This is a genomic window from Corynebacterium sp. HMSC063G05, assembly GCF_001810555.1.
Taxonomy (GTDB): Bacteria; Actinomycetota; Actinomycetes; order Mycobacteriales; family Mycobacteriaceae; genus Corynebacterium; species Corynebacterium jeikeium_D.
This window is the reverse complement of sequence record NZ_KV801861.1, coordinates 1-57098: the sequence shown is the minus strand read 5'-3', so window position 1 is coordinate 57098 and position 57098 is coordinate 1. Positions and strand designations below refer to the sequence as shown.

General features: G+C 59.8%; 49 protein-coding genes and 3 tRNA genes (1 of these 52 running past the window's edge). 29 read left to right on the top strand and 23 right to left on the bottom strand.

Annotated elements, in window-relative coordinates; translation table 11 throughout:
• The 6 genes in view from HMPREF2751_RS08350 to HMPREF2751_RS08325 are tightly spaced (at most 18 nt apart) and all read left to right on the top strand, a layout consistent with a single transcriptional unit that may run on beyond the window.
• Positions 1 to 1540: the 3' portion of a polysaccharide biosynthesis protein gene (locus HMPREF2751_RS08350; RefSeq protein WP_070595859.1), read on the top strand. Its footprint begins 338 nt before the window's first position; 1540 of the gene's 1878 nt are visible here — the last part of the coding sequence; the start codon falls outside the window, past its left edge; its stop codon occupies positions 1538 to 1540.
• An 18-nt stretch (positions 1541 to 1558) separates the two neighbouring features.
• On the top strand, positions 1559 to 2803 hold the full coding sequence (locus HMPREF2751_RS08345; protein WP_070595858.1) for a lipopolysaccharide biosynthesis protein: 1245 nt from the start codon (positions 1559 to 1561) through the stop codon (positions 2801 to 2803).
• Positions 2804 to 2806: 3 nt separating this feature from the next.
• A complete protein-coding gene (locus HMPREF2751_RS08340) occupies positions 2807 to 3997 on the top strand; it encodes a glycosyltransferase family 4 protein (protein WP_070595857.1) in 1191 nt (396 codons plus the stop codon).
• Positions 3997 to 5175: a DegT/DnrJ/EryC1/StrS family aminotransferase gene (locus HMPREF2751_RS08335; protein ID WP_070595856.1), complete on the top strand. Its 1179-nt coding sequence runs from the start codon at positions 3997 to 3999 to the stop codon at positions 5173 to 5175. Before HMPREF2751_RS08340 ends, HMPREF2751_RS08335 begins: the two co-directional genes overlap by 1 nt.
• Positions 5172 to 6734, top strand: coding sequence for an O-antigen ligase family protein (locus tag HMPREF2751_RS08330; protein ID WP_070595855.1), 1563 nt, complete (start codon positions 5172 to 5174; stop codon positions 6732 to 6734). The genes HMPREF2751_RS08335 and HMPREF2751_RS08330 overlap by 4 nt, the downstream gene beginning before the upstream one ends.
• A 10-nt stretch (positions 6735 to 6744) precedes the next feature.
• The gene (locus HMPREF2751_RS08325) at positions 6745 to 7410 is read left to right on the top strand and encodes a sugar transferase (RefSeq protein ID WP_070595854.1); all 666 of its coding nucleotides are present in this window, start codon (positions 6745 to 6747) and stop codon (positions 7408 to 7410) included.
• On the opposite strand, the gene HMPREF2751_RS08320 is transcribed toward HMPREF2751_RS08325, so the two are convergent.
• On the bottom strand, positions 7394 to 8089 hold the full coding sequence (locus tag HMPREF2751_RS08320; protein WP_070595853.1) for a NeuD/PglB/VioB family sugar acetyltransferase: 696 nt from the start codon (positions 8087 to 8089) through the stop codon (positions 7394 to 7396). The genes HMPREF2751_RS08325 and HMPREF2751_RS08320 overlap by 17 nt on opposite strands.
• A gap of 58 nt (positions 8090 to 8147) precedes the next feature.
• Positions 8148 to 8675: an HPP family protein gene (locus tag HMPREF2751_RS08315; protein ID WP_070595852.1), complete on the bottom strand. Its 528-nt coding sequence runs from the start codon at positions 8673 to 8675 to the stop codon at positions 8148 to 8150.
• Between the two features lie 164 nt (positions 8676 to 8839).
• On the opposite strand from HMPREF2751_RS08315, the gene HMPREF2751_RS08310 reads away from it, so the two are divergent.
• Both HMPREF2751_RS08310 and HMPREF2751_RS08305 read left to right on the top strand, forming a co-directional pair.
• The gene (locus HMPREF2751_RS08310; RefSeq protein ID WP_005510922.1) at positions 8840 to 9133 is read left to right on the top strand and encodes an RNA-binding S4 domain-containing protein; all 294 of its coding nucleotides are present in this window, start codon (positions 8840 to 8842) and stop codon (positions 9131 to 9133) included.
• Between the two features lie 3 nt (positions 9134 to 9136).
• Positions 9137 to 10018, top strand: a complete 882-nt coding sequence (locus HMPREF2751_RS08305) for a VOC family protein (protein WP_048731998.1) — start codon at positions 9137 to 9139, stop codon at positions 10016 to 10018.
• Between the two features lie 49 nt (positions 10019 to 10067).
• On the opposite strand, the gene HMPREF2751_RS08300 is transcribed toward HMPREF2751_RS08305, so the two are convergent.
• The 3 genes from HMPREF2751_RS08300 to HMPREF2751_RS08290 form a co-directional block, all read right to left on the bottom strand.
• Positions 10068 to 10415 carry a PIN domain-containing protein gene (locus HMPREF2751_RS08300; RefSeq protein ID WP_246823205.1) on the bottom strand — a complete coding sequence of 116 codons (348 nt, stop codon included), beginning with the start codon at positions 10413 to 10415 and terminating at the stop codon, positions 10068 to 10070.
• Between the two features lie 119 nt (positions 10416 to 10534).
• A complete protein-coding gene (locus tag HMPREF2751_RS08295) occupies positions 10535 to 11719 on the bottom strand; it encodes an isocitrate/isopropylmalate family dehydrogenase (RefSeq protein WP_070595850.1) in 1185 nt (394 codons plus the stop codon).
• Positions 11720 to 11764: 45 nt separating this feature from the next.
• Complete coding sequence (locus HMPREF2751_RS08290) at positions 11765 to 12319, bottom strand: neocarzinostatin apoprotein domain-containing protein (RefSeq protein WP_016421806.1); 555 nt, start codon at positions 12317 to 12319, stop codon at positions 11765 to 11767.
• Positions 12320 to 12522: 203 nt separating this feature from the next.
• Here HMPREF2751_RS08290 and HMPREF2751_RS08285 point away from each other — a divergent pair, with 203 nt between their 5' ends.
• From HMPREF2751_RS08285 to HMPREF2751_RS08270, 4 genes are read left to right on the top strand one after another with little or no spacing between them, the layout of a single operon-like run.
• The gene (locus HMPREF2751_RS08285) at positions 12523 to 13632 is read left to right on the top strand and encodes a heme/hemin ABC transporter substrate-binding protein (protein WP_070595849.1); all 1110 of its coding nucleotides are present in this window, start codon (positions 12523 to 12525) and stop codon (positions 13630 to 13632) included.
• Positions 13633 to 13643: 11 nt separating this feature from the next.
• Positions 13644 to 14723 carry a FecCD family ABC transporter permease gene (locus tag HMPREF2751_RS08280; RefSeq protein ID WP_016421808.1) on the top strand — a complete coding sequence of 360 codons (1080 nt, stop codon included), beginning with the start codon at positions 13644 to 13646 and terminating at the stop codon, positions 14721 to 14723.
• Positions 14723 to 15547 carry a heme ABC transporter ATP-binding protein gene (locus HMPREF2751_RS08275; RefSeq protein ID WP_016421809.1) on the top strand — a complete coding sequence of 275 codons (825 nt, stop codon included), beginning with the start codon at positions 14723 to 14725 and terminating at the stop codon, positions 15545 to 15547. Before HMPREF2751_RS08280 ends, HMPREF2751_RS08275 begins: the two co-directional genes overlap by 1 nt.
• Entirely contained in the window at positions 15540 to 16226 is a 687-nt protein-coding gene (locus HMPREF2751_RS08270) for a biliverdin-producing heme oxygenase (protein ID WP_070595848.1), read from the top strand. The genes HMPREF2751_RS08275 and HMPREF2751_RS08270 overlap by 8 nt, the downstream gene beginning before the upstream one ends.
• Before the next feature lie 44 nt (positions 16227 to 16270).
• On the opposite strand, the gene HMPREF2751_RS08265 is transcribed toward HMPREF2751_RS08270, so the two are convergent.
• The 4 genes from HMPREF2751_RS08265 to HMPREF2751_RS08250 all read right to left on the bottom strand — a co-directional run bounded on the left by HMPREF2751_RS08265 (position 16271) and on the right by HMPREF2751_RS08250 (position 21207).
• Positions 16271 to 16960 (bottom strand): hypothetical protein, encoded by a 690-nt coding sequence (locus tag HMPREF2751_RS08265; protein WP_246823203.1) that lies wholly within the window; start codon positions 16958 to 16960, stop codon positions 16271 to 16273.
• Between the two features lie 429 nt (positions 16961 to 17389).
• Positions 17390 to 19153: a phospho-sugar mutase gene (locus tag HMPREF2751_RS08260; RefSeq protein WP_070595846.1), complete on the bottom strand. Its 1764-nt coding sequence runs from the start codon at positions 19151 to 19153 to the stop codon at positions 17390 to 17392.
• Positions 19154 to 19163: 10 nt separating this feature from the next.
• Positions 19164 to 19814, bottom strand: a complete 651-nt coding sequence (gene deoC, locus HMPREF2751_RS08255) for a deoxyribose-phosphate aldolase (RefSeq protein WP_070595845.1) — start codon at positions 19812 to 19814, stop codon at positions 19164 to 19166.
• Positions 19815 to 19920: 106 nt separating this feature from the next.
• A complete protein-coding gene (locus HMPREF2751_RS08250) occupies positions 19921 to 21207 on the bottom strand; it encodes a thymidine phosphorylase (RefSeq protein WP_049172492.1) in 1287 nt (428 codons plus the stop codon).
• A gap of 169 nt (positions 21208 to 21376) precedes the next feature.
• On the opposite strand from HMPREF2751_RS08250, the gene HMPREF2751_RS08245 reads away from it, so the two are divergent.
• Both HMPREF2751_RS08245 and HMPREF2751_RS08240 read left to right on the top strand, forming a co-directional pair.
• Positions 21377 to 21796, top strand: a complete 420-nt coding sequence (locus HMPREF2751_RS08245) for a cytidine deaminase (RefSeq protein ID WP_048732021.1) — start codon at positions 21377 to 21379, stop codon at positions 21794 to 21796.
• Between the two features lie 45 nt (positions 21797 to 21841).
• Complete coding sequence (locus tag HMPREF2751_RS08240; RefSeq protein ID WP_048732023.1) at positions 21842 to 23059, top strand: NupC/NupG family nucleoside CNT transporter; 1218 nt, start codon at positions 21842 to 21844, stop codon at positions 23057 to 23059.
• Between the two features lie 31 nt (positions 23060 to 23090).
• Here the strand turns inward: HMPREF2751_RS08240 and HMPREF2751_RS08235 are convergent, their stop codons facing one another.
• The 3 genes from HMPREF2751_RS08235 to HMPREF2751_RS08225 form a co-directional block, all read right to left on the bottom strand.
• A complete protein-coding gene (locus HMPREF2751_RS08235) occupies positions 23091 to 24194 on the bottom strand; it encodes a YihY/virulence factor BrkB family protein (protein WP_246823199.1) in 1104 nt (367 codons plus the stop codon).
• 233 nt (positions 24195 to 24427) lie between these two features.
• Entirely contained in the window at positions 24428 to 25456 is a 1029-nt protein-coding gene (locus tag HMPREF2751_RS08230) for a sugar-binding transcriptional regulator (RefSeq protein ID WP_070595886.1), read from the bottom strand.
• Positions 25457 to 25715: 259 nt separating this feature from the next.
• Positions 25716 to 27749: a M13 family metallopeptidase gene (locus HMPREF2751_RS08225; RefSeq protein ID WP_070595844.1), complete on the bottom strand. Its 2034-nt coding sequence runs from the start codon at positions 27747 to 27749 to the stop codon at positions 25716 to 25718.
• Positions 27750 to 27855: 106 nt separating this feature from the next.
• Between HMPREF2751_RS08225 and HMPREF2751_RS08220 the strand changes: the two genes are divergently transcribed.
• Positions 27856 to 28821, top strand: coding sequence for a glycoside hydrolase family 25 protein (locus tag HMPREF2751_RS08220; protein WP_070549369.1), 966 nt, complete (start codon positions 27856 to 27858; stop codon positions 28819 to 28821).
• Positions 28822 to 28849: 28 nt separating this feature from the next.
• On the opposite strand, the gene HMPREF2751_RS08215 is transcribed toward HMPREF2751_RS08220, so the two are convergent.
• The 6 genes from HMPREF2751_RS08215 to HMPREF2751_RS08190 all read right to left on the bottom strand — a co-directional run bounded on the left by HMPREF2751_RS08215 (position 28850) and on the right by HMPREF2751_RS08190 (position 38179).
• Entirely contained in the window at positions 28850 to 29878 is a 1029-nt protein-coding gene (locus HMPREF2751_RS08215; RefSeq protein WP_038627257.1) for a TIGR00730 family Rossman fold protein, read from the bottom strand.
• Between the two features lie 40 nt (positions 29879 to 29918).
• Positions 29919 to 33317: an arabinosyltransferase domain-containing protein gene (locus HMPREF2751_RS08210; protein WP_070595843.1), complete on the bottom strand. Its 3399-nt coding sequence runs from the start codon at positions 33315 to 33317 to the stop codon at positions 29919 to 29921.
• Between the two features lie 132 nt (positions 33318 to 33449).
• The gene (locus tag HMPREF2751_RS08205; protein ID WP_070595842.1) at positions 33450 to 35471 is read right to left on the bottom strand and encodes a galactan 5-O-arabinofuranosyltransferase; all 2022 of its coding nucleotides are present in this window, start codon (positions 35469 to 35471) and stop codon (positions 33450 to 33452) included.
• Positions 35472 to 35581: 110 nt separating this feature from the next.
• Positions 35582 to 36343: a decaprenylphospho-beta-D-erythro-pentofuranosid-2-ulose 2-reductase gene (locus tag HMPREF2751_RS08200; protein WP_070595841.1), complete on the bottom strand. Its 762-nt coding sequence runs from the start codon at positions 36341 to 36343 to the stop codon at positions 35582 to 35584.
• Between the two features lie 25 nt (positions 36344 to 36368).
• A complete protein-coding gene (locus tag HMPREF2751_RS08195; protein ID WP_049193891.1) occupies positions 36369 to 37838 on the bottom strand; it encodes a decaprenylphosphoryl-beta-D-ribose oxidase in 1470 nt (489 codons plus the stop codon).
• 113 nt (positions 37839 to 37951) lie between these two features.
• The gene (locus HMPREF2751_RS08190; RefSeq protein WP_048761551.1) at positions 37952 to 38179 is read right to left on the bottom strand and encodes a hypothetical protein; all 228 of its coding nucleotides are present in this window, start codon (positions 38177 to 38179) and stop codon (positions 37952 to 37954) included.
• Between the two features lie 52 nt (positions 38180 to 38231).
• Between HMPREF2751_RS08190 and HMPREF2751_RS08185 the strand changes: the two genes are divergently transcribed.
• From HMPREF2751_RS08185 to HMPREF2751_RS08160, 6 genes are all read left to right on the top strand, one after another.
• Positions 38232 to 38852 (top strand): hypothetical protein, encoded by a 621-nt coding sequence (locus HMPREF2751_RS08185; protein WP_070595840.1) that lies wholly within the window; start codon positions 38232 to 38234, stop codon positions 38850 to 38852.
• A gap of 51 nt (positions 38853 to 38903) precedes the next feature.
• Positions 38904 to 39887, top strand: a complete 984-nt coding sequence (locus tag HMPREF2751_RS08180; protein ID WP_049189781.1) for a hypothetical protein — start codon at positions 38904 to 38906, stop codon at positions 39885 to 39887.
• A gap of 78 nt (positions 39888 to 39965) precedes the next feature.
• On the top strand, positions 39966 to 40499 hold the full coding sequence (locus HMPREF2751_RS08175; protein WP_070595839.1) for a GtrA family protein: 534 nt from the start codon (positions 39966 to 39968) through the stop codon (positions 40497 to 40499).
• A gap of 18 nt (positions 40500 to 40517) precedes the next feature.
• Positions 40518 to 42440: a glycosyltransferase gene (locus tag HMPREF2751_RS08170; protein ID WP_070595838.1), complete on the top strand. Its 1923-nt coding sequence runs from the start codon at positions 40518 to 40520 to the stop codon at positions 42438 to 42440.
• A gap of 10 nt (positions 42441 to 42450) precedes the next feature.
• Positions 42451 to 43647 carry a hypothetical protein gene (locus HMPREF2751_RS08165; protein ID WP_070595837.1) on the top strand — a complete coding sequence of 399 codons (1197 nt, stop codon included), beginning with the start codon at positions 42451 to 42453 and terminating at the stop codon, positions 43645 to 43647.
• A 178-nt stretch (positions 43648 to 43825) separates the two neighbouring features.
• Positions 43826 to 44956 (top strand): PDDEXK family nuclease, encoded by a 1131-nt coding sequence (locus tag HMPREF2751_RS08160; protein WP_070595836.1) that lies wholly within the window; start codon positions 43826 to 43828, stop codon positions 44954 to 44956.
• Between the two features lie 370 nt (positions 44957 to 45326).
• Here HMPREF2751_RS08160 and HMPREF2751_RS08155 read toward each other — a convergent pair whose 3' ends face one another.
• The 3 genes from HMPREF2751_RS08155 to HMPREF2751_RS08145 all read right to left on the bottom strand — a co-directional run bounded on the left by HMPREF2751_RS08155 (position 45327) and on the right by HMPREF2751_RS08145 (position 48386).
• Positions 45327 to 46433, bottom strand: a complete 1107-nt coding sequence (locus tag HMPREF2751_RS08155; protein WP_042388319.1) for a glycosyltransferase — start codon at positions 46431 to 46433, stop codon at positions 45327 to 45329.
• Positions 46434 to 46588: 155 nt separating this feature from the next.
• Positions 46589 to 47371, bottom strand: coding sequence for a galactan export ABC transporter ATP-binding subunit Wzt/RfbE (locus tag HMPREF2751_RS08150; RefSeq protein ID WP_005510871.1), 783 nt, complete (start codon positions 47369 to 47371; stop codon positions 46589 to 46591).
• A 46-nt stretch (positions 47372 to 47417) separates the two neighbouring features.
• Complete coding sequence (locus tag HMPREF2751_RS08145; protein WP_080969573.1) at positions 47418 to 48386, bottom strand: galactan export ABC transporter permease subunit Wzm/RfbD; 969 nt, start codon at positions 48384 to 48386, stop codon at positions 47418 to 47420.
• A gap of 471 nt (positions 48387 to 48857) precedes the next feature.
• On the opposite strand from HMPREF2751_RS08145, the gene HMPREF2751_RS08140 reads away from it, so the two are divergent.
• Positions 48858 to 50126: an aminotransferase class V-fold PLP-dependent enzyme gene (locus HMPREF2751_RS08140; protein WP_070595835.1), complete on the top strand. Its 1269-nt coding sequence runs from the start codon at positions 48858 to 48860 to the stop codon at positions 50124 to 50126.
• 16 nt (positions 50127 to 50142) lie between these two features.
• On the opposite strand, the gene HMPREF2751_RS08135 is transcribed toward HMPREF2751_RS08140, so the two are convergent.
• Entirely contained in the window at positions 50143 to 51111 is a 969-nt protein-coding gene (locus HMPREF2751_RS08135; protein ID WP_048732059.1) for an NAD(P)H-quinone oxidoreductase, read from the bottom strand.
• A gap of 197 nt (positions 51112 to 51308) precedes the next feature.
• Between HMPREF2751_RS08135 and HMPREF2751_RS08130 the strand changes: the two genes are divergently transcribed.
• From HMPREF2751_RS08130 to HMPREF2751_RS08110, 5 genes are all read left to right on the top strand, one after another.
• A tRNA-Ser gene (locus HMPREF2751_RS08130) sits at positions 51309 to 51393 on the top strand.
• 540 nt (positions 51394 to 51933) lie between these two features.
• Complete coding sequence (locus HMPREF2751_RS08125) at positions 51934 to 52725, top strand: DUF11 domain-containing protein (RefSeq protein ID WP_070595834.1); 792 nt, start codon at positions 51934 to 51936, stop codon at positions 52723 to 52725.
• A 58-nt stretch (positions 52726 to 52783) separates the two neighbouring features.
• Positions 52784 to 53512, top strand: coding sequence for a hypothetical protein (locus tag HMPREF2751_RS08120; RefSeq protein WP_049172462.1), 729 nt, complete (start codon positions 52784 to 52786; stop codon positions 53510 to 53512).
• A 290-nt stretch (positions 53513 to 53802) separates the two neighbouring features.
• Positions 53803 to 54576 (top strand): hypothetical protein, encoded by a 774-nt coding sequence (locus HMPREF2751_RS08115; protein WP_070595833.1) that lies wholly within the window; start codon positions 53803 to 53805, stop codon positions 54574 to 54576.
• Positions 54569 to 55462 carry a hypothetical protein gene (locus tag HMPREF2751_RS08110; RefSeq protein ID WP_224433578.1) on the top strand — a complete coding sequence of 298 codons (894 nt, stop codon included), beginning with the start codon at positions 54569 to 54571 and terminating at the stop codon, positions 55460 to 55462. Before HMPREF2751_RS08115 ends, HMPREF2751_RS08110 begins: the two co-directional genes overlap by 8 nt.
• 14 nt (positions 55463 to 55476) lie before the next feature.
• On the opposite strand, the gene HMPREF2751_RS08105 is transcribed toward HMPREF2751_RS08110, so the two are convergent.
• A complete protein-coding gene (locus HMPREF2751_RS08105; RefSeq protein WP_070595831.1) occupies positions 55477 to 56616 on the bottom strand; it encodes a histidinol-phosphate transaminase in 1140 nt (379 codons plus the stop codon).
• Positions 56617 to 56827: 211 nt separating this feature from the next.
• On the opposite strand from HMPREF2751_RS08105, the gene HMPREF2751_RS08100 reads away from it, so the two are divergent.
• Positions 56828 to 56919: transfer RNA gene (locus tag HMPREF2751_RS08100), tRNA-Ser, on the top strand.
• Between the two features lie 3 nt (positions 56920 to 56922).
• A tRNA-Arg gene (locus HMPREF2751_RS08095) sits at positions 56923 to 56998 on the top strand.
• The last annotated feature ends 100 nt before the right edge of the window (positions 56999 to 57098 follow it).

The following is a 57098-nucleotide window of genomic DNA, read 5'->3' as shown; positions in this document are numbered from 1 at the left end:
AGGCGGCTGTGTCGCAACTTTGGCAAGTATCTATACCCGAACTCTCGCTCGCTGGATTACCAACAACTTTGGCTCCCGTCAGACGGATGATCGCTTGATTGTTCTCGGTGCAGGCCGTCGAGCCAAATTCTTTATTAACAGCCTTACGGATTCCGGTATCTCCCGTGAGAACCGCTTCCACTTGGTTGGAATCGTCGATCCCAAAGAAAGCGGCGAGAACCATATTTCTCGTATCCATGGTCTCCGCGTGGTTCGTGGAATTGATCAGCTGGGTGAGCTCGCATCGCGCACTTCGGCGCAGTCGGTCATCATTGCGACTGATGAGCCACTGTCCACTGAGTGCATCAACGTCCTCAACCACATTTGTGAGGAATCGTCGCTGCGCCTGCTCATTCTGCCGCCGGTGGAAGAGTACTCGCGCCACCGTGGTGCTGTCGCTACCTCGCAGGTGCGCGAAATTAACATCGCCGACCTCATTGGCCGTCAGCCTCTGCACCTGGATGAATCCAAGGTCGCTTCCATAATCCGCGGTAAGAAGGTGCTGGTCACCGGCGCTGGAGGTTCTATCGGTTCGGAAATCTGCCGACAGGTTCACCGCTTTGAGCCGGCAGAACTGATCATGCTGGATCGCGATGAGGGCGGCTTGCATGCCACGCAGCTGTCGCTGACGGGTTCGGCGCTTCTCGACGGCTCCGATACCGTCCTGGCTGATATCCGTGACGCGGAGATGCTGACGCAAATCTTCACCGAGCGCAAGCCCGATGTTGTCTACCATGCTGCAGCTCTCAAGCACCTGCCACTGCTGGAGAGCTACCCTGCAGAAGCAGTGCAAACCAATGTCATCGGAACCCAGAACGTCCTGGATGCAGCGGCTGCGGCTAACGTTTCAACCGTTATTAATATTTCCACGGACAAGGCTGCGAACCCGGCCTCGATTCTGGGTGAATCCAAGCGCGCTGCGGAACGTCTGACTGCGCACATGGGGAAAACTCACGAAGGTGTCTGGGCATCTGTCCGCTTCGGTAACGTGTTTGGCTCGCGCGGTTCGGTCATTACGACTTTCCAGCGTCAGATTGAAGAGGGCGGCCCGGTGACGGTGACGCATCCTGACGTTCAGCGCTACTTCATGACCATTCCGGAGGCATCGCAGCTGGTGCTGCAGGCTACCGTTATTGCAGAGTCCGGTGAGACTCTGGTGCTGGAGATGGGTAAGCCGGTCAAGATTGCTGAGCTGGCGGAGAACCTCATTAGGCTCCATGACGCAGACGTAGAGATTGTCTACACGGGTCTTCGTGACGGTGAGAAAATCTCCGAGGACTTGGTTGATGACCGCGAGGTTCCCAAGATCGGTGATCGTCATCCGCTAATCACTGAGGTACGTGTTGAGCCGGAACGGCTGAATTCGCGGATTCTCCCGTGCACACATAATCACGATGCTGCACGTCGTTGGCTTGCAGAGCACGGTGGGGCGCAAAGCAGTATTGAGGCGCATCCCACCGGTGCACAATCACTTGCAACCGCTAGCTCGAAAGCAAAATAGTTAGGATGACTCCCCACCGTGACAACCACCAGCTCCTCTAACTCCGGGCAGCTGGCGCAAAGAGTTCGAACAGTTGCGACGATTTCGGCAGCTTCAGCGCTCGCCGCAGTCGTCGCCTTTGTGGTCAGTATTCTTTCCGCGCGAGTGCTGGGGCCCGCCGGTCGAGGCGAGGTCGCTACCGTTTTGCAGTTCGCCTATATTGTGGCGCCATTCGTCGGATTTGGGGCCGATCGGCTTTTGCTGCGCCGCGATGATTACGACCACGGTCTCATTCCGAGTGGTTTCGCCATGACTGTGGTCGCTCTGATTGCCTGTGCCATCGCAGGAGTCGTCTACGGACCGTGGACGGCAATGGCCGGCGTCGTCGCCTTGGTTACCGTGTCATTTTCCATGGTCCGTGCCATGGCTATCAGCCGCCATCGAGTGTCCTTCTTCGTCGCAGTATTCGTCGGTTTTCAGGGCTCAGTACTGCTAATAAGCGCTGCGCTCTATTTCGCCGGAGTCGAGGACTGGCGCTGGTGGGCTGCGGCCTATATCTTCCCGGCACTGCCACTGGCAATCTGGTCGCTAGCGAAGTCACGCAAACACACCGATTCCCGTGTTGGCGGAGTGGCAGAGACGGCACGAACAAATGCCCCATTCATCGCATCGGGTCTGGGGCCGTTGACGACCACACGCTTGGGTCGCGTTTTGCTGCCGGCGCTGGCCTCACCGGCGTCGTTAGGTCTTTTTGTAGTCGTGGCGACGGCGACGGAACCGCTGTACTGGATCGCGCAGTCAGTCGCCGATCAGCGCACCAGCGACCAGAGGGGTCGCGAACTCACCCCATCTCGTGTGCTCCGACACCTTGGCATAGTCACTGCAGCGTACGGAGCACTTGGTGCGCTCGGTGGGGTGGCACTCTACTTCCTCATCGTGCCGGTATTCGGCCATGAGTTTGAGCCTTCCCGGGAGTTGGTGCTGCCACTGACTATCGCGGCCGTGGTGCTCGGCTGCTACCGACACCTGTGCGGTGAAATTCTCGGCAGCGACAATCCCCGTCGAATTGGCCGAGTGGAGCTCATTTCCGCCGTTATCGCTGTCATTTGTTACCCGATGGGCATTCTTCTCGGAGACGCCCTCGGTCTCGCGTGGACCAGCGCAATTGTCTACTTTGCAGCAGCCGCTGTTGCAGCAGTGGCGCTGATGCAGCCAAGCGGAGGCCAGAAGAATCCATCAACTACCACCGAAGAACTCCCCGTCGACGTAATCGAGGAAGCCTAAACAATGCGAATCACTTATATCCACCAGCACTTTGTTCTCCCCGGTGAGCCGGGTGGTTCCCGACCCTACGAGTTTGCCCGACGAATGGCCGCCGCAGGCCACGAGGTGACAATGATCTGTGGTCGCGATGAGGCCATGGATAAAACGGTTGATGGTATCCACGTGCGTCGTCTAGCGATTCCGTACCGCAATGAAATGTCGAAGCGCGAGCGTATCGTCAGTTTCTTGAACTTCCTGGTGCGCGCCTCCGCGGTCGCTGCCCGTGTGCCTGCCGACGTGATCTACGCGTCCTCGACCCCGCTGACTGTGGCGGTTCCGGGAATCGTGGCGAAGTTTACCCAGCGTGCGCCGTTGGTGGCGGAGATCCGTGACCTGTGGCCAGAGGTGCCGATCAAGTTGGGCTACCTCAATAATCCGGTGGCAATTTTCTTGGCCAAGCAGCTGGAGAAGGCATTTTATGCGGCATCGAGCGAGGTCGTGGCGCTGTCGCCGTCGATGGCCGATGGCGTCAAAGAGGTCGCTCCGAAGAAGCGCGTGACCGTCATTCCGAATGCGTCGGACTTTGAGCGCTTTGATGTCCCGGCCGAGCAGCGTACAGCTTTCCGAAAGGAGCAGGGCTGGGGCGATGACGTGGTAGCTGTCTATGCCGGTGGTTTTGGCATGTCCTACCAGCTGGAGTGGCTTGTGGATTTGGCGGCGCAGCTGCGTCGTGATGGCGTGGAGAATGTGCGTTTTGTCCTGCTGGGACAGGGAAGCGACTCGGATGCGTTGTACCAGCGCGCCAAGGACGCTGGCCTCGATGCCGATGCGATGTTCCTCGGCCGTCAGCCGAAGGAAGATGTCGCCAAGTACGTGTCTGCCGCCGATATCGCGCTATCGCCGCTGCGTGATGACCCCTGCCTGGAGGGCAACTCCCTGAACAAGGTCTTCGATGCCATGGCCGCATCGCGTCCGGTGGTGTTCAACCATGGTGGCTGGCTGGAGGAAGCCGCAACCGAGCACGATGCCGGTTGGCGTCTCTCGCGCGATATTCCGACCGCGGCCAAGCGATTCGCTGAGATCATCTCCGACCGCGATGAGATGCGCGCAGCGGGACAGCGAAACCGCGAACTGGGTGAGAAGCGTTTTGCCCGTGACAGCCTGTACAACCAGCTCATCGAGGTACTCAACCGCGTCCGAAAGGTGCAGAAGTAATGACTAACGCCGACGCTAACAAGCCCAATGAGCGGATCTTCCTTTCGCTCGCGACAGTCACCGAAGCAGAAGAACAGGCCGTCGTTCGCGCGCTCCACTCTGGTTGGGTGGCTCCGTTGGGCCCCGAAGTAGACGCGTTTGAAGCGGAGATTGCCAAGCGCTGCGGTGTTGAGCTCGCGCTCGCGCTGTCGTCTGGCACCGCTGGTCTGCACTTGGCGCTGCTTGCGCTGGGGATCGGTGAAGGTGACTACATTCCGGTTTCCACCATGACCTTCGCGGCCACGACCAACGCCATTGCTTACGTTGGTGCTACGCCGGTGTTCGTCGATGCCGCAGAGGACGGAAACATCGACCCTGAGCTGCTGCTCCGCACCGTCGATGAGCTGCTTGCCGAGGGCAAGAGCGTTCCCGCCGTGATGATTGTGGACCTCTTTGGCCGCTGCGCCGATTACCCGGCCTTCGCGCCACGCCTGGAAGAACTCGGCATCGCGCTCATCGAGGACGCCGCCGAGGCGCTCGGTGCCAGCGTCCATGGTCAGCCGGCCGGCAGTTTCGGCCGTGCCGCCGCGCTGTCTTTCAACGGCAACAAAATCATGACCACCTCCGGCGGTGGCATGCTGCTGTCCAACGATGCTGACCTCATCGCCCGCGCGCGCTACCTCTCCACGCAGGCGCGTCAGCCCGTCGCCTGGTACGAACACACCGAAATCGGCTACAACTACCGCCTGTCCAGTCTGCTCGCCGCACTGGGGCGGGCGCAGCACTCGCGTCTGGACGACATGATCGCTCGCCGCCGCCAGATTCGTGATGCGTACATCGATTTGCTCGCCTCGCTTGACGACGATGCCCCTGGTAAAGGTACCCGCTTGCTCTCTGACTCCGACGAGCGTTTCACCGAGAACTGCTGGCTGACCTCAATTGTGTTGCCGCAGGAGGCCGTCGATAAGGGCGTCCTGAGCCCAGACAGCGTGGTTGCAGCACTGGGTGAGGCCAACATTGAGGCTCGTCACCTGTGGAAGCCCATGCACCTACAGCCGGTGTATGAAGGCGCGCGAGCGACCATCAACGGCACCGCTGAGAATCTTTTCTCCCGTGGCATTACTCTTCCTAGTGGTCCGGCGCTGGACGATGACGACGTCGCGCGGGTGATAGGTGTTTTGAAGGAAGTGCTGGGATGACTTCTACAGAGGTAGCTGGAGAAACTGTAAAACAGCGAAAACCAATACTGCAGTCGCTGTTTATTGTGGTGGCCGCGGGAATGTTTGCTGGTGTCCTCTACGTTGGCGACACGACGATGAAGGACGTCTCTTCGGCGCTTCCTAATCTCTCTCTTGCATTGCCGATTTTGGTAATCGTTGCAATCCTTACCGCCATCGGCACCCCAGAAGCGCAGCGCCAGAGTTGGCTGAATGCGATGAAAGGCGCTGGCAATGTAAAGCAGTGGCCGATGGCCGTGTGGGCATTAGTGGCTTTCTATGCCTGGTTGTTCTGGATGATGCTGTCCGGACTGTGGGCCCCCGAAGCTGCCGAAGTTGCTCCTGTCGTTACTGCGTTGATAACGCTTGGGCTCATCGCCACGATGTCAGCAATACTGTTCTATTTGCATCCTCAGGCACTGGTATGGCTGTGGTTAGCAGTAGTCATTTGCTCGCTTATTTTTCTCTACGGTGGCATTACTGGTCCGAAATATGTCGGGCGCATGACGGCGTTCGGCGGTGGACCGAATGTCTTTGCCCGTTTCATGCTGTACGGCATCGCGGCAGCTGTGTTTTTCATGCTGTGGCGTAAGTTCATGTGGGCAGCTCTCTTGTTCGCTGCACCATTTGCTTACGGTCTCGTTGCGTCGGGAAGCCGCGGTGTACTGGTTGCTACCACCGTGGTAGTCCTCTTTACCGCTATAGCTGTGTTTTTTCACTGGGGTTGGAAGTGGGCGACTGTTTTTTACGTCGCAGTCGCCGCAGCGGTCGCGTATGGATACTCGCGGTTCATCGCAGGTACCGAGATTGAAGAGTACTTTAAGACGCGCTTTATCCAGTTGACCTTCGAAAAAGAACATGATTCCGGACGCGGTCATCTCCATGATGAAGCTTTCCGAATCATGGGTGAACACCGCATCTTTGGTGGAGGCCTGCATAGCTTCGTTGTGCTGTCGACACCGAGGTCTTCACGTCCATTGGAGCATCCGCACAATATCTTCTACACAGTCGGATCTGAAGCGGGTGTCATAGGTATCGGCCTGTTTGTGATTGTGCTGGTTGTGCTGGCAATCGCCTGTCGCCACCTATTCAAGTTTCTTCAAGCTGGTCTGACCGCAGCTGTGGCGTTAGCGGTTCTTGTGGCACAGGTTTTTTCCGGCTACTACTACGATTCCCGTTCGCTATGGCTATTTGGCTTTGCAGCAGCATTTACAATGCTGAGCCTACGGCGCCGCGCGCAGGACACAGCATTGGCAGAACCAGAGCTGGAGCCGCAACCAGAACCCGCAGCCGAGCCCGAACCAGTCATGGTCACCGATACCGCGGAGCCGGTTGTGCCGGAGCTGGAGCCAGCGGTGGCCGTCGTCAAGCAAAGTGCGCCTGACAACCAGAATGACCACAAGAAACTGCGCGTTGCGGCAGCGTCGTTTGCCGCGGCCGGTGCAGTGGGTGCAATCGGATGGCTGGTCAGGAACCGTTCCAATGCGGAAGTCGATGCGCGTGCCGAAAAGCTTCTGCGCGAAATGTTCAACGAAAAATAGGAGATAACCAATGGATTCACTGAGCATCCGCGCGCAACGGGTAATTAAGCGTGGCGTCGACATCGCGGCATCTGCAGCGGGCTTGATTGTGCTGTCGCCAGTTATGGGCGCTACGGCTCTGGCAGTGCGACTTTCCATGGGAAAGCCAGTCCTATTCCGCCAGGAACGCCCGGGCCAGGATGGTAAGCCGTTTAATATCCTCAAGTTCCGGACGATGCACCACGTCAATCCGGCAAAGGGGCTTGTCGACGATGCGTCCCGCCTCACCGAGGTGGGAAAATTCCTTCGGTCCACAAGCTTGGACGAACTCCCGGAGCTCTTTAACGTTCTGCGTGGCGACATGAGCCTCGTTGGCCCGCGTCCGCTGCGAATGAAGTACCTAGAGCGCTATTCGCCGCGCCAAGCACGCCGCCATGAGGTGCCACCGGGAATTACGGGGCTTGCCCAGGTGTCGGGCCGCAATGGCATCACCTGGGAAGAACGTTTCGAGTACGACGTGCAGTACGTGGATAATTGGTCGCTACTGCTCGATGCAAAGATTCTGCTTGACACGATCTTGGTGGTGCTCAAGCGTGAAGGGATCTCGGAAGAGGGGCAAGTGACTATGACCGAGTTCACCGGTTCGTCGGATGAGAATTCGGCGGAGAAGGACGTCTCGGCTAGCGCAGGTTCTTAATCACACTTGCAGGAACACCGGCGACAACGGTGTAGTCATCGACATCGCTAGTAACTGCGGCTCCGGATCCGATGTACGCTCCCTCGCCAACGGTGAGGCCGGGGTTGATTACGGAGTTGGCGCCTAGGGTGCAGGCTTCGCCAAGCGTGACAAAGCCCGACACGGCATTGAGCGGGAAGATTGTGCAGTAGTCCCGCAGCACCGCATCGTGGCCAATCGTGACATTCATATTGATTTGGGCGTGCTTGCCTACCTCAATATTGCAGGTCAGGCGCGCTCCGGGGCAGATGACCGTGCCCTCTCCGAGCGAGACCAGCGCGCCAATGCTGGTGTCTGGGTGGACCAGAGTCGCAGGCACGAGCCCTTCGGTATCTGCGCGTTGCACAATCGAACGTCGAGCTGCGCCGCTGCCGATTGCGACTGTGTAGTAGACCCCCTCGGGCAAGTCAGCGAGGATTTCGGTTTTGCCCAAGAGTTGCACGCCCATTTTGTGGAAAAAGGTCATATCTGGGGTGCCATCATCAATAATGCCTAGGATTTCCCACTGCGGTGGTAGGCCGTTGGCTGCTGCGTAGTCGTTGATGTCCTTGATGAAGCTGACCACGTTTCGGCCAAAACCACCAGCGCCGACGATGACAATCTTTTCGGTCGTCGTGTTGTTAATCCACTGCTTTGGCATGAGTGTCATTATCCCACTGATAGCCGTATTTAGCCGGAGTGCGTGACTGCGAATTCACCTACCACCAGTAGGTGGGATACCGAAGGCCGCGCAGTCGATTTGCGAGGATGCCAAGCACCACGATCATGATCGACGAAGCGAAAATGAAGCCTATGAAGCGGAAGTCGTTGGCAAGCCCATGGCCGTGTGGCATTAGCACGGTGACCATAGCGGTAGCGGTGGCAGGGGAGTGAGCCGCGCGAGCAAGAAGCATGAGCGCGAAGGCAACGCCGGCGGCAACCGCTGCAGCAATGATGGTCGAACCCAACATGTGCAGAATTGCGATGCCAGTCGTGCAGCCGATGAGGTGTCCGACCACCACATTTCGTGGCTGAGCCAGAGGCAAGTTGGGCGCACCGACGATAAGTGCCATGGCAGCGCCAATAGGGGGCAAAAATAGCAGGTCAGAGACAGAAGTTGAGATGAGTGCCAGGGTCATCAGCGGCAGGCTCACGGCTACCGAGGCGGCGATAATATGGCGCAGCGGAGGGCGGGGTGGCGCTTCGCTGGCAATCCGGAGCCACTTCGGGGACCGTGAATTAGACATGAGAACGATGTTAGGGTGTGCTGCCTCATCCGCGTCGCGGTTCGAGGTTTTTATCGAAACAGAAGTTTAAATGGGGTGGCGCCCAGGTCTCCCAAGCCTCCAAACCCGAACCAGACCCGAACCAAACTCCGACCATTTTCACCGGGTATGACACACTTAAGGACATGGAGCCTATCGATGTCGCAATCCGGGACGAGTCTATCCGTCTCGGGCAATTCCTGAAGTTGGCAAACCTGGTGGAAACGGGCGGTCTGGCCAAGGAACTCATTGCCGAGGGCCAGGTCAGCGTGAACGGTGAGGTCGACACTCGCCGTGGCAAGGTGCTGCGTCCAGGGGACGTCGTCTCTGTTGCCGGTATGTCGGCACGCGTGGCCACCGCCGATGAAGTCGATGATGACTACTTTGATGAGGCCACCGCCGACGATGACTTTGATCCTGAAAAGTGGAGGAACTTGTAACTCATGCCCGCATTTCCCGCCGAATTTGGCATGCCCCTGCGCGTAGATCTGCTCTCCGCCGCACCGCGTAAGACCGAGCGCTTCTACCGCGGCGTTCTCGGGTGGGCTTATCGCAATACCGCGCCAATCCATGAGGATGCCCGCGAGGCATCCGCTGGTCGCCGCGTTGCCATGCTGTCCGGAATGCCGGTGTCGGTGCTGCTTGAGGCCGATAAGGACGCTGAGGATGCCTTCGTCAACCAGTGGCGCGTGAATTTCCATGTCGACTCCGCCGCTGGTGCCGTCGAGAAGGCGCGCGAGCTCGGCGCTGAGGTCTTCCAGGAACCGACCCCGCTTGTCGACGGATCCACGATGGCCGTCGTTTCCGACCCCGCCGGTGGCCTCATTGGGCTGCTGGAACAGCCGGGTGAGCAGGCCTTTATCGCAGCGGGCGAGCCCGGCACCCCGGTGTGGTTCGAGCTGGTCGCAGGCCCGGAGGAGACCTTTGAGCAGGTCGCGGACTTCTACCACAACTTCTTTGGCTGGGAAATCGCAGTGCGCAACAAGAATGAGCACGGCACTTTCGCAGTTGCGATGGAAGACGGGGCGCCGTTCGCTGGCTTGGTAGCCAGCTCGGTTGCTGCACAGACCGATGCGGCAGATAAGAGCTTCGTTGGCTGGCTGGCCTACCTTGGCGTGGAGAACATCGACACCGCTGTCGCCAAGGCTGAGGAACTGGGCGGTTCCGTGCTCGTTGCCCCGCAGGCCACCGAGTTCGGCCCGCTGGCAACCGTGCAGGACCCGTGTGGTGCGGCGGTTGTACTCTGCGAGGTGCCGCTGCCACCGGAGGACGACATCCGCGAGTCGGACCCGCTGGAAGGCATTGACCTCAGCCAGTTCCAGTAGGAGCTAGAGCTCTTCTTCGTCGTCCTCAGGGTCCTGTTTTCCGGTGTAGTTAACGTGTAAAGGATCGTCTTCGTTTTTTAGCCAATGCAGTGAAGAAGTCATTGGTCCAGGTAAAAAGTTCACTTTTACCAAGGTTGACTTGCTGCTGGAGCAATGGGTGATAAACAACCCGCTGTGACGGTGGGCAGTCGTAGTAAAAGATTCGGTACAGTCCAGCGCGCGATTCACGTATATGGCGATGGCAGTACTTGACCAGTTCATCAGCGCGATCTTCTGCGGTCTTATGACCAAACAGTGTTGCCGCACGTTTGCGGTAAAAGCCACCATCAACAAGCACTGCTGTAGTGATCTCGCGTAAAGGCACAGCTCGCGCAGCACTATATCTGTTTCTACTCATATTTCTTGGCCCTCCCCCTATGAGTAATCCCAGTCATCGGCGCTCTCCTTATCGGCGGAGGGTCAACGGCTGGGATTGATAGCAACCACTTTAATTGCGCTTCGTAATCGAGTCAATGCCTACAACCCCAGCTCCGCTCGCACCGCAGCCACAAACTCGCTGGTAGTCGCAGTGCCGCCGAGGTCTGGCGTCGGTGCAGTGCGCGTCGCGGCGTAGACGGCCTCGCGCAGCTTGGCAGCGGGCGCAAGTTCTGAGGTCGGTGCCCCAAGGTGCTCCGCGCACATAGCCGTAGAGAGCAAAAACGCAGCCGGGTTGGCAATGCCATGCCCCGCAATGTCAGGTGCCGAACCGTGCACCGGCTCGAACACCGCGAAGTTGTCGCCCACATTCGCCGATGCCGCCAGCCCCAGCCCGCCAATCAGGCCTGCGCCGATGTCACTGAGGATGTCACCGATGAGGTTCTCCGCGATGATGACATCAAAGCGCGCTGGGTCGGTCACTAGCTGCATTGCCACGGCATCCGCATTGGCAAAATCGAATGTGACCTGCGAATACTCCTCAGCCACCTGCTCAACTGCCCCGCGAATCACACGCGCAGAGTCCCGCAGGATATTCGGTTTGTCCGCCATCGTCACCGTCGGCGTGGCCTCCGAATCGGGGTTTGCCGCCTGCCGCGCGAGAGCCAACTTGGCCGCCTGTCGCGCAAGGCGGTGCCACGCAAAGGACGTCGTCACGCGCAAAGAAACCGCAACGTCGCCACGCTTATCGACGGCGCGGGCCACCGTCGAGTCCTCTGCCACCTCTGCCCACAGGTGGTGGTGCGGGGAGTCGGCCGGGGCGTCGTGAGGCGGAAGGAGATAGTCGTGGCTGTAGAGGCCCTCGGTGTTTTCGCGAACGATGGTGAAGTCGGCAGTCGCGCCGGGCAGGGTGACCGGGCGGATGTTGGTGAAGAGATCGAGGCGCTGGCGCAGCTGGAGAACAGGGGAGCGGTAGGTCAGGCCGGTATCGCGCAGATGCGGTGCTAGTTCTTCCTCAGCCTCGCGAGCGGGCTTGGAGGTAATCGCCGCGAGCAGAGCGGCATCGCTGCGCGCAAGTGTTTCCCAGGTTTCCTGTGGGACGGGATTGCCGTGCGCACACCACTGTGACCAGCCAATTTGTGCCTCTGTTAGCTCCCAGTGGGGGAAGACATCGGCGATGAGTCCTCGGCAGGCATCGGTGATTTCGGGGCCGATGCCGTCGCCGGGCAGGAGTGTGATGCGGCGCGTTGCCGCGTCGTTGGCAGTCACAGGCTGGGCGGTTTCCATGGCTCTTAGCCTAGGACTGCGACGCCTGCGCGTGTGTGGTTTGGCCTACTTTGCGAAAGTAACCGGGATCTCGGTGATGTCCTCGAAGCCCTCGCTGTGGTCACCGAAGAGCTTCAGCACGCAGTCCTGCTGGGTGCAGTCCACGGCCTCGCCGGTGGGCACAACGCTGAGCTCAAAGTGTGCGGTGTTGTCGTCGGCGATGGTGGTGGTGCCGCCGGACTTCTTGGTAATCCACTGCTGCGACTGGGTGCCGGCACTGCGGTCACCGGTGCAGTCCGGGACGGGGTTGCCTGGAGCCTTCTCGGCGGCGCAGAGTGCGGCGTAGTAGCCGTAGTCGGGGTCGAGACCAGACAGGTCGACGGAGATGACATCGCCCTCGGAGAGGTCGTTGACCGGCTCGGCCTCCATGGTTACTTCGCCGGCGCTGGCGTCGGTGTCGGTTTCTTGATCTGCAGCCGAGCTGGTGGTTTCCGAGGCGTTGGCAGCATCCTGCGCGGCATCGGACGCGTCATCTGCGCCACAGGCGGCGAGAAGTGGAAGTGCGGCGACGGCCGGAATAGCCAGGAAAGCCGCGCGACGCTGGAGTGTACGAGTAGTCATAGGAGGTAACGTCCTTCCGAAAAACTGTAGAAATTACTATCTTTATTTAAGGGTAGGCTAACCTAGAACTAAAAGATAGCCTAAGATTCTTTGGGTGAGTAGAGCAAAGTCCTTTCTAAGCTCTTTGTTACTAGTGTTAGTCGTTATTTAGTCATTCTTTTTGTCGTCTATCTCCGTGCAGCGTCAGCTCACAGAGGGGGAATATGTTCACCGTGCCTGCCTGTCGCGTTCGCAGTCTTGCCGGAACACTGCTGAGTGTTGTCCTAGTCGCAGGACTAGTCGCCTGTGGTTCCGATGATGCCGCGAGGGAGGGGGCATCGTCGTCAAGCGCTGGCGTGACGACGGTTCCGCGCGCCGACAACATTTCCGCTCACGGTGCCGCGCATGCGAACCTGCCTTCGGAAAACCCCGAAGTGCTGCTGAAAGACCCGAAACCGGCGGCGGACAAGGACTACCAGCGTATTCTCACGCTTGACCGGGCGGGAGCACTCAGTCGTGCGGTCTACACGCTTGGTCTCGGAGACCGTCTGGTGGGGCGCGACGCCACCTCCGATTTCCCGGCGGTAAAGGATTTGCCGAACCTCACCATCGGCGGGCATGCAGTCAATGCTGAGTCGGTGATGAAGCTGAAGCCGGAGCTCATCATTACCGATGGCACGATTGGCCCTAGCCGTGTCTTCGACACGTTTGAAAAAGCGGGAATCACTGTCGTCCATGTGTCGGACGAGCGCACTCCTGAGACGATCAACACGCTTATCGACGAAGTCGCGGGCGCAGTCGGCCTGGCTGACCAAGTTGGCCCGGTGAAGGAGCACCTGGACACGGAGCTGGCGGCTGCGACCGAGTACGCGCAGGCCAAGGCCGATGGCCGCAAGATGATGATTCTCTACGTGCGCGGAACCGGTGTGGCCATGATTGCGGGACCGGATTCTGGTGGGCGTTCTCTGATCACTCGTCTCGGCGGTGTTGATGCCGGTGAGGGCGTGGGTATTGAGGGTGCGTTCACGCCGATTACGCCAGAGTCGCTCATCGCTGCGGCTCCAGACACCATCCTGGTTATGTCTGGTGGCCTGGAGTCCGTCGGCGGGATTGAAGGCTTGAAGGAAATCCCGGGCATCGCACAGACCCCGGCGGGCCAGAATGAGTCCGTTGTGGACGTGCCCGATTCGCAGCTGCTGTCCTTTGACTCGCAGTCGCCGCGTGCGATTCGCGCCATTGCGGATGCTCTCTACGGTGGCGGTGCTGGTGATGGTGCAGGTGATGGCGCTGGTGCAGGCTCTCGTGTGAGCGCTGACAAGACTGCGGGGAAGTGACTGGCTGAGCAATGCAGACAACCGCGAACAAAACTAGTCCGTTCAGACAGGCGGCCGTTTTCATTGGGCTCGCCCTAGCGCTTGTGCTGGCAATAGGTTGGTCGGCCTCCGTGGGGCAGTTCGGCGCCACCATCGGCGAATCACTGAGCTCAATGGTGAGGCTAGTGTTCAATGGCGGTCTCGGTGACGCGCCAGAGCCCATCGACACCGTGCTGTGGCAAGTGCGATTGCCGCGCATCGCGCTGGCCTGCCTCGTTGGTGCGGGACTAGCCCTCGCAGGTGTGGCGCTGCAAGCGGTGTTCGGCAACCCGCTTGCCGAACCCGGCCTCATCGGCGTTTCCTCCGGCGCCGCCGTCGGCGCTGCCACCGCCACAGTTTTGGGCACCGCCGCCGGGCTTTCCGGAGTGCTCGGCGGAGTGTTGAGTGTCTTCGCCAGCAGCTGGGCCATTGCGGTCTCAGCTTTTATCGGTGGTGCTGTGGCCACGGCTATTGTGGCCGCCAATGCGCACGGTGGCCGCGATATCGCCCGAATCATTCTGGTCGGTGTGGCTGTGAACTCTATCTGCGGTGGTCTGGTGTCGCTCCTGACATTCGTAGCCTCCACGGCTGCCCGCGACCGCATTGTGTTCTGGCAGATGGGCTCGTTTGCCAGCGCCACCTGGACGCAGGTTGTCATCATTACGCTGGTGACAGTTCCGGCCGTAATTGCCATGTGGGTCAGCTACCGCAAGCTGGACATTCTGAGTCTTGGTGAAGCGCAAGCCCGCCACCTGGGTATTAACGTCGTTACGCTGCGTCGCGCCATTATTTTCGGCACGTCTCTGGTCGTGGCGGCTGGAGTGGCATTTTCCGGCATCATCGTCTTCATCGGCCTGGTCGTGCCGCACGCTGCACGACTGCTGCTGGGGCCAGCGCATCGCACGCTGATTCCCGCATGCATCCTCGGCGGGGCGCTGGCCACAACGCTGGCCGACCTCGCGGCCCGCACCATGATTACCGGTGCGGACCTGCCGCTGGGAATGCTCACCTCGATTGTCGGTGGCCCGCTGTTCTTCTGGCTGCTCCTGCGTTCGAAGAGGGCGGTGCACTAATGGAAATCCACTCTGGCCTGGGAATTTCTGCCGAAAATGTCAGCATCACCCTGGATGGTCACCGCATCCTCAACGATGTTTCCGTGGTCGCCGAGCCCGGAAAAGTCACCGCGCTGGTCGGCCCGAATGGTGCCGGAAAGTCGACACTGCTCGCAGCGCTTTCCGGCGACCATGAGCTCAGCGGCGGCGACGTCCGGATCGGCGAGCACTCCATTGCCGAGCTCTCCATCGCCGACCTGGCCCGCTACCGCGCTGTCCTGGTGCAGAGCCAAGAACTGTCCGTGCCATTCACCAGCCGCGAGGTCATCGACTTCGGACGCAACCCCTGGGGCTGCCCGAACGAGGAGCTGCTCGCGGAAGTCATCACTGAATGCGACGTCGCGCACCTCCTTGACCGGGAAGTCCCGACCCTCTCCGGCGGCGAGCGCGCCCGCGTCCACAGCGCGCGCGTGTTCTACCAGGACACTCCCGTCGTACTTCTCGACGAACCGACCGCGGCTCTGGACCTCCACCACGCCGAAAAAATCATGGGAATGATGCGCGCCCGCGCGGCGGCGGGCAAAGCCGTGGTTGTAGTCCTGCACGATTTGTCCGCCGCAGCGGCGTATGCCAATCACGTTGTGGTGGTGGCGCAGGGGCGCGTCGTAAAGCAAGGCCCGCCTGCGGAAACCCTGGATGCACAGACCGTCAGCGAAGTCTACGGCATCGGTGTGGAAGTGCTTCAGGACTCCGCGGGCAACCCAGTGCTGGTACCTCAACGCGCGGACAAAAACCTCTCACCCCAGTCTCCGAACCTCGCAGAGAAAGAAGAAAATCATGGTTGAAAACACGATTAAAAAGGATGACAAGCTGGCTGCTCAGCCCTTGGCAGAGCGACTCAAAGTGGAGACTGCGGGTGTCCACAGTGAAGCGGAGAACTCCGACTTCATGTCGAGGCTGCTTGCGGGTGAACTGAATGCGCAGGCGGCCATCGATCTAACTGGTCAGCTCTACTTTGTGTACGAAGCGTTGGAGCAGGCAGTGCGGTCCACTGCGGAGTCGCCGCAGGTCAGAGCGGTCTACGATGCGCAGCTGGAGCGCCTGGAGGCTCTGGCGGCCGACCTTGAACATTTGGTGGGGCCTGACTGGCGGGAAAAGATCTCGCCTGTGGAGGCGACAAAGAACTACGTGGCCGAGCTTCGTGAAATCGAAAGCAACGGCAACGCCAACGCCGCATTGGCACACCATTACGTTCGCTACCTGGGCGATCTTTCTGGTGGTCAGGTGATTGCGTCCATGCTGGCCAAGCATTACGGCATCGGTGCGGAGGGAACCCGATTCTATGACTTCTCCGCGATCGGAAAAATTAAGCCCTACCGCGACGGCTACCGACAGAGTCTGTCTGAGCTGGGCATTTCGGATGCCGACAAAGATGCCGTGGTTGACGAGGCGAAAAAGGCATTTCGTCTCAACCGGGCCATTTTCCACGACCTAGACGGCGGCCTAGACGACGCTGTGGCGTAGGTCGCGGACTGGAGTGCTGTGGCCGTGGCGGTGGGCGGTATGCGTTAGCCGATGTACACCACTGCGTTACGGCCACCCGTGCACTTGATGTTGCTGCCAGCAGGACGGCACCACATGTTGTAGGTCAGGCCAGTCGTTGGGCTGTAGGCCGTGATGGTGCCGGATTCCGCGCCGGTGGAATTGCGATAGCGGACGTAGGCGCTGTGTACATTTCGAACGAACGGATCGCTCGTTGAGGACGTGCCCTTCCATGCGCTGGAGAGGTTGCCGCCAGCCAGGCCCGATGAGCGAGACGAGCCCGAATTACCGGATGAGCCACTCGAATCTTGAACAACCACGGTCTCAGTCTGCGTGACCGGTGGGTTGGGCTGGCTCGAAGCATCGGCAGCGACCTGCGTGGTGGCAGCTGGCTGTGTATCGGCAGCAGTTACCGAGTCATCTTTACTCAGGGTGACATAAAGTACCGCGCCAACCAGGCCCAGCAGGACCACGACCAGCACTGAAATGAGCGCAATCATTGCGCCGGAAGTACCTGATCTTTGCTGCGGATACGCCGGGGCTGCGTAAGCGAAAGTTGGTGCCGGCTGCGCAGCGAATTGGGGCTGCGGCTGTGGTTGGGGTTGAGGTGCCTGGTTCGGGTACACGGGGCCGAAAGAACCGGTGGAAGGATTCGAATTGTAGTTGGGGTCTGAGCTGGGGAACTCGTTATGCGACATGCTGGACGTACCAATCACGAGGAGGAAGTGTTCCCCCTGTGATGAGCCCAACCCACGTAGCGAATGGTGCTCCATCCCCTGGGGACACGGTTAACGGCTTTTATTGTATTACTGGGAAAACTGTAAAGCATGTTAGGAGACGCATGTCGTCCGCAAAATGCGGCCAGAACGGGTTTAGCTAGACCCGAAATGAGGTGGTGAGCTTCAAATGAGGTTGTGACCATCGAGAAACTGCCTAAGTTTATGTCAGTTTCGGCACTAATTTCTGCTTGTTTTTGTCATAAACCTAGTCAGTAACTTGTGAGCCGGTCCAAGACTCCGGGCTGCACATGCGAAACTGGGGTGCGCGTGAAACCCCACGGCCATTTTTCGGCCGTTTTGTTCATGCGCACCCCAGTTTGTTGCGAGGTGTAGCTGGTAGCTGCCTATTGGTTAGCTGTTTAGTCGCTACATCCCCAGGATTTCCTTGAGCTCGGCCTTAATCTGGTCGAGCCGCTCGGCCGCGGCCACGTGCGGAATCGCGGCCGAAGCGACCGGCAGCACGACTTCCAGGTAGCACTTCAGCTTCGGTTCCGTGCCGGAAGGCCGGGCAATGACGCGGTCGTTGGCCTCGGTAAGGATGAGAATGCCGTCGGTAGGCGGGATGTGATAGCTCTCGGCCTTGGCGTCGACCATGTCTAGGCCATCATTCATGTCCGTGACCTGCGTGACCTTCGCTCCGGCCAGCTGTGCAGGCGGGTTGGCACGCAGAGTGTCCATGCCCTTGGTAATCAGCGAGCGGTCCTCGACACGGAAGGTCAACGGGGCGGTCTTGTAGAGACCGTGGGCACGGGCAACATGATCCAGCAGGTCCTGGATGCCAAGACCCTGGCCCTTCAGTCGCGCCACCGCGTCGGCGACACGCACCGCCGCAGATACGCCGTCCTTGTCTCGCACGACTGCCGGGTCAGTGCAGTAGCCAATGGCCTCCTCGTAGCCGAAGACGAGCCCGTCCACACCAGCAATCCACTTAAAGCCAGTCAGTGTAGCGCGATAATTCAGTCCGTGACCTGCGGCAATCTTGCCCAGCAGGCGCGAGGACACAATCGAGTTAGCCATTGTGGCCGGAAACTCTGCGCCCTCATCATTGGTCACGGTCGCAATCCCACGGGCCTCGGCATCCGCAGCGATGACTTCACCCAGAAACGCACCGATGTCATCGCCGGAGAGCTGTCGCCAGCCGCCATCGACGCCGCTGTCCGGAATAGCTACCGAGCAGCGGTCCGCATCCGGATCAGCCGCGATGATGACATCCGCGTCTTCGTCACGTGCCAGCTCAAACGCAAGATCCAGTGCACCGGCTTCCTCCGGGTTCGGGAACGATACCGTCGGGAACTCCGGATCCGGCGCGAACTGCTTCTCGACCACGCTGACATTCGAGAAACCTGCCGCGTTCAGTGTGCGCACGATGGTCTCGCCGCCGACGCCATGCATCGGGGTGAGGACAATCTTCGCTGCCTGCTTCTCTTCGCTTGATGACGTCGTTGCGAGCGCAGCCGCCCGTTTCACATAGGCGTCCAGTAGTTCAGGACCAACCTGCTCGACGGCATCGAAGTCACGCGGGACCTCATCAGCCGGTGGAGCAGCGGCGATGGCTTCCGCAATCTGCTTGTCATGGGGCGCGATGATCTGGACGCCTCGGCGGGAATCAGACTCCACCGCGCGGCCACCGAGGTAAACCTTGTAGCCGTTGTCCTTCGGTGGATTGTGGCTGGCCGTGACCATGATGCCGGCATCAGCATTGAGGTGGCGCACGGCAAAGGCGGTCACCGGTGTGGGCAGCTGCTGTGGCAGAGCCAGGGCCTTGCCACCGGCTGCGGCGACAACCGCGGCGGCATCTCGGTGAAAATCAGCGGAGCCGTGGCGGGCATCGCAACCAATGACCACGGTGAAGTCGTCGCCCACAATGTTCTTCAGATGCGCAACCAGGCCAGCGGTGGCACGGATGACCGTGGCACGGTTCATGCGAGACTGACCAGCGGCAACGACACCGCGAAGACCTGCAGTGCCGAATTCGAGTGGCCCGGCGAAACGGCTTTCCAGCTCGGCAATCGCATCGGGGTTGGCGGCCTTGGCTTCGTCGTAAAGCGAGGAGAGCTCGGCGGCGGTGGCCGAGTCCGGATCGTGGGCGATCCAATCGGTGATGGTGGCTTGTAGCTGTTCGGAGAGCATCGGGGTTCGCCTACTTCAGACCGTCGAGGGCGGCGGCGGAGGAGGAAAGGCCCAGGCGAGAGGCGCCAGCGGCAATCATTTCCTCAGCGGCAGCGGCATCGCGGATACCGCCAGAGGCCTTGACGCCAAGGCGGTCGCCCACGGTTTCGCGCATGAGCTTCACAGCGTGAGCGGAAGCGCCACCGGCCGGGTGGAAGCCTGTGGAGGTCTTGACGAAGTCTGCGCCTGCGGACTCGGAAGCCTTGCAAGCTGCGATGATTTCCTCATCGGTCAGGGCGGCCGACTCGATGATGACCTTCAGAACCTTGCCCGGAATGGCATCGCGAACAGTCTTGATTTCGGCCTCAAGGTCGTCGAAGCGGTGCTCCTTGGCGAAGGCGATGTTGATGACCATGTCAATCTCTTCGGCACCATCGACCACGGCGCGGGCGGCCTCGGTGGCTTTGACCTCGGCCTTTACCGCGCCGGAGGGGAAGCCGACGACAGTGGCGATGTGCAGGCCCTCAGGCACCTCGACTGGAAGCTGCGAGGGGGAGATGCAGATGGAGTAGGTGCCGAGCTTGCCGGCCTCAGCGATAAGAGCCTTGACCTGGTCAGAGGTGGCTTCTGGCTTGAGCAGGGTGTGGTCAATCATCTTGGCAACATCAGCGCGGGAAGTCATGGGAGAAATCAAGTCCTTTCGGAAATTTGGGAGAGAGCTTAAAAGTAGGGAGGTGGCGGGCTCGGGGCGGGGAAGTGGCGCCGGCGCGAGCCCATCAGTAATTTTTCTAGGACACGCGATCGAGGATAATCTCGCGCTCGGCTGTCGGCGCGGTGTCGCCGATTTCAATGCCCGGCTCGATGGACTCGAGAGCGCGCTCGAACTTATCCGGAGTTTCAGTGTGCAGCGTGAGCAGCTTCTGGCCCTTGACCACCTTGTCTCCCGGCTTGGCGAAAATCTCAATACCGGCAGTGGCCTGCACCGGATCATCCTTACGAGCACGTCCCGCGCCCAAGCGCCAGGAACCAACGCCGAGAGCGAGTGCATCCAGCTTGGTCAGGTAACCGTCGGCCTGCGCAACCACATCGTGCGTGTGAGGTGCCACCGGCAACGCGGCATCCGGATCGCCGCCCTGAGCGCGGATCATCTTCTTCCACGAATCCATTGCGCGGCCGTCCTTCAGAGCCTGCTCCACGTCGGCATCGTGCACGCCGGCCAGCTCCAGCATGTTTCGGGCCAGTTCACAGGTCAGCTCCACGACGTCTGCGGGGCCGCCGCCGGCGAGAACCTCCACCGATTCGCGGACCTCGAGGGCGTTGCCGATGGTCAGGCCCAGCGGAGTGGACATGTCCGTCAACAGTGCGCGGGTGTTCACGCCCGCATCGTTGCCCAGGTCAACCATGGTGCGGGCCAGCTCGCGGGCCTGATTCAGATCCTTCATGAAGGCGCCCGAGCCGACCTTGACATCCAGCACCAAGCTGGAGGTGCCCTCCGCAATCTTCTTGGACATGATCGACGAGGCAATCAGCGGAATGCAGTCCACCGTCGAGGTGATGTCACGCAGCGCGTAAATCTTCTTATCCGCAGGTGCCAGGCCCGCACCGGCTGCTGCGACGACCGCGCCGGAATCCTCCAGGACCTGCATCAAGCGGTCATTCGGAACATCAGCCTGCCAGCCCGGAATGGATTCCAGCTTGTCCAGGGTGCCGCCGGTGTGGCCGAGGCCACGGCCGGACAGCTGCGGGACGGCCACGCCGTAGGAGGACACCAGTGGGCCCAGCGGCAGTGTGATCTTGTCGCCGACACCACCGGTGGAGTGCTTGTCCGTGGTGGGCTTGCTCAGCGATGCGAAGCTCATGGTCTCGCCCGAGTCAATCATCGCCTGAGTCCAATCCACAATCTCGCGACGGTTCATGCCGCGGATGAAGATGGCCATGTTCAGCGCCGCCATCTGTTCATCGCCCACGACACCGCGAGTGTAGGCGTCAATGACCCAGGAAATCTCTTCCGGACTGAGCTCACCGCCATCACGCTTTACCTTGATGACGTCAACTACATCGAACTTTTCAGCCATTGTTCGCTCCTTTTATAGGCGATTGTGCTTAGCGATATTGGTCTTGTGAACTCTGCTGATTCCGATTATCATCAGCACTAGAACAAATGTCAATAGTTAACTTTCCATTTGTACCCACATAAGTATGTTTGCATAAACACCTCGAACAGGCTCGGGGAGGGAGAGCACAATGTCCTACATTTCAGACGAAGAACTACTGGCTAAGGCCTACGCAGCCACGGAAAACTCGTACGTCCCCTATTCAGGTTTTCCGGTCGGTGCCGCACTTCTGCTTGACGACGGCACGGTGGTCACAGGCTGCAACGTGGAAAATGCGTCCTATGGGTTGACCAACTGCGCAGAGCGTACAGCCGTGTTCCGCATGGTCGCGGAGCACGGCGGCAACCATAAGATTGCGGCCTGTGCCATTGTCGGGCGAAAGGCGGCACCGTGCCACCCCTGTGGTGCCTGTCGGCAGGTCCTGCACGAATTTGGGTGCAAGCGTGTCATTGTGGAATCCGAGCGCCCGGAAAATGGTGGTTTAGGCGCTCCGGCCAGCATCGACTTCGAAAAAATTCTCCCTTACGCCTTTGGTCCCGAGGACCTGTAGGCATCATCACCACAGCCTCTTTTATCAAGAAAGAAGACCTTAGTCATGGATAGACTGCAAGGCTTACTGGGCATCATCCTCGTCATCGGATTTGCCATTGCTATCTCAAAGAACAGGAAAGCCATTAACTGGCGCACGCTCGGCGTTGGCCTGCTGCTGCAAGCGGTGTTCGCGCTGGTAGTGCTGAAGTGGGAACCCGGCTTCCAGGCGTTGAAGAGCGTCGCCGGTGCCATTGAGAAGATGATCGACTTTACAAATGAGGGCACCTCATTTGTCTTCGGTAATCTTTTCGACGGCACGGGGAAAAACTTCGTCTTCGTGCTCAACGTGCTGCCAGTGATCATCTTCCTGGGCGCAGTCCTCGGTGCCCTCTACTACCTGCGGGTAGTGCAGTACTTCGTTGAGTATGTCGGGTCCGCACTGAAGTTCATTATGGGAACCTCGAAGGTAGAGTCCGTCTTCGCTTCCACGGTGATTTTCCTCGGGCAGTCGGAGGCTCCGCTCGTCGTTAAGCCGTATATTCCGAAACTGACCAAGTCGGAGCTGTTCGCATGTATGTCGGGCGGTTTTGCTTCGGTGGCCGGATCGACGTTGATTGGTTACTCCCTGCTCGGTGCGCCATTGGAGTACCTGCTGGCGGCATCGGTAATGAACGCGCCGGGCTCGCTGCTGATTGCGAAGACTTTCTGGCCGGAGACGGAGGAATCCGATCTGGATGCGTCGGTGAAGGATGTCCGCGACACTGAGTCGAAGAACGTCATTGACGCGCTTGGATCGGGTGCGTTGGCCGGTGGTCGTATCGCTGTGGTTGTGGCATGTCTGTTGATTGCGTTCATCGCTGTGATTGCGATGCTGTCGGCCATGATTGGCGGCATCGGCGGCTGGTTCGGTCAGGAAAACTGGTCACTGGAGGGGCTGTTCGGCCTGATCTTCGCGCCGATTGCCTGGTTGATTGGTGTGCCGTGGGAGAACGCAGGGCTGGTCGGTAGCTTCATTGGTGAGAAGACGATTCTGAACGAGTTCGTCGGCTACACCTCGTTCTCGGAGCACGTCGACTCGCTGGATCCGAAGTCCATCATGTTGGCGACCTTCGCCCTGGCTGGCTTCGCCAACCTGTCTTCCATTGCAATTCAGATCGGTTCCTTCGGTGCGCTATCGCCGGAACGTCGCGGTGAGATTGCCAAGAACGGTCCGCTGGCGCTGATTGCGGGTCTGTGCACCAACCTGCTCAACGCTGCAATTGTGGGTGTGATTGCGCTATAGCTAGGTTCTGTGTGGTTAGTTACTGGCCCTGCTAGTCGATCCTCTTGAACGGATCGGTAGTAGGGTCAGTCTCAGCAGCAGGCTGCGAGGAAAAATCTTCAGTTGCTTCTGCTGGCATTTTATCCAGGCGGTCGAGTTCCTCAGTTCGGAATTCGGCCGCCTGCTTTTCTAGATTCTGATGGATTTTCTGCTCGCCCTCGGCGGCCGCGGTAGCTCTGGGTGGAAGCTGGATGTATCGCTCTGCGGGCAGGCCGGCGCGCAGTTGGCGCATCCTCTCAACCTCGGCATCCAGCTTGAAGCCGAAGACCACGACCACATTAATGCTCCAGAGTGCGGTCATCAGCGCGATAACCGCACCCATGGCGCCATAGGGATTCGAAGCCGCAAAGTTGAATAAGTACAGCTGGAGCGCCTTGCCGATGATCAGCGAGCTAATAATTGCCAGTGCCGAACCTGTGCTGAGCCAGCGGAATTTGCGCATGCGCACGTTCGGCGTGAAGTAGTACAGCGAGCCAATCAGAATCATCGACATCAAGATAATGACCGGCCAGCGTACCCAACTCCAGACGGAGATGCAGAAGTCAATAATTTGGCGCGTGGTCGATTCAATACCCAATGGGCGGGCAACCGGTTCGACAATGGTGATAACTAGCTGGTCATTGACAATAATCGCAATGAGCAGTACCACAGTGCCGATTAACAGCAGCAGCGTAATGGCGACCATGAGCAGGTGGTAGCGAATCAGCGTGCGACCTTCGGAAACACCGTAGATGGAGTTCGCCGTGCGCGAAAATGCGCGCGTGTAGGCCGACGACGAAATCAGCGCGAAGATAATACCGATAGTCAGTGCGACAAGACCGCCCGTGGCGGAGCCGATAATCGTTGAGATGACATTGCGAATCGGTTCGGCATACTCAGCTGGAATGTAGCTGCGGATGAAATCCTCGGTCAGTCGGTTGAGGTCTTCTGTATAGCCGGCCAACATCAGCGTGGCAATTGAGTAAATCGCAAGCAGTGCGGGTGCGAAGGTTAGCACCGTGTAGTAAGTCAACTTCGCGGCGGCGTCGAAACCGAGCTCCAAGAAAAACTCGATACCCGCACGCTTGAGAGCGTAGAGCGCTCCTTTCCATCCCACGCATGGCAATTTCTTCGCGGACTGAGCAAAAGATGCGTCTGCCGACTCGTAGGCCTGGAGTGTGTGCTTGATCTGCTGTGCTGGTGACACCTAAAGAATCGTCCTCTCCGACCGGACAGCGGCTGCAACATATATGCGGACATCTGCGCTCGCTTAAGTCTATCGGTCGAAGAGGGCAGAGACGCTTCTCAGGCCCGGGTGTCAGTTCTTTGTACTGATGCGTCCCGAGACGGTTACTCCGTGGCAGTAAGAGGGGTGGAGCTATCGGGGGAGCCCGGTGAGCCCGGTGAAGCCGGTGAAGCCGGTGCAGCTGGTGAGTCCGATGAGTCGAGCGAAAGTAGGCGCTCGGCGGTGGCATCGTCAATGACCAAGTGAGTGGCCAACTTTGTTCGAAGGGCCACATCGATAGCCTCGGCCTTGTGTGCGCCACCGGCCACAAGTACCCGAGTGGGGATCCGGCGCAGGTCAGAGAGGCTGATACCTACCGTGCGGGCATCGACCTCTGGCAGCGCAATGCCACCGTCCGGGCGGTAGAAGCGTGAGCAGGCATCGCCCACTGCGCGCTCCACGAGTAAGTCCTTTTCGGTTGCCGACAGCTGCCCCAAGTTCAAGGCCAGTGAATCATGGTCGACTGCGCCGACAGTGAAAACGGCAATGTCCACCGTCCGGCCAAGCGCCAATACGCTGGCGATGAACCGATCCTGTTCCACGATGCGCTTGGTCTCGACCGAATCGAAAATCACCGGCAGCGGCAATGTGCGGGCATAGGCATGGAAAGCGTGGCAGAACCCGCCAATAGTGCGGATGTCATTCGTCGACTTATCGGAATGACTCATTCCGCCCTTGAGCTGCACAATTTCCACGCCCGAGACATCCTTGGACTTCAGTTGCGTGGATACGGAGTACATGGTCTTACCCCACGAAACACCGAGAAGGGTACCGTCGACCACCAGCTCGTCGAGAAGCTCGGCGCCCACACGCCCCAACTCGCGGAGCAAGACCGCGTTGCCAGCGCGTGCCGGTTGCGCCAGGCGCACATCGTTGAGCTGGTAGCGATCCCGCATCTGCGTCGCGGTCTCTGAGGCTTCCTCGCGCGGGTCGTGGATTTCAATGCGCACGTAACCGCGCTCACGGCCAAGGTTGAGCAGTTTAGAGACCGTTGGGCGGGAAACCCCGAGTTCGGTTGCAACCTGAGACTGTGTGAGCCCCTCGCCGTAATAGAGCTTGACGGCGGTGAGTGCTTGGATGTCGCGGGTGTCCACAGCGGCCTCCTCCAGCAAGAGCACTTAGTAAGCGCACTTGTAACAGGAACCTCGCTTGATTGGGACCCTGCCCGACTTGGTCATCGGGAAAGCGTGCGCCTCACCTGTGATTTTAGTTCTACGTTTGCAAAAACAAAAAGTCAGCTTTTGCATTTGTAGTAAACGGTGAGGCGTTTGCTGTCCCCGGAGGCTGCGGAAGGCATCGGAGAGCCCGGAAAGCATCGGAGGATAAGGCAGCGCAGGTTGGGTTCCCGCAGAATTACCAGATATTCACGCGCTCATTCGGCTCACGCCACATGCCGTCCCCCGCTGAAGTGCCGAAGGCCTCATGGAACTCATCGATGTTGCTGGCAATGACGTTGCAGCGGAACTCCGCCGGCGAGTGCGGGTCAATGGCAAGCAGCTGGCGTGCAAACTCCGGACGAATCTTGGAACGCCAGACCAGTGCCCACTGCTTGAACAGGTCACGGTAGGTCTCGGGGGTGTCCTCCAGCCCGAGCTCCTTCCCGCGGGCAGCGAGGAAACGTCGGAAAGCGACGACAGCAATACCAAGCCCGCCCAAGTCACCGATGTTCTCGCCCAGGGTGAAGCGACCGTTGACACCGGGCAGGTCAGCGCCCTCCTCGGCCTGCTCGCGCAGAGCCTGCGGAACCAGGCCCTCGTACTGGTCCACCAGCGCGGAGGTCAGCTTCTCAAAAGCTGCGCGATCCTCATCGGTCCACCACTGGTGAAGGTTGCCGTGACCGTCATACTGCGAGCCCTGGTCATCAAAACCATGACCAATCTCGTGACCAATAACCGCACCGATGCCACCGAAGTTCTCCGCCGGGGAAGCGTCCGGTGAGAAGAACGGCGACTGCAAAATCGCAGCCGGGAACGTGATGTCATTGACCACCGGATTGTAGAAGGCATTGACCGTCTGCGGAGTGCCATGCCACTCATCACGATTGGCCGGGGTTCCCAGCTTTGCCACCTCATAATCATGCGCAAAAGCGCTGGCAGCGCGAGCATTGTCCATCAGTGAATCCCCGAGCTCCATCGCCGAGTAATCACGCCAACGCTCTGGGTAACCAATCTTGGCCTTAAATAGCGACAACTTCTCCAGCGCCCGCTCCTGTGTCGCCTTCGTCATCCACGGCAGCTTCGAAATTCGCTCCCGGTACGCCGCCAGCAGGTAGTCCACCAGTTCCAGGACCTGCTCCTTGTACTCCGGAGGGAAGTGCTTTTCCGCATACAGCTTGCCGACGTCATGTCCAACCGCCCCGTCCGCAAAGGCAACACCACGCTTCCAGCGTGCACGCTGCTCGGTCGAACCCTGCAGGGTGCGGCCGTAGAAGTTAAAGCTCTCCGCAGAGAAGTCATCCGACAGGTAGGCGGCGCGCTGGTGGAGGACGCGCCACAGTGCCCACAGGCGCAGATCTGCCAGGTCAGTGTCCTGCCACAGCTTGCTCAAGTGCTCGAAGTACGACGGCATCATCACCACGATGGTGTCGATGGCAGTCTGGTTCGTCTTATTGACACCGGTGGCCGCGAGCCACTCCGCGACCGGGAAGCCGGTGGGGAGGTCAGCAATGGCCGTCTTGTTATAGGTCTTCAGTGCATCGCGGGTATCGACCACATTCCAGTGACCGGCGGCGATGCGCTTTTCAAAAGCCACGATGCGCGCCGCCGCAGCGGCCGGGTCCACCAACTCGAATGCAGCAAGCGCGGTGGAGAGTTCCCCCGCGCCGTCGTCATGCGAGGAGAGGAGCTTCAACATAGCGGCAACATGCTGCTCATAGGCAGCGAGGGTGTCGGCGTGACCAGGCTCGCGGTAGTAAGCCTCATCCGGGAGGCCGAGGCCCGACTGCAACAGATAGAGAGTATCCAGGTCCGAGCCGGAATCCTTCTCTACCCAGTACCCGAGCGCACCACCGACACCGAGGCGATCGAGGTGGCCGAGCGCCAACGCCAGCTCATGCGCGTTCTCGGCGGAGGCAATCATTTCTAAATCCTGCGCGAGAGGAGCTGCGCCGGCGTTATTAATAGCGGCTTCGTCCATAAAAGAGTTGTACAAGCGAGCGACGCGGGAATTCGGATCCGCATCGGCGGCAGTGGTGATGAGCTCGCGGACGTTTTCCTCCGCCTCATCCCGCAGCTTGTAAAAGGCGCCATCGATGGGGCGGTCAGCCGGGATGACGTGATTGCTAATCCACCCACCGTTGGTGGCCAAGTAGAGGTCATCCTGCGGGCGAGGAGTTGTTGAGAATTGGGACGTTGCGGACTGGGTCTCAGTATTAGTGCTATTTGTCATGCCGCCAGTCTAGGGGCAAGGGCGGATTGAAGCTGTGACTGGAGGGGTGGAATAAGTTTAGGCTTACGAATGGGGCTGAAGTGGTTTAGGGGGTAAGGTGCAAACCATGAAATTTCTTCCACTTTCCGCGAACGCGGTGCTGAAGCGGCGCCCGGGACGCGCCACTTTGGCAAGTATCGTGGCCGTTGCGCCGCTGACCTTGGGTGTTATTGCACCGGCAGACGCACAAACACAGGACGCATCTGCACACTCCAACCCGTCCGCTGCTGATTCCAAGGGGTCGCTCGACTTTTTGACCGAATCACCGAGCATCACCGATGCGCCGCTGGTGTCGGATGCTCAGGAGCCGCAGGGCTCTGATGCCAACGGTTCCTCAACTGGTTCGGCTACCAGTGCATCGTCGAACTCGGCGCGCACCGGCTTCCACATGGGGCCGACCGGTGTGGACGTCTCCAAGTGGCAGCGCCCAGGTGGTGTCGCGCTGAAGTGGGACGAGGTCGCAGCCAGCGGCCAGAAGTTCGCTTTCATCAAGGCCACTGATGGTGTCGAAGGCGACCAGAAGTACTTCCTCGAGGACTCCATCGCCGCAGCTAAGGCCGGTCTGTACGTGGGCAGCTACCACAAGGCGCATCCGGATCGCTCCGCAACCGAGCAGGCCGATCAATATGTGGAAGCACTGCAGCAGCGCGATGAGCAAATCTCCACGGACAAGACATTGCCACCTGTGCTGGACATCGAGCTGGACAACGGCCTCAACCCGACCCAGCTGCAAAAGTGGACCAAGGACTTCCTCGAGCGCGTCGAGGAAAAGACCGGCGAAACCCCGATGATTTACACCTACCGTTGGTTCTGGCAGAACCCAATGGGTAACTCGACCGACTTCACCGACTACCCGTTGTGGCTCGCCGCCTACCAAGACAGCGCTCCGACCTCGCTGCCGGGCGGTTGGGAGAGCATGACCTTCTGGCAGCGTTCCTCCACCGGCCGCATCGATGGCATCCCGACCATCGTCGATGAGGATGTCTTCAACGGCACCGAAGCCGAGCTGCAGCAGCTGGCTGCTGCTCACTAGTGATGTGTTGTGGGGGGCTGGGAACAGGCTAAAACTTCGTCCGCCCCGCACGCCACGCAATCAACGCAGGCAGGAGTTTGTCGACGTCGTCGACGACGATAAGCGCATCGAGAAGCTCCGGCCGCACAAAGCCCGCATCCACAACATTGCGCAGTAGCACCAGCAGGGGCTCCCAGAAGCCCGAAGGTCCCAGCAACGCCACCGGCTTGGCATGAATCCCCAGGTGCTGCTGGGTCCACACCTCGAAGAACTCTTCCAGCGTGCCCGCACCGCCGGGGAGCGCAACAAAAGCATCGCCGAGTTCATACATGCGCGACTTTCGATCGGCCATAGTCGCAACAGTTTCCAGGTGAGTCAGCCGCGGATGGGCGATTTCCTTCTTGACCAGGACCTCGGGGATGACACCGGTGACACTGCCGCCGTCGTCAAGCGACGCGTTAGCAACCGTGCCCATAAGACCAATCGCCGCGCCACCGTAGACGAGCTCCACCCGATTTTCCGCGAGTGCCTGGCCGAGGCGTTCGGCGGTGACGCGCCAGGCGGGGTCGTTGCCGAAGCCAGAGCCGCAGAAAACAGTCAGCGACGATAGTGCGCGCTGTGGCTGCTCACGGCCAGCGGCAAGCTGGGGCAGCTCTTCGCGGAGCTTCGGCAGCGTGGTTTCGACCAGCATGGGCGCGATTCTCCCGGTCGGTAGCCAGGGATCGAGCCAGCGTACCTCTTCGATTTCGGCGTGAGGCTGAACGTTCACCAGCTCATCGGTGAACTCACCGACATAGCGCACATGGTGGCCGACGACCTCGAAGCCCGCCTCGTTGGCAGCGGCTGCACGGGCAATATTCCACGGACGCAACTGCGATAGCTCGATGTCCACGCCGAGCTCCTCGGAGACCTCGCGAGCGGCGGTGACCTCCGGGTGATCGACGGATTCACCCGGCTCGAACTTGCCGCCGGGCAGCATGAACGTATCCGTGCCCCGCTTACGAACGCACAAAACCCGCCCCACCGGGTCAGTCACAACCATTGCGGCGACAACGATGGAACGGGTTTGTGCAGTCACTCGGTCTCCTTAGGTGAAGGAGGCACCGAGGCTCTTTCGCCTAGGGATCCTTCACAATCATCTTCCCGGGCGAGTATAGACCCGAGCGAGTGATATCTTCATACTCAATTTCGGCGACATCCGGCTTGACCTTGTCCTTATTCGGACGCGGCGAGAGCTTCTCGACGGAACCCCAGTCGCGGCGCCAGTCGTTCTTGAGGTAAGTCGGTACGGACGTAGCCTCATTCACAGCGTCGGAGAATCCGAGCGGACCACCGCCATCGACCGACTGCCAGACATCTGCACCGACGACCTTCAGGCCACGGTCCGGAGTGATGCGGTACTCCGGAAGCTCTGCGACACCTGCGTAGTGGTCGAACGGACGCTGGCACGGGAACTGGAAGGCAACCGGCCAGTCCGGGATAGTCGCAGTTTCCGGCGAAATGACATCAGTCATCGACTGCAGCTCGGCCAGGCGCGGCGGGGTCAGTGCCAGCCACTGATCCTCGGAGACGTCATTGTCCTCCGCGACCAGTCGCACAGCGGTCGCTCCCTCTGGGATCTCCTCGGTCAGGAAGCGCAGGTTACGCCAGGTCGGAGCAGGGCCGATATCAATCGGCTCCGACTCGGAGAGGACCTCGAAGCCATCCTCGTCGCCGCCCTTGCGACCGTACTCTGCCACCAGCTTGCGACCCTGCTGAGCCACACCGTTGATGTCGTGGTGGAAGATACGGCCAGCCGCCGATACGACGAGTAGCGGGTGGTCCTCGTCAATCTCAGGCAGCTGGAACCAGGAAGTTTCCAGGCTTGCAGGACGCTGAATGTCCTCGGAGTAGGAGCCAAGCACCGGCACCTTATCCGGATCCAAGCCAAATGGCAGCTCGACCTGCGAGCCGTTGACACCCTTGTCGGCGCGCTTGCCGCCGTCGGTGCCCGACGCGGAACCGCCCTCAACTGTGGCTTCCGGATCAGAAGATTGATCATCAGTGTCGGCAGTACTTGCCTGGCTCTGGCTGGTGTCCACAGCTTCGGCCTTCATATTTGACGGGACGCCGTTCGGGTCGAAGCCACGGTTCTTGCCGCCACCGCGCAACGATTCCGCTAGCGGCTTGCCATCGACGGTATTCAGGAAGCCATCGTTCGGATCGGTTTCCATCAGCACATCGCTCGCCATATTACATGTCTGACCAGCCAAGGAGCGGATATTACCAGCGGCGACCGAGTATGCCGGGTACTGCGATACTGCGCCCTTGCCCAGTGAAGCCACCATGAACATCGTCACCAGCAGCGTCGTCACTGCAATCGGGGACGATGCAACTGCATTGATGCGGCGCGCGCGTGCCGACTTTTCCTGCGACTTCGGCTTGGTGCGGAACTCCTGGACGAAGTTCATTACGGCACCAGCCAGCAGCAGTAGCAAGGCTAGAGCCAATACTGCTGAACCCAGCTGGTGGCCGCGCAACTGAATAGTCTTGTCGAACCACGGCACACCGTAGGACGACACATACCACCAGCCGTTAATGCCCATCAGCGAGAAAGCGAGGATGAAGGTGATACCACCGGCAAAGAACAGCTGGTTGCGCGGGTTACCTGCTACCCAATGGCTAATGGCCATAGCGGCAAGTGCTGCCAGGGAAGCCGCGATGCCCGCGTACACGCCGAAGTGGTGCGTCCACTTTGTCGGCGTGAAGGTCAGGAAGAACATGGTGCCGATGAACATGAACACCAGGCGTGCCGACGGGCCGGCCAGAGCCCCCGGAACGGTGCGGTGACGAAGCAGCGCGGCAATCGTGATGGTCAAGCACGCCAGTGCAATCAGAACTGGGAAACGACGCGGGAAGGCGCCGTCGACCGACTGCAGCACCAGCCAGTAGTAGCGGACGTACTCGTTGTACCAAGGCTCCGACGGGCCGATGATGCTGCGGACGCGAATGGACTCGCGGACCGTGGCCAAAGTCTGGTCGCCGAAGACACCGACCAAGATTGCGGTGCCCGCAGCCAGGAACGGCGCAATCTGCATCAGTGGGGCCTGCCAACCACCACCGAGAGCCTTATGGCGCTCAACGACAATGCGCACCAGCATCGGGATGCCTGCGAGCAGGGCAGCAACTGCCATTAGGCCCGTTGGGCCCGAGCCCAGTGCCAGCGTGGCGATAACCACTGCGACTGCAGCTGGCAGCAGGCGTCGAGTCAGAATTGCGCGCTCAATGAATACCCAGGTCAGCAGGGATCCCAGAGCAATGACCGGCTCCGGGCGCAGTCCGTTGTTGTACGGCAGCCAGAAGGCCAATAGCACACCAGCAGCAGACCAGTAGGCCACCCGGCGCTGGGCAATCTTCTCGCCGAGGCGTGGGATAACCATTCGGGAAATAATGAACCACACCAGCAGTGCGGACAGCAGCGCCGGTAGTCGCATCCACAGTGACGAGGTGGACACCTTCACCATCAGCGACAGCAGGTCGTAGTAAGGGCTGCCGAACGGTGACTCAGGCGCGCCGAACCAACGGTAGTAGTTCGCCATGTAGCCCGACTCGTCGGAGACGCGCGCCATGGTGAAGATGTAACCGTCATCGGAGGTGTTGCCACCGATGAAGTGCCAAACAACCAAAATCGTGCCGACCAGGATGTCCAGCGGAGTCGGCTTCAACGCACCGCGCTTGAACAGCGGAGTGAAAGGGGAACCGTCGATACGGTCAATGCGAGCCAACGCGACCAGGGAAGCCAGCGTCAGAAGCAGACCCAAGTACATGACGATGTACTTCACCACTGTCGGGTGTGAGGTGTAGCGGGAGTCGATGTTCATGTGGACATCGAGTCCATCGGCTACGGCCTTGGCCGCGTCACCGTCAGCGGGCAGGTCAGTGTAGATACCGGTGACCTGCGGACGGTAATCGCCGTGTGTGGTGGCGGTGAGCTTCTCACCATCTGAGTTCTTGGCGCCGTCGATGTTGACGGTGGTCTCATGCTCGTTTGAGCGGATCTCCAGGATCTTGCCCTTGTTGCTGGCAAGCTCCTTCTTATCCAGGCTCATCACCACGCTGTCGCGCAGAATGACGTCGAGGCCGTCCTTGCCCGAACGCACCATCAGGCCCCGTTTGGTCGGCTTATCCGCGGTCGGGGGGATAGTCGACAACAGGGTCGTCCGTTTGTCGGAAAGTTCATCCGTCAGGGACAGAGGCAGATCGACGCTCAGATCCAACGGTGCCTGCGCCATAAGCGGTGCATCCACTGAGTTCAGTGTGTCGCGCTGAGGCCAAGACACGGAGGACTGAGTATTCACGACCGGGAGGAACGGTGTGATGACAAAGCAAATGAAACCGACGATTCCAGCGATAATCGCTGTCCAACGAGTCAGTGTCGTGGGAGAGGGGCCGTCCATAGGCGGTCTCTCCACGCGGTCGATGGTCACTTCGGGTGAGCCGTCGACACTTTCTTTGATTTCTTTAGTTTCGGCAGTCACAAGGAAAGATACTACGGTAATTGGCGTTTTTCTTTGAGTTTGCAACGCGAAAGTTACATCACAGTTTCCACATTAGTAACAGGAATCACGTTTATAGCAGGGGATAGCCGCCCAATACCTACTTGCCAATACCTACTTGCGAACCGCCACTACGAACGGGCCGACCTGGTTTAGCTCCCAGTGCTTCTCAAATGCAGAGCGGGCAAAATTCAGGCTCCGGAAGACCACATTCGGATTGTTCGGATAGATATCATCCGCGATGTCCAACGTCAGTGGAGCGGCATCCTCGCCATCAGATGTCTCAACCTCGCCCCGCAGCACAATGGCATCCGGTCCGCGCCACGGCGTTTCGTCCATTGCCTGCACGAGCTCATCGGGGTCGCGAATCTCCGACCATTCCTCCAATGCCTGATTACGGCGGTCGAACTCACCCAGAGGGTTAGCGTAGTGGCTGGTCAGCGCCTGGAATCCGTACCAGGGATAGAGTGCTTGGAAATTCTTCTCATCCGTCAGCACCACTGTCTGGGCCGGATCGAGCCCGGCCTCCTTCAGCGTTTGGTCCACCGCTGAGTACCACGCCCCGGCATTCGGTGGGAAGCGGTCCGCGCGCTCGCCGTTACCGTCGGTGTCGGTATGCGCCAAGTCGATGGCACCATGCAACTTATTCGGAATCGACTGCGCGTAGCCAATGCCCGCCAGCAGCAAGACTGCCGCCATTACCGCGGAGACACGCTTGGCAATGTGAGCTGGTGCCGCCTGCGGCCAATACTTCTCGATGCCGTTGAGACGGGCGTCGGCAAGCGCGACCACACCAGCCGCGATCAGCATGAACGTAATCGGTGCGGTGAGGCGGAACCCCAGCAGCGTGCGTCCGAGCAGCGTCGCCACCATCGAGGCAACTACCCAGCCATAGAGCACCAGCGTGCCCAGGCCGAGCGCGCGGGCATCCGGCTCCGTGGCGCTGACCAGCATGCGCACGACGCCGATGAAACACAGCACACCGATTACGCTGGCGGCGAGCATCGGCAAAGGCAGCTGCGCGCCCTCCGGGGGCAGGTAGTGCGTCGCTGTCGCGCCCGAGCGCGGTGCCCCCGTCGCAACCGCCAGCATGTACGGACCCCACACCGTCGCCGCAATCAGCATCGACCCCACGCCCATAATGATCAGGCGCACTACGGGCATCCAAGAGCTTGACGACGTCCACGCGACCACGGCCAACACGACCACAATAAGCGCGCCTACGGCAGTGTAAAGAGTGTAGAAAGTCGCAGAAATACCCAGGAAGACGAGCACGCCAAACATGGCGGACCAGGCGCCGGTGAGACCGCGCCAGGCCATCACGGTCATCGCCGGAAGACCCATAGCAACGACTGCGGCGTAGGGCTCATCGGCGACAGTCGCCAGGGCGACCGCCGTGGTTGTCAGCGCAATGCCAGTGGCCACGGGCAGGGAGCCACTCAGGCGTTGCCACACCGGGACCAAAACACAGCCAGCGGCAGCGAGTGTAATCAATGCCCAGGGCTGGAAGACCTCCCAGCCGGCAATGCCCAGGATATTGGCCAGGCGTCCGCCCAGGAAAAACCAACCAGCGGGGTAGAAAGACGGGATGTCGATGTACGACATGTCATGCAGGCCAGGCTCCGAGGCCATCCTGGTGAGGTATTCAGTGCGGAACTCCTGGTCGACGGACAGACCGTCCAACCACAGCCTGGTCGAGCCCAGTGGCAGGCCGACGGCAGAGACCGCCAAAATGGCCGGTGACATGTAAGCCATCAGGTACGTCAACCACGTTAGCCACCGGGGGCGATTATCTTTGCCCTTGGTGGCGAAGAAATACAGCAGGACGGTGGTGAGCGTCAGCGTGATGACAATCAGCGCTGTTGCGACTGCCCTGGTCAGCTGCGAGCCGCCAAAGGCCGGCAGCGACAGGCGGTGGAACACAAACCAGGACGCTAGAGCGATAACCGAACCGCCCACAAGCGCTGCGAACAGGTAGGTCAGAGCAGCCTTGAGGGAGAGCTGGTCATCGTTGAAGATTTCGTAGCGATCTTCGTCAACCAGCTCACTGTAGGATCGTGCGCCCGTTGTGTTGGCGCTAGTGTTGTCGGCACCCGTGGTGTCAGCGCTCGAGGTTTCGGCCTGCTTGTCTACCATGCCCTCAAGTTTTGCACAGGAACCGGACTCCGACGAACGGCGGAGCTAAAGGTGGGTACGTCAGCCCGTCAAGCCCCGCTGAGTTCTATCGAGTCCTTCGAAACCCGCTCTTAAATCGGCAGCTTCTTGAAGATCGGGCGCGGAATGTGCTTCAGCACCATCATCACCAGCTGGAATGCCGGCGGAGCCCAGACCAGTGTCTTACCGGCCTCGACGGACTTCACCGCGAGCTTGGCGACATCTTCCTTGTTCACAGTCAGCGGGGCCTCGTCCACGTCAGCGGACATACGGGTACGGACCTGACCAGGGCGGATAACCAGGGTCTTGACGCCGTACTCCTCCAGGGCCTCGCCCAGGTTCAGGTAGAAACCATCCAGGCCGGCCTTAGTGGAACCGTAGACAAAGTTGGAGCGGCGCACGCGTTCACCAGCGACGGAGGACATGGCAATGAACTGGCCATGACCCTGCGCCTTGAACTTCTGACCAACCAGAACACCCATCGACATCGCGCCGGTGTAGTTGATGCTCGCAGCCAGGACGGCCTTGCGCTGGTTCTGCCAGAGCTCCTCGGCGTCGCCAAGCATGCCGAACGCGACGATGCAGATGTCCACGTCGCCGTCGGCAAATGCCTTATCGACGACCTCCGGGTGGGAGTCGAAGTCCGTTGCGTCGAAGTCGAGGGTGACCACCTCGGAAGCGCCGGCGGCCTTCATCTTTTCAGCGGAGGCCTCGCGCAGCGGATCGTTCGGCAGGGAAGCCAGGATGACCTTGGCCGGGCCCTTCTTCAGGAACTCGGCGGTAATGGCCAGACCGATTTCACTAGTGCCGCCGAGCAGCAGGATGGACTGGGCAGCGCCTACAGCATTAATCATTGGGGCTTAAATCCTCTCGGTTGTCTTAGTGCAGTTCCAGTCGACGAGACATGTCAGAGGCGAAGACACCGTGTGGGTCAATCTCATTGCGGGTGTCCAGCCAGCTCTGCATCTCGGGGTACATCTGGTGGAAGTTAGCGGCGGAAGTGCGCGACTCCTTGGCCAGGTAGAGGCGGCCGCCGAACTCCATGACGCGCTTATCCAAATCATCGAGGAAGGCGCCGAGACCCGGTTTGATCGGGAAGTCCACGCAGACGTTCCAACCCGGCATCGGGTAGGACAGCGGGGCCTTGTTGCCGGGGCCAAAGAGCTTGAACACGTTGAGCGCGGAGTAGTGGCCGGAGCGCTGCATGTCCCGGATGATGTCCTTGAAAGGCTCGACGGCGTCGGTCGGCACCACGAACTGGTACTGCAGGAAGCCGTTGGAGCCGTAACCACGGTTCCACTCGCCGATGAGGTCCAGCGGCTGGTAGAACTGCGTGAGGTTTTTGACCTGGTTACGCGCCGGGGCTCCCATGAAGTAGTAGGCCTCACCGATAGCCATGAGGGAAAGCTTGTTCATGGTGAAGTTCGGGAAGATATCCGGAACCGTCATCAGCTGCGGAGCGTTGAACTTCAACGGATCCTTGGCCAGCTTCGGGGCGAATTCCTCCAGCTGCGCCAAGGTTGCGAGCGAACCGCGGGAAATAGTGGAGCGGCCCAGCTTTGGCTCCGGGGAGATGACGTCGAACCACGCGGAGGAATACGTGTAGTTGTGCTCCGAGCCATCGGAGTGGAATGCCACGGTCTCGTCGAGGTTATTCGTGCGGTCCGTATCGGCGATGAAGTAGGCCGTCTCGGTCTTGGTCATCTTGATCCGAGCGCGGACAATAATGCCGGTCAGGCCCATGCCGCCGACAGTTGCCCAGAACAGCTTGCCGTCCGGGTCATCTGCGGAGCCCTCCGGCTCGAGATGCAGAATACGACCGTCGGCGACCAGCAGCTCCATCGACAGCACATGGTTGCCGAAGGAACCTGCGGAGTGGTGGTTTTTACCGTGAATGTCCGGGCCAATGGCACCACCGATGGTGACCTGGCGAGTACCCGGCAGTACCGGCACCCACAGGCCGTAGGGCAGCGCGGCCTTCATCAGCTGGTCCAGCGTGACACCGCCGTCGACATCAACAATCGCCGACTCCTGGTCAATGGAGTGGATTTTGTTGAGCTTCTGCATGTCGATGACAAGACCGCCCGAGTTCTGGGCGGGGTCGCCGTAGGAGCGGCCCATACCGCGGGCAATCACACCGCGGCGCAGGTGGGCAGGCTTGTCGGAGTTCTGGTCCGCGACAGCCTTGACGGCGTTAACGATTTCATCCAAGTCCGGCGTCGACAGCACCTGGGACTTAGCGGGGGCAGTACGACCCCAACCGGTCAGGGTCCTGGCTTCTGTGTGTACGGCTCCGTAGGCACCGTTCGAAGCATCGGTGCTGGACTTGCCGTTAGTGTTAGTGGACATCAAGGCTAGGCTACCCCTTTGCACTGGCTCCGTCGCCCGTGACGCTCCGAGGTGTTGGTCACGCTTGGGGCCGCGCACGGGTCGTCGGAAAGCGAGCGAAATGTACGGAGAGGCTATAGATCCATAATTTTTCGGATCTCTTCCGGCAGCATTTCCTGCGAGGTGATCTGCGGGCCGTCGTACGCCTCAAGTGCGCGGTAGACCTGTGCGCGCTCTGCGCTGTCGAGGATGGGCAGCTCCTCGGCGAATAGCATGACCATCTGGTTCGACAGCGGGGTGTTGGTGTACTCGGCGGCCATGTTGATGGTTTCGCGCGGCTTCTTCTTGAAAAAGTCGAACATGCGATAAAGGCTACCCCGCTTCGAATCCGTCACTCGCGATACCATCAACCTCATGATGTCCACGCCTGCTGCTACTCCGCAGACCCTTGCCGTATGTAGTTCCACATCGCCCGTTCTCATTTGGCATGTGGAGCTCTCGCCGTCCTTTGCAGGGGAGAGGTTGTCGGGTGCATGGCTGGTGGATCCGCTTGACGACGGAGCCCTGGAGACCGCCACCAATCTGCTCACCGGTTGCTTTGTTGCGTCTGTGACCGCGGGCGATGGTGACGGTGACGCTGCGGCAGAGAGTGCAGAGAGCGCTGAGGGGGCGGACCTGCTATCGCATGCGATTGAACAGGCAGGGGCCACGGTGGTGGACCTGCCGGCATCGGTGGCCGGCATTCGTGACCACATCGGACAGCTGCGTGCTGCCGCGAAGGAAGAGAAGGCCAAGCCCGGCAAGGGAAATCTGACGGAGCCGCGGTTCCCCAAGGTCAACGACGTGGAGGTTATTGATTTTCCGCATGTGGGCGAAAAAGTCGCAGGGCCGGTGCTGGGGCTTGCCCGCGGGGTAGAAGAGCTGGTGGCGCAGTGGACCGCGGTGGAGTCGCAGCGCCTGCGTCGCAAGTACTTGGTAGAGCCATGGGGTGCGGAGCCGCGCCAGATTCCGCTGGTAAAAACGCGCGCATTGTAGCGAGTTTTTGCCATCCAGGCCACATTGTTTTTCCTGCGTACGCTGTGAGGTATGGCAGCACAGACCGATAACGTAGTCGCCTTCCCAGGCGTTCGCGTGGCCACGGAACCGGCCACGCTCATTATCGGTGCCTCTTTAGAGGAAGAACCGTGCAGTGCCCACCGCGTCTTCGGGGTCAATGACCAGATGGATCTGCGAAGCCTGTCCCGCGTGTTAGCGGTCATCTTTGGGTGGGGCGAGGAAAGCGTGCCGACGAAGTTCCATTTGCCCGGCTCTGCGGTGGAGTCTGCGGCGCAGCTGGTGACTGGCGGCAGACCCGCAGCGGTCGGAGTCGTCGATGTTCCCCTGTCCACCACAGTTGCCGAAGTGCTGCAAAGTCCCGGCGATACCCTTATCTGGCAGTGGGGCCTGTGGGAACATACCTTGCAGGTCAGAGAAGCTTTTGCCCGCGATGAGGCCACCCCGGATGCCCTGTGCATCGGTGGCTCGGGTTCAATCCGCGCACTGGGGGATGTGGACGCGGAGGAGCCGGTAGATATTGCCGCAATCAATAGGGAATTGACCGGACGGGACTCTATTCAAAATACGCTGGCCACCGCTCGTGCCGATATCGTGGACATCATCGAGAGGTCGGGGGTGTTTGAATTCGTGCCCCTGTTACAGGCTCTGGACCTGCAGAGGTCGGAAGCAACCGCGCTGGAATTGACCGGGGAGGCGGGGGAGAGCGTCGTTAAGCGATTGCGCGCATTGCCTATAGAGGACGCCGAGAAAGACCCAGCCGGGCACGATGCGGCATTGGTGGAGCTGCTGTGCTTGGCGGCGCTGACCTCGGATGAGCTACGGCATGATGTGGCGGCGCATGTCATGGAGCGCCTCGGCTGGGAGAGCGACGAGGGCATCCCGCTATCCGGCGAGGACGTTGAGGAATTGGCGGCGGCTAGCTGGGCGGAGATGAGCGCGTTGGGGCTAGCTGGGGAGGATGCGCTCTCGCCGGTGGAGCGGCTGGATCTGCTGCGTGAGGCGCTGCGGCGTTAGTTCTTTTCTCCTCTTTATTGCCTGTTTATGTTCGCGCTGGCTGTTTGTTAGCTGGCCGGTGGCCTAGAATTCCTAGGCGTGTCAGCGAATGAAACAGCAAATGAAAACCCGAACCGCGACAACGGCAAGCTCGGAAACGGCTCCCACGAAAACGGTTTTGTCGTAGAGGACTCGGCCGCAGTGCCAATGGCGACGGAGGCCAAGGACGAGCACGGACTGAAAGTGCAGATGATGCGCTTTATTATCTCCGGCGTCATCGCGGCGGTGGTGGACTTCGGCCTGACGTTCATCATGCTCAACGCCTTCGGGGCGACCAACTTCTGGGGCAAGACGGTCGGCTGGGTTTTCGGCACGATTACGGCGTACATCATTAACAGCCGCTGGACCTTCAAGTCGAAGTCCTCGGCGAAGAAGGTGCTGGCAGTTGCGGTGCTGTACCTGATTACTTACGCCACGCAGGTCGGTATCTTCAACGTGTTGCAGCCCTGGCTCGTCGAATCCTGGGACTGGAACGCGCAGTGGGCACAGTTCGGCGCATTCGTTGTCGCGCAGGGCGTTGCGACGGTAATTAACTTCATCATTCAGCGTGTATTCATCTTCCGTGTGAAATAGCGCGATACGCTGGGGGACGTGACTTCGACTGCTTCTAATAAGGAATCCACTCAGCTGACCGCCGAAACCGATGTTGACATGCTGACTATTCAGCGCGTGCTGTTTGCTCCGCCCGCAGACTGGGTGGAGCCGGATTTGTACTACCGAGTCGAAGGCGTTGGCGCCTACGACAGCTCGGTGCAGGCCACCCGTAACTCGATCACGCTCGGTCGCCACACCGTAGTGCGCACTGACACCTACTTCGGTCGCTTCAGAGCCTCTTACTGGCAGCGCTGGACCTCAATTAAGCAGGTCGAAATCCGTGCGCGCGTGGTCGGTTCCGCGCGTGTGCTGGCCTACACCGAAGATATTGGGGGCCACCTCCGCTTGGAGGACTCCTGGGCAGCGGGCGGCTCGGATGCCGACGGCAACTGGACCGGTGAGCACTCGCCGATGTCAGGTTCTGCCAATGAAGAGGTGCGCCTGACCGTCCCGCTGGACCGCTTCGCCGATGGCGGTGCCATTCACCTGCGCTTCGACACCGAGGACGCAGGCGCAAAGATTTCCGATGTCCGCTATGTTGTGCCCAAGTCGGCTATCAAGCGCGATATTCCGACTGACCTGGTCATTTGTTCTTATAACCGACCGGTTGACTGTGCTCGAACCGTCGCCACGCTGGCTGAGGACCTGCCAGCCCTTGAGCGCGTTCGCACCATCCGCGTCGTTGACCAGGGCGAACAGCACCCGGCCGACGAAGCCGACTTCATCTGGGCCAAGGAGATCCTCGGCGAGCGCCTGAACGTTGTCCACCAGCCAAACCTCGGCGGCGCCGGCGGTTTCTCCCGCGGCATGCGCGACGCCACCGCTGCGGGCGACTGCATGGTTCTGCTTACCGACGACGACATCCGCCCCGAGCCCGAAACCACCCTGCGCCTATCCGCCCTGGCCGTATGCGCGGAAAAGCCGATGCTGCTCGGTGCGCAGATGCTCTTCCTGTTCAACCCGACCAGCCTCTTCCGCACCGGCGAGACCTACAACTGGAAGGCGCTGACGGTCGAGGAGAACGACCCCAAGTTCGGTTACGCCGACGTGGACGTGCGCAAGTACCACCAGCTGCGTCGCCTGGGCGTTGACTACAACGCCTGGTGGACCTGCCTGGTGCCGTCCGAGGTCATTAAGAAGATTGGCCTGGCGCTGCCGCTGTTCTTCCAGTATGACGACATCGACTACGGTTTCCGCGCCGCCAAGGCCGGCTACCCGACTGACACCATTCCGGGCGCAGCCGTTTGGCACGCCGATTTCTACTGGAAGGACATCGAAAACGCCGCCCAGTACTTCGGCCTGCGCAACTCCCTCATCGCCGCCACCATGCACGGCGATGTCACCGCAAAGGACATGGTCAACGTCGCTTCACGACGAATCCTCTCGAACCTGGTCTCCATGCGCTACGGCCTGGCCTGGACGCAGATGGAAGCTGTTCGTGACCTGCTGCGTGGCCCGGAGGTGCTGAAGAACGCATCGCAGGGCGACTTCGCTCGCATTTCTGCTGGTCGAAAGAACTTCCCGGAGACCGAGCTGCTGCCGATGCACGAGATGCCGGGTGGTCTGACCCCAGTTCGTCCGCCGTCACACGAGATCTCCAGCGAAAATAAGACGATGGCAAAGCGTTTGGCTTATACGCAGATGGGTAAGAAGCGCCCGGGACCGGTGGCTGTGGCCTTCGAGGACTCCTTCTGGTGGCACATTTCCACCTTCGACGATGTCTGGGTCACCGATGCCTCCCAGAATGGAGTGCGCCACCTGGTCCGCGACCTGGATAAGGAAAAGTCCATGCGCGCCGAGACCATCAGCCTCATGCGCGAACTGTCCTCCAAGTGGGACGACCTTGCGAAGCAGTGGCGTGCCGCCGTGCCATCTTTGACCAGCGAAGACAACTGGGAAAAGTTCTTCCAAGGCGAGTAGTTCTTCAATCATGACCACGCACACACCCACGCCTTCGACTAGCTCAGGTGGCAAAACCCGCAAGCAGCTCATCGCCATTTTGGTGCTATTGGTGCTGATTATCCTGTTGCTGGCTCTGTTCCTTTTCCTCCAGGTTTCTGGGGATCGAGGTGGCGATTCGGCGGCTGCCGAGGGCAGTGTGTCGTCGTCACGCGAAAATGGCGATGCGCAGGTGCAGGCGCAGGCGGAGAAGGCCGTCGTTGTGTACAAGCAGGTGCTGGCGAACCCGGCGCCACTGCAGACTTTTGTCGGAGAAGTTAGCCCCGGTGGGGCGATGAAATATGCGCTCGTGCATCTTGATGATGGGTGCGTGCCCGAGCTGGTGCTGAACTATGGCACAAGTGCGATGAGCGCCGAAATTGATGCGATTGGTGTCTACGGCGTTGACGAGAATGGTCAGGAAATTCAGTTTCAGAATTCCTACCATGACGGCGTGACTTCTGTGGGCGGTGTACGTCGCGCTCTTCAGCGAGCTACTGGTCAGCCGGGTATGTTCTCGTTTTCTGCAGAGAGAGGCGGACGTAATCAGGAAGATTTGCTGGTGACGCGCCAGGGCAATGAGCTGGTGGAAACGCCTGCGAATCCGGGTTCTGGGGAGTTCGAACAGTTTAACTGGATTCCGGCTGACAACCTGGATGTCGTCGAGGCCATTGCTGCTGGTAATGACTGCGCGCCGGGCTCGGACTCGGGCTCGAATGGTGCTGGCGCTGATGGTGGTAACGGTGGCAACGGTGGCCCGAATCCGACGGCGGGGCGGTCGGCTTCGGGGTCGGGGTCTGGTTCGGGTTCGCAGTCCGGGGCTTCGGGTTCTAGTCCGCAGGGGTCGAGCAATGGAACCAGCGGCCAGCAGACCGTAACCGGTACCGTGAAGGTTTTCCAGAACCGAGCCGAGGTTCTCGCTTATCAGCAGCGTGAGGATCCCAACCCCCATACTGCCGACAATCGACAATTTGCGATTCTGGTTCTCGACCAGCCAACTGAAGTGACAGCAACGCTTGCAGGAAGTAATGAAACTGAGACACGCACTATTGACCATGTTGTGATTAACCCAAATCGCCACAGCGATGGGGAAAGGGCAACGATTAGCTTCTCAGCTGACGAGAAGTACTGGCCGTCAGACACCGGCATTCCGTTCGGTCTCGCAGTTGAGGACGGCGCCAAGTATTAAGTAAGCGACAGCTGGGTGTCCGCAGCTAGTTATCCACAGCCGCCAAATTGTCCACAGATAAGTGCAATTCGGCGGCTTTTCCGCTGCCAATTTTCACGGAGTCGGTCATAAATGAAGGCACAAATCCCAATTCCCGCAGCCAAGCTGCAACCATCCTCGGGGGAGCGTGCCTAAACCAATGCCTACCTGGAATTACGATTCCGATGGCCTCATCCATGCGGCTTCGCAGAAACAAATCAAGCATCCTTGTGAATATGTCAGTGCCACGTCAGAGCTGGATAATCTGCACGGCCACGTCGAAAGCACAAATATTCGAGATGGATCCCTGCTCAGACTGGCGTACGGCACCTACATCGAGTGCTCTCGCTGGAATGCGCTGTCAGCATTCGAACGTTTTCAACTGCAGATAAAGGCACTGGTCAAGCCAGGTTCCGGGACAATCATTACGGGCGAAGCAGCCGCTGCGTTGCATGGCATCCCGTTGCTTGTTCGAAATGCCACAATCGCGCTTGCCAATTCCGGCCTGCGCCGACCTGGCGGCGGATTGCGCCATGTCGGTGGCAAAATCCTCGAACAAGACATCGTTCGCATTGGTGGGCGCTGCGTTACCGATGTGCCGAAAACCGTCATCGATATTTGCCGCACCGCCGAGTCCGAAAACGGGCCAATCATCGTTGACACCGCACTACGACAGTGGTGTGACCTCGACGAATTGCGTACAGTCTTCACAAATTACCCACGTTCGCCGGGGATCCGTCGCGCCCGCGAGCTACTTCGAACTGCCAGCGAACACAGCGAATCCATCGGTGAGTCAATCACAAAGAAATGCATAATCGACTCAGGAATTGCCACGCTTTACGACGAAAAATGCGTGCTCATGCAGCAAGTCGAGTTCTATGACAGTGAAGGATTCATTGGGCGCGTCGATTTTTATGTGCCTCATCTGAATTTGATCATTGAGTTCGATGGGCTGACTAAGTATTCCGGTGGCGGGGTAGCAGCTACGGAGACTGTGCTTCTGAAAGAGCAAGCTCGCGAGAAGCGTCTGCGAAACCTCCACTTAGATGTACTCCGCTTCCAATGGTCACAGGTCATTAATGGGGACTGCGTGGAGGTCTTGCGACAGTTCGCTATTCGACAGAGGCAGCGCATTCAGGCAGGTGGGTTGGTATTTTCGTCCGAAGTTGGGCGTTTTCGTCAAGCCACTGTCCCGTATAAAGATCGGCAGCTCCGTGAGTCCAGAATCCAGGAGCGTAAGCAGCGTTTGCAGCTTCTGGAAAATGCACCGGCCTCGCGCGACTCCCGCTGAGTTCGGCTTCTGACCTATTGCAATTGTGCTGACTTATGGCCAACTTTCCGCCACTTGTCGATGACTTTTCAGGACTTATGGCCACGCTGTTGGCCTGGCCCGCGCACTTATCGTAGGACTATTCACTTATGCGCAGGCTGTAGCGCATCGATGAGTGAATACCTCATCGATATGTCAGTGGAGGAGAAGGGAACCAGGGGTTAGGTAACACTTTTGCGCACTGAGCACTCGAAATGCGGACTACACGACCCGGGCGAGATCAAATATGCAGGCCAGCGCCTCAGCCTCAGCCCCACCAGCCGCAACGTCTGCGCTCCAGGCCAGTGCCACAGCCTCAGCCCCAATGCCAGCGCCGCAACGCCAGCCCGAACTACTTCGACTTTGGATCGAAGCGCTCGAAGTTCTCCGCGCGCCCCTGCTTCAGTAGCTTGAACCAGCGGTAGAAGCCGCGGACATCGCGGCGCTGGACCAGGAAGAACCAGCCGAAGCGCAGGAACTCCTGCGGCATGAGCTTGCGCATGCCAGGCTGGCTCATCAGGTAGCCACGGTTGCGGTAGGTGAAGTAGCGCTTGAAGTCATTGGTCGGGTACTGCGTGTGCATTTTGCCGCCGAGAATGGGCACAAATTCACCCGAACCGGAGGGGTGCAGGTAGGCCGTCGTCAAGCATGTGCCGAACCGGAGGCCGGAGCGGACCAGGCGGCGGTGGAATTCGACCTCGTCGCCGCGGATGAATAGGCGGTAGTCGGGAACGCCGAGCTGTTCCAGCGAGCGGGCGCTAAACAGCGCGCCGTTGAACAGGGATGCGATGCCGGGCAGGAGGTCGTGGTTGCCGTCGATGGTTTCGAGGTCGCTAGGCAGTTCGAGCCCGGTCGCAGCCTTCTGATCTGCAAAGTTGGTGAACCATCTCCGCCCCTCAGAGTCGTTCACTGCGGGAAGCTTGGGGTTGATGCCGCTTTCGAAAAGCTCCTCGCGATGACGGCGCCACACCAGCCCGCGGCGCAGGGGGAATGCCAGCTTGTTCGGGGCCTTAATGTCGCAGACCACCGGCGAGACAGCGTCGAGCTGGTGACGTCGCGCGCAGCTGTGCAGCGCCTTCAGCACGTAGGAGTCCTCCGGGCGCCCGTCATCATCGGCGCACCAAATCCACTCCGCGCCCAGCGACAGCGCAGTCAGCATACCCAGTGCGAAACCACCAGCGCCGCCCAGGTTCGTCTTGGAACCGACGTAGTGAATCTCCGGCGCCGATCCGCTTTCCGACGACTGCTGCGCCGCCACCTGCTCGGCGAGTTCCTTGACCTTCGGGTCGTTGCCGTTGTCGACGATGATGAGCCACTTCGGCATGTGGGTCTGGCTGGCAACGATGGGAAGCGATTGACGCAGGTCCTCGATGCGGTTGTGAGTCACCACGATTGCGGCCGTTGCTGCTTCATCGTGCTTTGGGTGGTCAGCCGAGTTTTCGCTCACTTCGTTCTCCATCGGGGGAAGTACCGTTTATTACTGTTTTTATTGCTGTCTATCTTGCCATGTTGCTCCGGGTGGGCAATTCCAAGCATCCGTGCCGCCCGCCAGCCGCTCGCCAGCCGCCCGCTCGGCCACGATGGGGAACTGCGCCCGGACTCCCGGCGAAGCTGCTACCGTCGCTGCGCGAGCACGCGGCGCACCTGGTCGGCGGCCTCTTTACCTTCGTAGGCTTCGACCACTTCGTCGACAAGCCCTGCCTGTCGAACCGTACCGTGATCAATCCACAGCGCCGTGTCGCACAGCTGCGCCAGGAACTCATTTGAGTGCGACGCAAACACCAGCAGACCGGAGCGGTCGACCAATTCGGTCAACTTCGTCCGGGCCTTCGCCATGAATGCGGCGTCGACGGCTCCGATGCCTTCGTCGAGAAGCAAAATCTCCGGCTCAATGGACGTGACCACGCCGAGCGCCAGTCGCACGCGCATACCGGTGGAGTAGGTGCGCAGTGGCATGTGCAGGTAGTCGCCGAGTTCGGTGAACTCTGCGATTTCGTCGAGCTTGGATTTCATCTGCTTGCGCGTCTGCCCCAGGAACAGACCGCGGATGATGATGTTTTCCAGGCCTGAGATCTCCGGGTCCATGCCGACACCGAGGTCGAACACCGGAGCCACACGGCCGCGCACATCGGCGGCACCGCGCGTGGGCTCATAGATGCCCGACAGCAGTCGCAGCAGCGTGGACTTACCCGCGCCGTTGTGACCTACCAGGCCGACGCGGTCGCCCTCACGCAGGTGGATGTTGATGTCCTTCAGCGCTTCAATGACCACGACATTGGAGTCATTGCGGCCAATCGCACCACCCGCGGCGCCGAGGAACGCCTTCTTCATCGACCGCGATTTGGCGTCGAAAATGGGGAAGTCAACGCACGCGTTGTAAGTATCAATGCTGACCATGCTTATCCCTTGCTAGTTCTATTCGCTTTACGACGGCCCTTGCGGCCTAAACCCAGTAGCTCACGCGGGAGCGCCACAGGCGCATGGCCCCGAGTGCCAGCAGCAGGCCGACTGCGGTGCAGGCGAGGACAATCCACCAGTGGTAGGTATCCACCGGCTCGCCGGTTAGCGGGGCACGGATGATTTCCAGGTAGTGGAACAGCGGGTTGATCTCTGCGATGCGTGCGCGTTCGGCGACGGCACCGCCCTGTTCCTCCAGCGTCTTGGTGGTCCACACAATCGGAGTCATGTAAAACACCAGCTGAATTAGGGAATCCAGCAGTGGTGCCACGTCGCGGTAGCGCGTAGCGATGATGCCGAAGAACATCGTCACCCACACACCGTTGACCACCAGCAGCGCCATCGCGGGGATGACCAGGAAGAAGTTCCAGCCCAAATCCGGCCGGAAGACCAGCACGAGGATCAGCCAGATCACCATGTTGTGGGCCAGGAAGAGCAGCTGCCGCCATACCAGCCTGTAGACGTGAACGCTCAGCGCGCTGGGCAACTGTTTGATCAGGCCTTCGTTTTCAATGAAGACGGTTGCGCCCTCGCGCACGCAGCCGGAGATGAATCCCCAGATGATCAGGCCAACGGTCACGTGTGGCAGGAAGAACGCCAGCTCCTGCTGGAACAGCAGCGAGTACAGCAGGCCGAGAGCGAGGGCCATGGCGCCGGTGGCAATGGTGATCCACAGTGGGCCAAGCGTGGAGCGGCGGTAGCGCTGCTTGATGTCCTGCCAGCCCAGCTGCAGCCACAGCTCGCGCTGGCCGAAGCCGGTAACCAGATCCTGCCAGGCAGCGCCCATGGTGCGGGAACGCGACTTGAAAGCCGGTGCCTCACCCGTTGCGTCAGTTATGCGCGCAATGTCGCGACGGAGAGTTTCCTCCGTGCGGATAGCGGAGCCATTGCGCACAGTATTGGCCGGCTGGTCGGCTGCAGCTGCGGATTGGCGATCATTTTCTGCGTTAGTCACGTCTCCAAACTACTAGCTAGGGCGGTTTAGATTGAATACCGACGGCACCGGGCGAGCCATTATTCCACGTCGTGACGGCGAACAACCGTCGCGTGGGGTGGTCGTCATTGGTGGTGACGTGGTGCTTCTGAGGCTGTTTCCACGGTTGGTTATGCGACTGGTTATGTGACCCTGGAAAACTTACATACAATCGCCGCTGTAACTGCTTTATGGCATGCAGCTGGTGCATATGGTTCACGCATCGGGAGTGCTTGCGCATGGCTACAGGCAAGAAAAGTTCGGCCAATTTTAAGCAACTGCTAAAAAGGGATAAAGATTATCCTATATGGGGTTGCTCCGATAGAATTGGCTCCAACTAAGATGTGCAATCGATACACGGTTCGGGGCATGGATGCTCGATTCGTGGGTGATTGCACAGTTAACTCTGAAATAGATATCGCAGCTTGAATTCGAAACCGGGAAAGGGTTTTCATGGCCTTCGATGTGCCGACAACCAGGGGTGCTTACTCGTCGCTTTCCGACGGGTGGACATACCTCAATGCGGGTCAACGCACCCAGGTACCCGAGCGTGTCCAGGCTGCGATGATTTCTGCATTTCGCAATGCCCAGAAGTCCCTTCCTGGTGAGACTGGGGCGGGGGCTCATGGCCAGTCGCGCAGCTCGGGCGTTCCCGCTGCAGCGGAGCTAACCGCCAGTGCGCGCCGGGCTTTTGCCGACCTCACTGGCGGCCCGGTCGCCGGCGTGGTGTTGGGATCTTCGCGTGAGGTGCTCATGGAGCAGTTCACGTCCGCAATGAGTCGACGCTTGACGCTCGGCTCTAACCTTGTGATTTCTCGCATTGGTTCGCAGGTCGTACACGCACCACTACGCCGGGCAGCCAATCTCTACGGAGCTCAAGTCCGCATTGCTGAGGCCGACTTGTCCTCGGGTACGTTGCCGTCCTGGCAGTTCGACGAGCTCGTAGACGAGCATACTCGCCTCGTTGTCGTCCCGGCCGCGGATCCGTTCATTGGCACCATTGCCCCGGTAGCTGACATTTCTCGGCGGGTGCATGAGCACTCCAACGCCTGGGTTTTGGTTGATGCCTCGGATATTGTCGCCTACCGCGATGTGTCGATGAGCAAGCTGGGCGCCGACATCATGCTGGTTGATGCCTCCGTGCTGGGCGGGCCTGAGGTCGCAGCTTTGGTGTTCAAGGATTCCGAGATGTTCGAGCGCATGACGTCGTTAAGCTATGTGCCGAATGTGTGCGGCGTCGAGCGGATCGAGGTTTCCCCGGTGTCGCCGGCATTGCTCGGTGGGGTGTCGGAATCGGTGCTGCACCTGGCATCGCTGGATAGCACGGCGAGGGGGTCGCGTAGGCATCGCATTGAAACGGCGATGCCGCAGGTTTCTCGCTACTTGACGACGTTGTCGGAACGCCTGATTGCGGCGTTGATGACCCTGCCGCGGGTGTACATCATCGGTATGGATACCGAAGATGATTCTTTCGCGAGTGTGTCGCGGGCACAGCACATTCCGCGCGTTAGCTTCCTCGTCGATGGGGTGTCGGCGAAGGTGGTCGTGGACAGGTTGCTGGATAATGGCCTCGTGACCAGCATTGTTGATGCATACGAATCGCCACTGCTGGAGGCCATGGGCATCGATGAGGCTGGAGGCGCCGTGGGAGTTGGCCTCCAGCCGTTCAATACGCCGCACGACATTGACCAGCTCGTGCGCGCAGTTGCCTCGCTCGGTTAGCTAGGTAGTCAGCTAACTAGACGGTCAGCACAATCTTGCCGCTGACCGCGCCGCTGTCGAGCAGCTCGTGGGCCTTGGCTGCGTCGCGCATATCCATGACCTCATGAATTTGAGGGGTGACGGTGCCGTCGGCAAGCATTGGCCAGATGGTGTCCTCTGTGGCGTTGACGATGCGAGCCTTGTCAGCGAGATCGCGGTAGCGCAGGCCGGTGGCGGTGATGGAGCCGCGCTTGCTCAACAGGCGGCCGATGTTGAGCTCGCCCTTAACGCCGCCCTGCATGCCGATGATGACCAGGTGGCCGTCCTTCGCCAGGGCCTTGACGTTTCGGTCGAGGTACTTTGCGCCCATGATGTCCAGAATGACATTGGCGCCACCCTCAGCTGCAACGATCTCCTCGAAGTCCTCTTCCTTGTAATTGATGAGGATGTCGGCGCCGAGCTCCTTGCACTTAGCCAGCTTCTCCGCCGAACCGGCGGTGACTGCGACGCGAGCACCGAGCCGCTTGGCCATCTGAATAGCGAAAGTGCCGATGCCACCCGCGCCACCGTGGACCAGCAGCAGGTCGCCTTCCTTGAGGCCGGCAATCATCACGACATTCGAGAACACCGTGCAGGCAACCTCGACGATAGATGCGGCCTCGGTGAAGGAGTAGCCATGTGGTAGTGGGAGAATCTGGCCGGCCGGGACTGCGACCTTTTCGGCGTAAGCGCCACCGGAGAGAAGGCAGCAGACCTCGTCGCCGACTTTCCAGCCCTGGGAGTCGCCCTTGACCTCTTCAATGACACCCGCGCACTCCAGGCCGAGGGTGTCGGTCACGCCTTTCGGTGGCGGGTAGTGGCCAGCGGCCTGCAGCAGGTCAGCGCGGTTTACGCCAGCGGCTTTGACCTTGACCAGCACCTGCCCATCCTCGAGAGTCGGTTCCGGAGCATCGGCCCATTCCAGGGCGCGGGGGTTGGAAAGATCAGTCTGAATGATTGCCTTCATAGTCTTCAAAGGTAATGCAAAAACTGGTTATGCACGCGGTATTTCAAGCTCTTTTGCAGTTAGCAAAAATAGTTATGTCTGTAGAGGTGGATGCTTGGGGTGTGGTTTCCGATGAAGGGCTTGCGAAAGGTGCTGGCAAGGGGTGTTATGAGGGCGTTTGCTGCCTTACGGCGGTATGCGGTTATGATGTTGGCGTTGGAAGTATGGCAGAGCGGCCGAATGCACTGGTCTTGAAAACCAGCGAGGGTCACACCTCCGGGGGTTCAAATCCCCCTGCTTCCGCAGATGAAACCCTCGGTAGATTTTCTACCGGGGGTTTCTTCATTTCTCTTAAAAGTTGGCGTATGTGCTGAGGTCAGCGACGGATAGTCGGACCTTTGGGAGGCTTTCGTGGTTAACCCCGTTATGGGGTGGTCGGACGGGCATGTAATTGGGTTCTTTGGATACCCCTGAACAGCGTTACAGGGGGGCAAGCTGGGGTGTTTTGTCGCGGGATGGAAAATGGGGGCAATTTTGGCAGCGGTGGGGAACAGCCATTTCAGGGCAGTGCGTATTTCTATAGTTAAAAGTATTCCAGTCGGCCCAAACCTGTAATGCATGTGCGGACATGTGACTGGTGTGACTGCTGTGGCGACATGGTTTTCGATTTTTAGGTTGATGTTCGAAAAATGGCTACTTGTTGCCGCCGTCGATAGGTGTCGTATTAACTATCGCCAAGTGAACCGCACGCCGATGCATCACGCGTGCATTCCTGCTGGAGAACCGCCATGTTGGCCTACTCCGACCACAAGTCTTCGCATCGTTAAAAGGAGCCCGTGACAGATGGCAACTCGCACCGTACGTAACCGCAGCATTGCTCGCATTGCTGCACTCTCTCTAGCCGCAGGTATGACCTTTGCGGGATTCGGTAATACCGCACATGCTCAGGACCTGCTGAGCGTTGATTCCATCACTCAGACTGTCACCGACGCCATTGGTGAAGTCACCGGTACTGGTTCCTCCAGCGCGACGCATAGCTGGAAGAACTCCAATGTGACGCGATCCGTTGAGGTCAATGGTGTCGCGGGTGCGGTCGTCAAGCCTGGCGATGTCGTGACCTTTACTCTGACCTACACGGACAACAACATCTGGGGTGCGAAGTCCTACATTCAGCGCATGACCGATGTCATTCCGAATGGTCTGCAGTACGTGGCCAACTCGGCGACGTACAAGGTCGGCAGCGATGACTGGGCGGATCCGAACGAGTCGGATAAGTGGCTGGAAATCGTTAACAACGGTGCGGTGGAGTTTAAGGCCGGCACCATCTTTCAGGCATGGGGCTCCCCGACCACGTCGACTGTGAGTTTCAAGTGGAAGTACCGCGTCACGAACGCAATTGCCGACGGTGCGTTGAATACGGGAACCGAAATCCACTTCAACCCGAGCAATTCGGTGGAGAAGCTGCATGACATGGGGCCGAAGCTCACTGTGAAGCGGGAGGCGCCAGCTCCGGATATTCCGGGTATTCCGGATGTCCCAGGTGGCTCGCTGGGCTCCCCGAGCCTGCAGTCGCCGAGCCTGCCGTCACCGGGCTTCCAGTCCCCGGGGCTGCCGTCGCCGGGCATTAACCGCTAAGTAATTCCAGCTTTTCCACCGCGCCTGTTTTCAGGTTTTCACAGAAAGTTTTCCCATCATGCGCAATATGCACTCCAAGAACATCGCGGCCTCTCGTCCGCGACGTCGCTCCCGTACCGCCATTGCCGCAGTTACCCTCGCAGCTGGCTTGACCTTCGGTTTCGGCGCTCCTGCCATGGCGCAGTCCCCGGGTCTGCCCTCGCCGAGTCTGAACTCGCCAGGACTTAATTCGCCTGGTCTGACCCTGCCGGGCTCGAGCGCCCCGAAGGTGAAGCTCGGCACTGTCGGTGGCCCGATTTGGTCTGCTGATGTTTACTCGCAGATTATCCGCGGTAAGGAGGTCCGACCGGGTGACGAGGTCACCATCCGTATTGAGGTCGTCGGCGTCAATGGCGAAGGCAAACTGCGGGGAATCGGCCACAACATCCCGGCTGACTTTGAGCTCGTTCGTGTGACTCGCCAGTCGCAGGACAATATCCTCGGTGGCGGTATTTACACGCTGAAGGAGGGGGAGTACGTCAACACCGAGCGCAACGGTAATCGTCAGGTGCGCCTGTCTTGGACGGAGGGCGGCTTCCTCGGTGTCTTCAAGGACAACCCGACTGTCAGCAGTTCGAAGTCTGTCTCCGTTGACTTCACGTACAGGGCTCCAGGCTATGAAGGTGAGTTCGACAACGGCGGCTACGCCAACTTGGGCGCGGCTTTTAACCCGACCGCGAACTGGGTCGTTGGCGGCGAAAAGGTAGTCGTGAACAAGAATGCGAAGCCGTCGTGGTGGCCGTTCTAACGACTGTTCGAGGTCGCGATTAGCGGCAGTTCTCTCTGAGGGATAAGTAAAAACTTCCCCCGGATAGAGAGCGAATTGCAGAACGTAACCCCCGGTCGCATGCGGTCGGGGGTTTCGTGTGTCCGAAATCTGCCACAGGTAATTTTGCGGAGGTAATTTAATTGCTCCGACCAACGTGTACTGTGGCCTGAAACAATACGGGCAAATTGCTAAAACCGGTAAGCTCGGTCTTGCTGTAATACAAACCCAGCGTCATGCTGGCGGACGGTATTGAGGGAAAAGGTCGAACAATGGCAACGAATCGGAGCAACCACTCGGACGACTCGTTCGGTGAGTGGAGCATAAATCCGGGCACGTCAGATGATCAACCCTCCGCTGATACGCCGGCAAATGCGTGGAGCGCTGTGGATGAGTCACAGTGGGAGCAGCCTGAGGGGAAAACGCAGGACTATCAGCCCCAGAACCAGCAAACCCAGTATCTGCAGCAGCAGTATCCACAGTCCCAGCAGCCTGAACCATACCGCCCTGCCCCCTATGTTCCAGGTCCGCAAGCTGGTCCGGCTGCTGCGCCGCGCAATGACAACAAGGGGCTGACCATCGCGGTTATTGTCCTGGCACTCGTTGCGGTCGCTCTCTTCGTCGGCGCAATGGCTTACTTCTACTTCTCCGATTCGAAGGGAGTGAATTCGGCCGGCAGCAACTCGCCCCAGTCGGTTCAGTCAGCTAGTGCTGAGGATTCCTCCACGTCGTCGACTGCTGAGCAGAAGCGTCGCGCTGAAGGGTTCCAGCCGCCATCGAATTGGCGCCACTGCTCCGGCTCAGGCGATCCGGGTGATTTGAACTTGGTATATGCAGAAGATGTCGGCGGTAACACGACGACCTGTCAGTTTGCCACCAACGTCCGCAATTCCTTCGTTGAGCAGTACCAACTTACGAAGAAGCTCAACGGTACTGTCACCGCTAGCAGCCCAACAACTGGCAAGACATACAGCATGACCTGCCGCGATAACGGTGAGGTTGTCACTTGCACCGGCGGTACGAATGCGACGGTGCACATTGTCTAAACGTCTCCGAGTAGCTCTGGCCGCAACCGCCGTCGTCACGCTCGGCCTTAGCGCCTGCACCATCGGCACCGACTCGGCGGACATGCCGTCGCCGACGCTGTCCAATCCGCTTGACGACGGCCCCGGCGGAGCATCCTCCGACGGGAAAGTTGTGCCCGGTGAGATGCCTCGCGAAGTTGTCGAGGCAGTGAAGTCCGCGCAAAAGGAACTCGGTGGTCTGGCCGGCGCCGCTCTGGCAACGCCGGATAAGGATTCCGAAGTGGTTTCCACGGGTGACTTCAAAACGGGTCCGGCCTGGTCGACCTCCAAGGTGCCCATCGCGGTGGCTTATGTGCGCCAATCGGGCGTGGATTCCCTGGTCGAAGCCGCAATCACGGTTTCCGATAACGATGCGGCTGAGTCCATGTGGTACTCCCTGGGCGATGACGCGACCGCGGGCGCGACCACCGACGAGATTCTCCGAGAGGGCCACGACACCCGCACCGTCATGGGCACTGACCGCATCCGTGCGGAATACACCGTCTTCGGGCAGACGCAGTGGGATTTGCGCGACCAGGCTATTTTCGGCGCCAATTTGCAGTGCATCGAGGCAGGTCCAAAGGTTGCTGACCTCATGGGGCAGATTGCCGACGAGCAGTCCTACGGCCTCGGACGCATCCGCGGTGCCCACTTCAAGGGTGGGTGGGGCCCAGATGATGAAGGTGTCTACCTTGTGCGGCAGTTCGGCTATCTGCCGGGCAAGAAGCCGGGCACCTTCGTTGGTGTCGCTATCGCAGCCCAGCCTGACGACGGCACCTATGAGACCGGCCAGCAAATGCTTGACCGCATCGCAAAGGCGATTGAGCGCAGCGGTGGCGCGACCACCGGCCGCGCCGGTAGCTGCTAGCTGAGCGATAGCTGTTAGCGCTCAATTCCTAGCGCAGCCAGCAGCTGCGAGGTCTCTTCCTCAGTAGTGATGGTGATGCGAGCACCTTCGCCGGCAAAGTAGCGGATGAGAATGTTGCGCTGCGCCAAGAAGTCACCGAGATCCGTGGTGGTGGCCACCGAGACGTCGTCAAGCAAAGAGAGATCCGCAATCCGACCCTCGTCAATCCAAATGAAGTTGGCCTGCGAGTTCGGCAGCACCGTCTCGCGGCCGGTGGCGGCATTGATGGCCTCTGTGACGGCGACGCGCTGTGCGCGGACCTCAGCAATGCGGGCGGTGAGCTCTTCCTGTGCGTCGAGCGAGGTGAGCGCGGCAATCTGCGCGAGAGTGTTTACGGAGAAGGGGATAGCGACCTTATTCACGGCCTCCACAAGCTTGTCCGGGCCGAACATGTAGCCCACACGAAGCCCGGCCAAACCGTAGACCTTGGAGAATGTGCGCAAACCGACCAGGTTGGGGTAGGTATCCAGCAGCTCATGCGCCAACGGGGTAGCGGCATGAGTGGCCTCGTCCACCAGCTCGATGTACGCCTCGTCGAGAGCGACCACAACATCACCCGGAACCTGCGCCATAAACTCCGCGAATGCCTCGCGAGTGATGGTCGTGCCCGTTGGGTTATTGGGATTACAGACGAAAACCAGGCGCGTGCGGTCGGTGATAGCCGCAGCCATTGCCGAAAGATCATTGCGACCCTGCGCATCCAGCGGCACCGGCACCGGAGTAGCCCCGGCGACGCGAGCGAGAATGGGGTAGGCCTCGAAGCTGCGCCACGGGAACACGACCTCATCCCCATCCGCACAGGTGGCCTGCACGAGCTGCAGGCACAGAGCGGAGGAGCCGCAGCCGACCGCGACCTGCTCCATGGGCAGACCCAGGTGCTCGCCGAGCTTAATGCGCAGGTCAACCGCGCCCATGTCGGGGTAGCGGTTCGGGCTGGTGGTTGGGTCAGCGATGGTCTGCGAGATGACCTCCACCACCGAGGGCAGTGGCGGTTGAGTCATTTCATTGGACGCGATCTTCAGCGCGCCGGGCACAGCCTTGCCCGGGACATAGGCCGGAACCTGCTCGAGGTCGGCGCGGGTTTTGGGCTGAACTGAAGATGCATCGTTGGTCATAGGCCTAACTGTAGAACATGGCCCGGATTGGGCAGTACAGAATCCCCGCAAAATCCCAAGGTGTGGTCGCTATTTGTGGCGCCGTATTTGGTGGCTCCGCGGGTGTTTTGCTTTTCAATTCTTGTGTTCTGTAGGATTGGCTGCGGTTATTTGGTCTCGTCCACGCAATGGCGAACAGCTTTGCTGAAGCGGGATCGATGCCAGTGGTTTTGGAGGCGTGCCAGAGCGGCCGAATGGGGCTCCCTGCTAAGGAGTTGCCTGTCTTGCGACGGGCCGGAGGTTCGAATCCTCTCGCCTCCGCCACACGCGCCCGTAGCTCAACGGATAGAGCATCTGACTACGGATCAGAAGGTTAGGGGTTCGAATCCCTTCGGGCGCACCATGTAGACCCGCACCTTGTAGGTGCGGGTCTTTTGTATTTATTACCTGGCAGCGCGAGCCGGGGCATTGCGGGTTAAGTAAAGAAAAGTGTGTCTTTTCCG

Excerpts from the sequence above, each read along its gene's own strand:
- HMPREF2751_RS08340 (WP_070595857.1), top strand. The coding sequence starts at position 2,807 with ATGCGAATCACTTATATCCACCAGCACTTTGTTCTCCCCGGTGAGCCG.
- HMPREF2751_RS08335 (WP_070595856.1), top strand. The coding sequence starts at position 3,997 with ATGACTAACGCCGACGCTAACAAGCCCAATGAGCGGATCTTCCTTTCG.
- HMPREF2751_RS08330 (WP_070595855.1), top strand. The coding sequence starts at position 5,172 with ATGACTTCTACAGAGGTAGCTGGAGAAACTGTAAAACAGCGAAAACCA.
- HMPREF2751_RS08325 (WP_070595854.1), top strand. The coding sequence starts at position 6,745 with ATGGATTCACTGAGCATCCGCGCGCAACGGGTAATTAAGCGTGGCGTC.
- HMPREF2751_RS08320 (WP_070595853.1), bottom strand. The coding sequence starts at position 8,089 with ATGCCAAAGCAGTGGATTAACAACACGACGACCGAAAAGATTGTCATC.
- HMPREF2751_RS08315 (WP_070595852.1), bottom strand. The coding sequence starts at position 8,675 with ATGTCTAATTCACGGTCCCCGAAGTGGCTCCGGATTGCCAGCGAAGCG.
- HMPREF2751_RS08310 (WP_005510922.1), top strand. The coding sequence starts at position 8,840 with ATGGAGCCTATCGATGTCGCAATCCGGGACGAGTCTATCCGTCTCGGG.
- HMPREF2751_RS08305 (WP_048731998.1), top strand. The coding sequence starts at position 9,137 with ATGCCCGCATTTCCCGCCGAATTTGGCATGCCCCTGCGCGTAGATCTG.
- HMPREF2751_RS08300 (WP_246823205.1), bottom strand. The coding sequence starts at position 10,415 with ATGAGTAGAAACAGATATAGTGCTGCGCGAGCTGTGCCTTTACGCGAG.
- HMPREF2751_RS08295 (WP_070595850.1), bottom strand. The coding sequence starts at position 11,719 with ATGGAAACCGCCCAGCCTGTGACTGCCAACGACGCGGCAACGCGCCGC.
- HMPREF2751_RS08290 (WP_016421806.1), bottom strand. The coding sequence starts at position 12,319 with ATGACTACTCGTACACTCCAGCGTCGCGCGGCTTTCCTGGCTATTCCG.
- HMPREF2751_RS08285 (WP_070595849.1), top strand. The coding sequence starts at position 12,523 with ATGTTCACCGTGCCTGCCTGTCGCGTTCGCAGTCTTGCCGGAACACTG.
- HMPREF2751_RS08280 (WP_016421808.1), top strand. The coding sequence starts at position 13,644 with ATGCAGACAACCGCGAACAAAACTAGTCCGTTCAGACAGGCGGCCGTT.
- HMPREF2751_RS08275 (WP_016421809.1), top strand. The coding sequence starts at position 14,723 with ATGGAAATCCACTCTGGCCTGGGAATTTCTGCCGAAAATGTCAGCATC.
- HMPREF2751_RS08270 (WP_070595848.1), top strand. The coding sequence starts at position 15,540 with ATGGTTGAAAACACGATTAAAAAGGATGACAAGCTGGCTGCTCAGCCC.
- HMPREF2751_RS08260 (WP_070595846.1), bottom strand. The coding sequence starts at position 19,153 with ATGCTCTCCGAACAGCTACAAGCCACCATCACCGATTGGATCGCCCAC.
- deoC (WP_070595845.1), bottom strand. The coding sequence starts at position 19,814 with ATGACTTCCCGCGCTGATGTTGCCAAGATGATTGACCACACCCTGCTC.
- HMPREF2751_RS08250 (WP_049172492.1), bottom strand. The coding sequence starts at position 21,207 with ATGGCTGAAAAGTTCGATGTAGTTGACGTCATCAAGGTAAAGCGTGAT.
- HMPREF2751_RS08245 (WP_048732021.1), top strand. The coding sequence starts at position 21,377 with ATGTCCTACATTTCAGACGAAGAACTACTGGCTAAGGCCTACGCAGCC.
- HMPREF2751_RS08240 (WP_048732023.1), top strand. The coding sequence starts at position 21,842 with ATGGATAGACTGCAAGGCTTACTGGGCATCATCCTCGTCATCGGATTT.
- HMPREF2751_RS08225 (WP_070595844.1), bottom strand. The coding sequence starts at position 27,749 with ATGACAAATAGCACTAATACTGAGACCCAGTCCGCAACGTCCCAATTC.
- HMPREF2751_RS08220 (WP_070549369.1), top strand. The coding sequence starts at position 27,856 with ATGAAATTTCTTCCACTTTCCGCGAACGCGGTGCTGAAGCGGCGCCCG.
- HMPREF2751_RS08205 (WP_070595842.1), bottom strand. The coding sequence starts at position 35,471 with ATGGTAGACAAGCAGGCCGAAACCTCGAGCGCTGACACCACGGGTGCC.
- HMPREF2751_RS08200 (WP_070595841.1), bottom strand. The coding sequence starts at position 36,343 with ATGATTAATGCTGTAGGCGCTGCCCAGTCCATCCTGCTGCTCGGCGGC.
- HMPREF2751_RS08195 (WP_049193891.1), bottom strand. The coding sequence starts at position 37,838 with ATGTCCACTAACACTAACGGCAAGTCCAGCACCGATGCTTCGAACGGT.
- HMPREF2751_RS08190 (WP_048761551.1), bottom strand. The coding sequence starts at position 38,179 with ATGTTCGACTTTTTCAAGAAGAAGCCGCGCGAAACCATCAACATGGCC.
- HMPREF2751_RS08185 (WP_070595840.1), top strand. The coding sequence starts at position 38,232 with ATGATGTCCACGCCTGCTGCTACTCCGCAGACCCTTGCCGTATGTAGT.
- HMPREF2751_RS08180 (WP_049189781.1), top strand. The coding sequence starts at position 38,904 with ATGGCAGCACAGACCGATAACGTAGTCGCCTTCCCAGGCGTTCGCGTG.
- HMPREF2751_RS08165 (WP_070595837.1), top strand. The coding sequence starts at position 42,451 with ATGACCACGCACACACCCACGCCTTCGACTAGCTCAGGTGGCAAAACC.
- HMPREF2751_RS08160 (WP_070595836.1), top strand. The coding sequence starts at position 43,826 with ATGCCTACCTGGAATTACGATTCCGATGGCCTCATCCATGCGGCTTCG.
- HMPREF2751_RS08155 (WP_042388319.1), bottom strand. The coding sequence starts at position 46,433 with ATGGAGAACGAAGTGAGCGAAAACTCGGCTGACCACCCAAAGCACGAT.
- HMPREF2751_RS08150 (WP_005510871.1), bottom strand. The coding sequence starts at position 47,371 with ATGGTCAGCATTGATACTTACAACGCGTGCGTTGACTTCCCCATTTTC.
- HMPREF2751_RS08140 (WP_070595835.1), top strand. The coding sequence starts at position 48,858 with ATGGCCTTCGATGTGCCGACAACCAGGGGTGCTTACTCGTCGCTTTCC.
- HMPREF2751_RS08135 (WP_048732059.1), bottom strand. The coding sequence starts at position 51,111 with ATGAAGGCAATCATTCAGACTGATCTTTCCAACCCCCGCGCCCTGGAA.
- HMPREF2751_RS08125 (WP_070595834.1), top strand. The coding sequence starts at position 51,934 with ATGGCAACTCGCACCGTACGTAACCGCAGCATTGCTCGCATTGCTGCA.
- HMPREF2751_RS08120 (WP_049172462.1), top strand. The coding sequence starts at position 52,784 with ATGCGCAATATGCACTCCAAGAACATCGCGGCCTCTCGTCCGCGACGT.
- HMPREF2751_RS08115 (WP_070595833.1), top strand. The coding sequence starts at position 53,803 with ATGGCAACGAATCGGAGCAACCACTCGGACGACTCGTTCGGTGAGTGG.
- HMPREF2751_RS08105 (WP_070595831.1), bottom strand. The coding sequence starts at position 56,616 with ATGACCAACGATGCATCTTCAGTTCAGCCCAAAACCCGCGCCGACCTC.